The following is a 54,649-nucleotide window of genomic DNA, read 5'->3' as shown; positions in this document are numbered from 1 at the left end:
CAAGAACTTCTCCACGCCGTCGACCGGGTTGTGCCACCACGGCGGCGTGAGCAGATAAAGCGTCAGCAGCCCGAGCGCCCCGCCGATAAGAAGCGTGAGCAGCCCTCGACGGTCGCGATACATCAACGTCCAGACGATGAATGGGATAGGCAGAAACCAGCCCGTCAATTTCGTATTTGCCGCGGCTCCCGCCAGAATTCCAAACGCGACCGCCCACCCCCATCGAGGCTTGCTCGAGCCCTCGACCGCCTCGACGGCCTTCGAGAACGCCAAGACCGATCCAACCCAGTAACAGACAAGCACGTCGTCGAAATGGGCGAAATGCCAGTGCGCGAACGGCCTCGGCTGCAGAACCCAAGCCCCCGCCGCCGCGGCCGCCGCCCACGGTCCCCAACGCCGACAGACGAAGCCGTAGATCGCACCAGCCACAATGCTGACCAGCAACATCGGCCCGAGCCGCGCGCGGGCGAGCACCTCCCACGAAGGCGCCAGGACATCGCCAATCAAGCCCGCGAGCGCGCAGCCGGGCGGATGGCCGTAAGGCATGGCACGAGCGAACGGCCAGAACCATTCGATCACCGGTTGACTGAAGAGTTTGGCCCGGGTGTCGAGATCGGCCGGAGCCGGAGGTGTTCGACCTTCCGAATCCGGCTCGAGCAACTCATCCTGCAGTGGGATCGGCCGCCAGCTTGGGGCGAAGCCAGAGGGATCGCGCACTGCGTGAAGCCACTCGCGAACGCGCTCCTGCCTTCCCAGGACGAACGCCTCATCCCAGGTGATCGTCAACAGCGGCCCCGTGGCCACCAAGAGAGCGAGCGTCGCCGCAGCGACCCCGATTCCTCCGAGCCACGGCGTCCGACTCGCCGGCCTGCCGCGTTCATCCCCCGCGTCGGCATCCTTCGCAGTCAATGGAGCATTCCTCGCGCGAGCGGCAGGCACCGGCCGAACCACAACCGAGCAACCCCCCGGATCACCACTATCCGCGACTGGGTCGTCGTTGGCAACGAGTCGAAGACCGGTCGTTCCGACTTCGCCGCGAACCTTCCGATAGCCCGGGGAGGAAAACTACCCCTCGGTTTTCATCCCCGGTGAGGCTCGACGAGCCCACTCCGAATACGATCAATCGAGCCTCTCGTACATCGCTCACAAACAGGACAACCGACCGATATCGCGGGGAGGAACGACCGATAGCCCAGGGAGGAATCACCGATATCGCGGGGAGGAACGACCGATAGCCCAGGGAGGAACAGCCGATAGCCCGGGGAGGAATCACCGATAACCCGGGGAGGATTTTTTCCCTAAGTCCTTATGCCTGTTGATTCTATTATTCCCCTAACAGTATAACCTTGTTACCTTGCCAACTAACAACAACAGCCGAGCGAGTGTTGTTGCTCCTTTGAAGGGGTCGCTGATGGGACTTCCTGGAAACGCGGAGGAGCTTCGGGAAGCCTCGCCGACGATTGAGTCGATCCCCGACGAACGGCTGCTCGGCAAGGACGAGATGAATCTCGCCGAGTTCCCGATCACGCTCCTCGCCGACCGCAAGGACGTCTCGATCATCATCCGCGAGGTTCCCACGCGGGACGAGCAGACTGGGTCGATGATTTTGCGGAAGGTGACGGTTACGGGCTCGGAGTTGTACGGACTCCCTTCCGCGCAGGATAACCTGATCCTGCTCGGCCTGATTTATCTGACGAAGCGGGCGAACAACTTCCGCGAACGCCGTGTGGGTTTCAGCCGAAGTGAAGTCATCAAGGTTCTGGGCTGGGCTGACTCAGGTCAGTCGTACGCTCGGATTGAGCTGTCGCTCAAGCGCTGGGCGAACGTGTTCGTCCTTTATGAGAACGCCTGGTGGGAGAAGCCCCGACAGACCTATTCGTCGAAGGGCTTTGGGATCATCGACGACTTCGAGGTTCACGATGGGTCGGCCTCGCGAGCGGGGGAGGCGACGAGGTCGAACATTGCCTGGAACGAGGTATTCTTCCAAAGCCTTGAGGCGGGCTTCGTCCGAACGATCGACCTGAAGTTGCTCCTCCGTCTGCGGCACCCGAGTTCGCAGCAGATGTATCGCTTCCTTGGCAAGCACTTCTACCATACGCCCTCCCTGACGCTGGACCTCCGGACGTTCGCCTGCGAGCACGTCGGCCTGGATCGCGGCTACAAGGACAACGGCAAGCTGAAGGAGAAGCTCCAGCCGGCGATTGAGGAGTTGGAGGAGATCGGCTTTTTGGAGCCGATGGCGCGCGACGATCGTTACACCAAGGTCGGTCCGGGGAAGTGGACGATTACGTTGCGGCGTCGGTCAGACCTGGAACTCGTCGACGATCCCCTCGACGTCGGCTCGCCGCTGGCTGGACCAGAGCCCACGGAGCAGGAGAAAGCCCTGATCGATCGGGGAGTGACCGCAGCGGCCGCGGCCGAGTTGGCTCTTAGCCATTCGGCTGACCGCGTCCAGGCCAAGATCGAGATCTTCGATTGGCTCGTCGCTCGTAAGGACAAGCGAGTTTCCAAGAACCCCGCCGGCTACCTCGCCGAATCGATTCGCAAGGACTACGCGCCGCCCCGAGGCTTTGAATCCGAGGCTCAACGTCGGGAGCGCGCCGCTGCGCTCGATGAACAGCGAAGGAAGGTCGAGGACGCCAAGCGTAAGGCCGTCGAAGCCCAGCGTGAGAAGGAAGCCGCCGATCAGGGACGAATCCGTAACTACTGGGAATCTCTCTCCAAGGCCGAGCAGGAACGTGTTCGCGAGGACGCTCTCGGTTCAACGACCCTGGCGTTCCTCGTGAAGCGGTATCGAGCCCAGAAGGATCCGGAACAAGCCGCGAGGACGCTCAAGACGATCCTCGACGGCCACATCCTCCACATCCTCGACTCGCGCGTATGACAGGTCTTCCCGCTGGGGACTTCCTCGGTGTCAGATCATCTGATAAACTCCCCGTCGAACGATTGTTAAACGATGGGGAAGCTGATGCTGAACACCTTGTCGCGCCCCAAACTGCGGGAAGTCGTCGCAGGGCGGCTGAAGACATACATCGTCGATGAGAACCTGAAGCCAGGCGATCGTCTGCCGACTGAGGCCGACCTGGCGAAGCGGTTCGGGGTCAGTCGACTGAGCCTGCGCGAGGCGACCAAATCGCTGGAGTTCCTGGGAATCCTGGAAGCGCGTCCGGGTCGCGGGCTGGTCGTCGGCCAGGTCGATATGGACCGGGTGACGGAGTATCTGGGGTTCCATCCCGCCTTGCAGGAACTCTCTCCGCGGGTGCTGATCGACACGCGGGTCGTTCTGGAAGCCGGCGTCCTGCCTCACGTCGCGAGGCGAATGGCCGGCGACCCGTCGCTCTTCGAGACGCTTGAGGGGATCAATGAACAACTTCGACGAGCCAAGGATCTGCAGGAGGGCGTCGAGCTCGACCGCCGGTTTCACCAGCAGTTGATCGCGGCCAGCGGCCTGACTCCGTTCCTCGCTTTCGGCGATCTTCTCGCCGTCTTCTTCCGTCGATACGGCAAGTATCTTGATATCGCGGCGGCTGTTCGCGGACACAAGGTAATCATCGACTCGCTCAGGTCCGGTGACGTCGCCGAAGCCGATCGCGAGGTCCGGCGACACGTCGAGTTCTATCTCACTCTGCTGGAGGCGTCGTCATGAAGGCCGTCGTGACAGGCGCCATGATTTTGGCTGTGTTGTCCTCCACCGCGAATGCAGTCGGAGCCGATTCGTTCGACGGGCTGGCGAAGGAGTATTCCAGCCAGATCCGGCCGTTGTTGACGCGATACTGTCTCGACTGTCATTCGACGGAGGACAAGGAAGGGGACCTCGATCTGGAGGTTTTCGCCGGCCTGAACGAAATCCGCCGCAGCCCGGGAACCTGGCGCAAAGTTGCGGAGATGTTGGATTCGGCCGAGATGCCGCCGAAGGACTCACCCAAGCCCGCGGCGGACGAACGGGGATTGGTTCGAGGCTGGGTCGGCCGCTATCTCCACGCCGAGGCCCTGGCGAACGCGGGCGACCCCGGACCCGTGGTGCTTCGTCGGCTGAATAACGCCCAGTACACGTACACGCTTCAAGATCTCACGGGCTTCGACTTCAAGCCGGCTCGCGAGTTCCCCGCCGACAGCGCGGCTGGAGAGGGTTTCACGAACACGGGCGACGCGCTGGTGATGTCCCCCGCCCTGCTGGGCAAGTATCTGGAGGCCGGAAAGAAGATCGCCGCGCATGCCGTGCTGCTGCCGGACGGATTCCGGTTCGCCGCCGGCGAGACTCGTCGCGACTGGACGGATGACATTCTCGGCTCGATCCGCGCCCTCTACTCCCGATACGCTGACGCCGAAGGCCGCATCCCGCTGGAGAAGTACCTGAAGGCCGCGATGGAGCATCGACCGGCCGACGCCGTCGGGCTCAACGCCCGTTACCTGGAGACGGTGGAACGGAATCTTAGCCAGGGTGACTCCTCCCCCGTTCTGGATCCCATCCGCGCCCACTGGAAGACGGCCAAGGCGGCCGACGCACCGGCGCTAGCCGCCGAGATCGACGCCTGGCAGAAGGCGCTCACACGGTTTCAGTCTGTCGGACACATGAAACCCCGAGTGGCCGACGTTGATCCTGTGGTCACTCGACAGAACCTGAGTTTCAAACTGCCTGAAGCCCCCGACGGCAAGGCTCTGACCGTTCATCTCGCCGCTGGCGGCGTCCAACGCCCGAATGTGGTCGTCTGGGAAAACCTCCGTATTACCAGGCCGGGACGGCCAGACGTTGCGCTTCGCGATGTGAGAGGAATCGCCGAAGGGATGGCCGCGTATCGGGCGAAGGTGGTCGAATCGGCCGCTCGCTGCCTGTCGGCCGCTGATGAAGCGTTGGCTGCCGCATCGCCCGCGACGGTCGATCGCAGCGTGCTGGCCAAAAAGTACAACGTCGATCCGGAGATCCTCGGCGCGTGGCTTGATTGTCTGGGAGCCGGTGCGGCTCCGACGTTGAAGATCGACCTCTTCTCCGAGCGTATGACCCAGGTCGGCGGATACGACGCAGCGGCAGGTTGGGGAAAGAGCGAGACTCCCCTCGTCGTCGCGAACTCATCGGACGAGACCTTGCACATCCCAGGCGAGTTGAAAGGGCGCGGCGTTGTCGTGCACCCTTCGCCGACGCTTCGCGCGGCCAGCGCCTGGGCCTGTCCCGCCGCAGCCGATTACCGCATCGAAGGCTTCGTGAAACATGCCCACCCCGCGTGCGGCAACGGCACAGTCTGGCGACTGGAGCTTCGCCGCGGTGCCGTGCGACTCGCATTCGGCGAGGGGAACGTTTCCGGCGGCGCTCCGGGTAAGATCGGGCCATTCGGGCCTGTCGCCCTCAATCCTGGCGACCTGGTCGTTCTGACGATCGGACCACGCGACGGCAACCACGCCTGCGATCTGACGGCCGTCGACCTCACCCTTTCCGCCACAGCCGAAGGGGGAAAGACATGGAACATGGCGGCGGACGTCTCCGTCGACGCGCTGGCCGCCAATCCGCACGCCGACCGGTTTGGGAATGCCGACGTCTGGCGGTTCTTCCGGGAACCTGAAGGAAACGCCGGCGGACTCGCGCTGCCGGCCGGTTCGATCCTGGCTCGTTGGTTGGAGACCCGGGATCCTTCGACTCGGGAGAAGCTCTCCGCCGATCTTCAGAAGCTCCTGGTCGACGGACCGGCCGGCGCTCCGGCCGCAGACTCCTCGCTCTATCGGGCATTAACAGCGCCTGGCGGCCCCATCATCCCCGCGCGGCCGTCCGTCGGGCCGATCCCCGACGATTCGATCTGGGGACGACGCCCCGACGAATTCGGACCGAGCCCGCTGGCGGCCGGGATTGCGCCTGTGGATCTCGCCGTGAAGAGTCCTTCCGTGGTCCCGGTTCGGATACCGGCTGAACTCGCGGCGGGGGCCGAACTGGTCGGCACGGCCGTCGTGCGGCCTGTCGAGGGAGGCGACGACTTCGTCCAGCTTCGAATCGGGGTCGAGCCGCCGACGACCGCGCCGGGGCTCAAGCCAGACGCTCCCGTCCTGGTCGCGAACGCCTCGGCTGAGGACCGGATGAAGCGGGCCTTCTCCGAGTTCCGCTCGTGGTTCCCACCCGTCTTTTGCTACGCGAAGATCGTCCCGGTGGACGAGGCGGTCACACTCACGCTTTTCCATCGTGAGGATGAACCGCTCCGGCGGCTTATGCTCGACGAAGCAGAGGCCGCGCGACTGGATCGGCTCTGGGAGGAGTTGCACTTCGTCAGTCAGGATGCGCTGACGCAGGTTCAAGCGCTGGAGCACATCATCCAGTACGCGACCCAGGACGGTGATCCCAAACTCTTCATCCCGTTTCGGAAGCCCTTTGCCGAGGATGCCGAGGCGTTCCGCAAGAAAGTGGCAGCGGCCGAGCCGCGTCAGATCGATCGGCTCATCGCGTTCGCCTCGCAGGCTTATCGCCGGCCGACGACCGAACAAGAAGAGCGCGACCTCCGCGGCCTCTACACCAAGCTTCGCAGTGAGGAGATTCCCCACGACGAGGCGTTCCGGTTGACGCTTGCCCGTATTCTGACCGCACCAAGCTTCCTCTACCGCCTTGAAAGGACTCCCGACGGCGTGACCTCCGCACCGGTCTCGGACTGGGAGACGGCCAGCCGGTTGAGTTACTTCCTCACCTCTTCGGCTCCGGACGACGAGCTGCGCAAGGCTGCCGCGGCCGGCCGACTCCGCGATCCAAACGAGATCGCGGCCCAGGCGAAGCGTCTGCTGAGATCGCCCAACGTCCGACGGCTGGCGGAGGAGTTCGCCTGCCAGTGGCTTCACATCTACGGCTTCGACGCCCAGGACGAGAAGAGCGCCAGGCACTTCCCGACTTTCGCCGCCGTGAAGGGGGCGATGTACGAGGAGGCCATCCGTTTCTTCGCCGACCTCTTCCAGTCCGACGCCTCCGTCCTCTCGATCTATGACGCCGACCACGCATTCCTCAACCAGACGCTCGCCGAGCACTACGGCATTCCCGGTGTGACCGGTCCCGAGTGGCGACGAGTCGATGGAGTACGGAAGTACGGTCGGGGCGGAATCCTCGGCCTATCGGCGACGCTCGCCAAGGAATCGGGGGCGTCGCGGACCAGTCCCATCCTTCGGGGCAACTGGGTGACGGAGGTCCTCCTCGGCGAGCGCACGCCGAAGCCTCCCAAGGATGTGCCGATTCTTCCAGACGACGAGGCCTCGGGGGGCGGTCTGAGCGTCCGTCAACTCGTCGAGAAGCACACACGAGACATCCGCTGTTCGGGCTGTCATGCGAAGATGGATCCTTATGGGTTCTCGCTGGAGGCTTATGACGCCATCGGTCGCTTCCGAGAGAGGGACACGACCGGCCAGTCCATCGACGCGCGGGCGAAATTGATCAACGGGACCGAGTTCAACGGCGTCGACGGTCTGAGAAACCACCTGTTGACGAAACGCCGCGACGCCGTCGAACGACAGTTCTGCAAAAAGCTCCTCGGCTATGCACTGGGGAGAGGGCTGACACTCTCCGATGAGCCGCTCCTGGATGAGATGTTGACTCGTCTAAACGCCGAGGACCACCGCGTCTCCTCGGTGATTGACGCCATCGTTCGCAGCCGCCAGTTTCGAGAGATCCGAGGGACTTCGCCGACGGTCGCCGAGGTCCACTGAACCACCCTCCTGCTCCGCCAAGAACGCCGAGGTGCTCCCATGACCCCCGAGCTTTCCCGTCGCACGTTCCTCCGTGGCGTGGGCGTCACGATGGCCCTCCCGTGGTTGGAGTCCCGCAACGTCTGGGGCGTCGAGTCGCCGACGGCTCGGCCTTCGAGCGAGCCGCCGGTTCGCGTGGGCGTCCTGTTCGCCGGCAACGGCTTCCACGGCAAGGAATGGTGGGCGAAGGGTAAAGGCAAGGACATGGAGTTGGGCGGCGTCCTCGCCCCGCTCCAGGACTTCCGCGAGAAACTCCTCTTCATCCGCGGCCTCTACAACGAGGAAGCGCTGAAGGGGAACATCCACAGCTCGCAGACCGGCAATCTGCTGTCGGGCGCGCCGCTGGCCTCGGGAGGCGAGATCCGTTCGGGGACGAGCTTCGACCAGTTGCTGGCGCAGAGCCACTCGCGGTCGACGAAGGTTCCCAGCCTCGTCCTCGGCTGTGAGCAGCCGAACCCGGCGGTCCACAAGAACTACTCGATGCTCTACAGCTCGCACATCTCCTGGACGTCGCCGACCAGCCCGACGCCGCTGGAGCTGTTCCCCGCCCTGGCGTTCGACCGGCTCTTCAAGGACGAGTCAGCCCGGGGCGACGAGAGCGTTCTCGACGCCGTGATGGCTGACGCCCAGGATTTCCGCCGCGACGTCTCGCAGGCCGACCGCCGCAAGCTCGACGAGTATCTGGAGTCGGTCCGCGAGGTCGAGCGTCGGATCGAACGGGCCGGTGATCGCGGCGAGCTTCAGGGATGGAAGCCGACCCTGGAAAAGCCTAACGTCCCCCGCCCCGCCGACGGCATTCCCCAGGACATCGCCGAGCACATGAAGCTGATGTGCGACATCCTCGTCCTGGGCTTCCAGACTGACGCCACTCGTGTCACCACGCTCAAGCTGAACAACGACCACAGCTCGCTGCGGTTCCCGCAGCTCGGCGTGGACTACATGATCCACCACCTTCTCTCTCACACCGACACGGCCGACTGGCTGAAGGTCAACCAGCTCTTCACGGGCCAACTCGCCTACATTGCTCGCAAGCTCGACGCGATCCAGGAAGGCGAACGCACGGCCCTGGACAACTCGATGCTCCTGTTCTGCTCCAGCATGCTCTCCGGCGGCACCCACGATGCAACGCAGCTTCCGGTCGTTCTCGTCGGCGGCGGCGGAGGCAAGCTCCAGGGTGGGCGCGTCCTCGACTACCTCAAGGCCCCCAACCGCAAGATGTGCAGCCTGTACATGTCGATGCTCGACAAGGCCGGCCTGCATGTGGACGCCTTCGGCGATTCGAAGGAGCCACTCGCCGAGATCTGATCGTTCGGCGCGGCTGAACCCATGATTCGGAGAGATGACGACCCTCCTGCCCGCGCGGGAGGGTCGTCATTCATGCTGCGCGTTCTCTCGCGGAACGGCCGCGCCATACTTTTGTCGGGTTGGCGCGACCGTAGGGGTTGCACTTGTCCGCACGGAGAGCTTGCCCAGGATTCCGAATCGGAAAGCAGGCCGGAATCGGTCCGAGTGATACAATCCCCTTGATGTCGCCGTCCCGAAGAGTCGCACCGAGGCCGCAATGAGCCACGAAAGTCCTCCCAACGCCAGGGCCGACCGCGCCGAGGGGCCGGTCTTGCAGTTCGTCGGTTTCCGGCTCGGCGACGAGGACTACGCGATCGCGATCACCAAAATCCAGGAGATCATTCTGATGAAGCCGATCACCCGGCTTCCTCAGACGCCCGACTATATCGAGGGCCTGATCAACCTGCGCGGCTCGGTGATTCCGGTGGTCAGCCTTCGGAAGAGATTCGGGATGTCGTCCCGCGACCTGGACGAGGAAACGCGAACGATCGTCGTCAATGTGCAGGACAAGACGGTCGGCTGCATCGTGGACGCCGTCACCCGAGTGATGCGGATCAACCGCGACCAGATCCAGCCATCCCCTCTCGGCTCGGCCGGGGCCTCGTGTCGGTACGTCTCGGGTCTAGCTCGGGTCGACGATCGACTGCTGATCATGCTCGACGTCGAGAAGCTGTTTCAGTTTGACGAGTCCGCGCTGGCCGCGGCCGTTGGTCAGTCCTGACGCGTTCGATTCCGCTACTCATCCATTGTGTCCACATCGCATCGAGGTCTTGCGTACGGCGAGGTTCCAGACACCGATGAATCCCGATTCGACTCCCCATGAAGCCGACGCCTCCTCGACTCCGCCGAAACCCGCTCGACGGAAGGCGCCGTCCGGCGCGGCCTCGAAAACGCGTCGTGCGATGTCGGCTGCCGCTCCTGGGGCCGGCTCGATTGCGGAAGACCTGCGGGCCGACGCCCGCGCGTTGATCGCCGCCGTCGAGTCCCTGTCCGACTCCGCTACGCTTGAAGACGTGGTCCGGACGGTTCTCGAAGTCGCTCGCAATGAATTCGGGTGGTCTTATGGATCGTACTGGAAGCCGGACGAGACCGGTCGCGCGTTAGCTTTCTCCCTCGATGCCGGAAGGGCGGCAGACGAGTTTGAGCGGGCCACCCGCGGCGCGCGATTCCGCGAGGGCGACGGTGCTGTCGGTCGAGCCTGGAAAACACGGGACGTCGCCGTCCTGGACGATCTCACGGCGGCTCGCGACGACGCTCGCGCCCCCCTGGCGGCGCGCGCCGGCTATCGCGCCGGCCTTGGTGCGCCGATCTTCGTCGACGGCCAGGTGATAGGCGTGCTCGAATTTCCGATCCCCGGCGAGGAGACGGTCTCTCCGGAACGACGCGACACCGTCCGGGCGATCGCGCGGCTGGCCTCGGAGCGGATCGGGGACCTGGCGAAGGATCTGGAATTGACGCGGATCCGCGAGATGGTCGAAAACGCTCCGGTCAACATGATGTATGCGGACTCCGACCTGAAGATCCGTTACATGAACCCCTGCGCCCGCAAGACGCTGGAGAAGCTGGAAGCCCACCTCCCCGTCCGAGTCGACGAGATGATCGGAACCTCGATCGACGTCTTTCACAAGGACCCATCGCACCAGCGCCGGATTCTGGCCGACTCGGGTAATCTGCCGCGAACGAGGACGATCCAGGTGGGCCCGGACCTTTTCGAGCTGCTGGTGACGCCGATCAAGGACAAGAGCGGCCGCTATCTTTTCCCGATGGTGACCTGGGAGGTCGTGACCGAGAAGGTCCGGGCTCGCGAACGCGAAGAGGAAATGCAGGCCGACTCCGCGGCGATGGTCCGTCTTTTGACCGGCATGGGGGGGGCGACTTCCGCCGAGGAGGCCGCCGAGATCGCGCTTGGCACCGTCCGCGAGGCGTTCGGCTGGTGGTACGGCTCGTTCTGGCAGGTCGACCCAGCAGACAACCGTCTGCGATGGGTCGCTGACTCAGGCTCGGTCGACGAGGAGTTCCGTCGGGTCAGCTCCACGTCTCGGTTCCGAGAGGGTGAGGGGCTTAACGGGCAGGCGTGGCAGTCGCGCGACCTGGTGTTCGTTCCCGACCTGGGTGAGATGCGAGGCTGCTCGCGAGCCCCGACTGCCAAGCGGAACGGCCTGAAGTCCGGAGTCTGCTTCCCGGTCATCGTCGACGGCCGGGTGATCGGGACGATGGACTTCTTCACCAAGGAAGAGCTCAGGCCATCCCCGAGCCGGCTGGAGACGCTGCGGAATGTCGGGAGGCAGGTTTCCACGGTTCTGGAACGTCTCGACCGTCAGGCGTACATCGACCGCAGTAAGCGCGACCTGGAGACCAAGGTCGGTCGACTGATGGCGGCGGCCCGCTCCGCGGCGCAAGGCGACCTCACCGTGTCGATCGACGTTCGGGGCGAGGACGACCTGGGCCGGCTTGGCGAGTCTCTGGCCGGGATGATCGGCGATCTCAAGGAGGTTATCAGTCAGGTGGTGGAGTCGGCCGGCCAGTTCGCCGAAGGCTCGCGGGTCGTGGCCGAGAGCGCCAACTACCTGAGCGAATCGGCGCAGAACCAGGCGGCGACCGTGGAGGAGATGTCGGCCTCGGTCCAGCAGCTTTCGCATGCGATCGAGGACATCGACAAGAACGCCGTCTCGGCCGCAGGTCTCGCCGACAAGACTTCGCACCTGGCCAAGCAGGGCGGCGAGTCAGTTGAGCAGGCCATCGAGGCAATGGTCCTCATCAAGAAGTCGAGCGAGCAGGTCAGCGACATCATCCAGGTCATCAGCGAGATCGCCAGCCAGACGAACCTGCTGGCCCTGAACGCGGCCATCGAGGCCGCCCGGGCCGGTGAGCACGGCCTGGGCTTCGCCGTTGTGGCCGACGAGGTGCGTAAGCTCGCCGAACGTTCCAGCGGCGCGGCCAAGGAGATCACCGCGCTGATCAAGGAATCCACCCGCCGCGTCGCCGACGGCGCCAGCCTCTCCGAGAAAGCCGGGCAGTCGCTGGCGAGGATCGTTCAGGGCGTTGAGGAAACGGCCGCCAGCATCGCCAAGATCGCCGCGGCCACTCGCGAGCAGTCCGACGCGTCCGCCGAGGTCGGCAAGGCGATCCATAACGTCTCCAGCCTGACCGAGACGAACGCCTCGAGTTCCGAGCAACTCTCCGCCAGCGCTGAGGAGCTTGGAGCCCAGGCAGCGTCGCTGAAACAGGTCATCTCAGGGTTCAAGGTCTGACGCGACTCCCCACGCCCCGGAGGGCCGCCGCCATGAACCTCGTCGAGCTGACCGACGACGAATTCACCCGATTCCGCGACCTGATCTATCGGACCTCCGGGATCCGGCTCGCGGAGAACAAGCGGGTGCTGGTCTCCAACCGGATTCGCAGGAGGCTGCGGGCTACCGGGATCGACTCTTACGCCCGGTACTTCGAGTTCCTCCGGTCCCCTGCCGGGCGGGAGGAGATGCAGCCCTTCCTCGACGTCGTCACGACCAATGAGACCTACTTCTTCAGGGACGACGCTCACTATCGCTGGCTTGCCGACGTTTACATCCCCGGCGCGATCGCTGACGCCGCCGCGCGGAAGCGTCCGCGATCGCTCCGATTCTGGTCCGCGGCCTGCAGCACGGGGGAAGAGCCGTACTCCATCGCCCTGAAGCTCGCGGCTCATCGGAAGGAAATGACCGGCTGGCGTCTGGAGGTCGTGGGGACCGACCTGAGCGCCTCGGCGCTGACCGCCGCCAGGGCCGCTGTGTACGACGAACGCGCCCTGCATCGCGTCGGCGCTGAGGACCGCCGTGCTTACTTCGACGCGACTCCGCCCGGGAAATGGACGCTCAAGCCTGAGGTCCGTTCGTTGGTCACTCTTCGGAACCACAACCTCCTCTCTCCGCTGCTCGGTGAGCCGTTCGATTGTATCTTCCTCAAGAACGTGCTCATCTACTTCGACGCGGCGAGCAAGAAGAAGGTGGTGGACGTCGTCCTCGCGGCGATGGCCCGCGGCGGTCATCTGGTGACCGGTCCGACGGAGGGCATCTACGGCATGCTCGGGGCGCTGGAGAAGCTCAAACCCTGGCTTTATCGCAAGGGGGGCTGAGGGCCGACGATGGCGGACTTCGACCTGGCCGGACTACTGCCGTTCTACCTCGACGAGACCGACGAGAACATCGCCGCGCTCAACGACGCCCTGCTGCGCCTGGAACAAGATCCGACCGACGCCAAGTCATTGGCCGAAGCCTTCCGGATGTTCCATAGCATCAAGGGCGCCTCAATCGTCATGGGCTTCGAGGCGGTCAACAAGCTGACCCACGTCCTTGAAAGCCTGTTCGACCAGCTTCGGAACAAGAAACGCGAGCTGGACCGCCCTGTCCTCGATATTACGTTCCGATGTCTCGACGAGTTGCGAGACTATCACCGTGAGCTACGATCGGAAGGACGGAGCAACCGCGATCTCGCCGGTCTGACGCGTGAGGTCGACGTTGCCCTCAAGGCACCCTCGACGGCAACGCCTCCTCCGGCTCCCGCGCCTGCGTCGTCGTCGGCGGCGGCACCGCCGACGACGACGGATTCTCCTCTTCCGGCCGCTCCAGCCCCGACTCTCCCGAGTCCTCCGGACGATGTGGAAGAGTTGATCCGCGTGGTCGTGGAGTTCGAGGCCGGCTTGCAGCTGGCCGATATGAAGTCGCGTCTGATCGCCGAACGGCTCGCGGGGAGGGGACGGATCACGGCCACCGAGCCGCCGTTGGAGCGTCTGGACGAGTTCGACAAACTGGACAGCTTCACCGTCTGGATCGTGGCGGCCGGGGACCTGGACGAACTTCGCGCCCTTGCTGACGTCGACGGTGCTCGAGCCATTCTGGTGGATCGCCCAAACGAAGAGTCTGAACCGGCGACGGTTGTCGAGGAACCAGCGCCGGCGCCCGTCGAATCGGTCGTTCGTGAGGCGGAAGCGGAAATCGTTGAGAGTCCGCCCCAATCGACATCGGCGTCGGCTCCCTCAGGGACTGGTAAGAAGGCCAAAGTGGTCGAGACGATTCGCGTCGACAGCGACCGACTCGACAACCTGATGAACCTGGCGGGCGAGCTGGTCATCAACAAGGCCCGATTCATCGATGTCGCCCGAGGCCTCGACGACGTCTTTCGCGGGGCTGACGCCCGCGGCCTGGCCGTCGAAACCGAGGAACGGCTCGACGTCATCATGCGCGGGCTCGACCAGGTCGTCGGCCCTGCATCCGCCAGAGCGGCCGATGGTCTTGTCGACCGGTGGGCGGGCCACGTCCGTCGTCTTCGCGAGGACTTCCGCACGATCCGAGGCGAACTGGACCGCCTTCGTCAGGGTCGCGAGCGTCTCAAGACGTTGGCCGACGCCATCCACAGTCTGGGGCGTGTCGCCGACGGCTTGCAAAAGGGCGTTCTGGAAACTCGGATGGTCCCGATCGGCCCGCTGTTCGAGCGGTTCCGCCGGGTGATTCGCGACCTGAGCCACGCCTCGGGGAAGGAAGTTCTGCTGCGGATCGACGGCGAGAAGACCGAGCTGGACAAGCGGATGATCGACGAGCTAAGCGACCCGCTGATCCACATGGTCCGCAACTCGGTCGACCACGGATTGGAGCCGCCCGAGGACCGCGAAGCCGCCGGCAAACCGCGCGCGGGGACGGTGTCGCTCCAGGCCTCGCACCGGGGGAACAGCGTCGTCATCACCGTGAGCGACGACGGCCGAGGGATCGACTGCGAGCGAATCCGCCGCAAGATCGTGGCGAAGGGGCTCGTCGGCCGCGAGCAGGCCGCGGAGATGACCGACCGCGAGTTGGTCCCATACATCTGGCATCCCGGACTGAGCACGGCCGAGACTGTGACGGAGATCTCGGGCCGCGGCGTGGGGATGGACATCGTCAAGGATCGGATCGACAACCTCAGCGGCAGCGTCGACATCCGCACGACGCCCGGACAGGGGACCGTCTTTACGATTCGCCTGCCGCTCACGCTGGCCATCATGTCCAGCCTCCTCGTCCGGATCTACGACGAGGTGTACGCCTTGCCGCTCGACCACATCGACGAGATCGTGGAGATCCACGGCGACCGGATCGCCCGGGTGCAGGGCCGGCCGACCATCGAGATCCGGGGCAAGTTCATCGCGTTGGCCTCTCTCGGCGACGTCTTCGATTGGGGCGGCGAGCGCCATCCCTCGGCCCCTGAGGGCGACCGATTCCGCGACCCGTCGTCGTCGTTCCACGTTGTGATTGTCCAGGACGGAGAGACGACGATCGGCCTGGTCGTGGACGAGTTGATCGGCATGCAAGAGGTCGTCCTCAAGTCGCTGGAGCGGAACTATCGCCCAGTCCCGGGACTCTCGGGAGCGAGCATCCTGGGTGACGGCCGCGTCTCGCTGATTCTCGACGTCGACGCCGTGATCGACGCCGCAGCCTCCCGCCGAGGAGCCTTCGCATGACGCACCTGTCGGACGTGCAGAAACGGATGCTGCGGACGATCCTGGAGCGGGGAGCCGATTCGGCGTCTCAAGCGCTTTCACGCTGGCTCGGTCAGGAAGTCCACCTCAAGCTCGGCGACGTGGATCAGGTTGAGCTTGAGCAGGCGGCTGAAGCGCTCGGGCCGCCGGAGACCCTCGTGGCGGCTTGTCGAATGGGGCTGACAGGCCCGCTCGGCGGTTCGATCCTCCTCTGCTTCAAGGACCGCGCCGGCCTCGCGCTCGTGGATCTGCTCCTTCGCCAGCCGCTCGGGACCACGGTCGAATGGGGTGAAGTCGAGCGGTCCGCGGCGATGGAGACGACCAACATCGTCGGCTGCGCTTACCTGAACGCCCTCGCCGCGCATCTGCCCAGCGGTCTTGGAGCGTCGGGCGAGCTGGCCCCGACGCCGCCGGTCTTCCTCCATGAGTTCGCGGGCAGCCTGCTTCAGTTCGCCCTGATGGATCAGGCCCTGGAGTTGGAGAAGGTCCTCCTCGTCAGAACGGCCTTCGAGACTGCGACGCCGGGCGACGAGTTGGAATGGACGCTCCTCCTCGTACCAGACGCCCCATCGCTGGCGGCTCTGGCTTCGGCACTCCCCGGCTCGGACGCGTCTTGAAAGTCGGAGGAGTCGAGACATGCCCGGAACCAGGGAATCCGACTTCCAGGGAACGACGTCCGTGGCGATCGGCCGTTGGGCCGTGGCTGCCGCTCCGGCGCGGCTCAGCACGCTGCTCGGCTCGTGCGTGGGAGTGGTGCTCCACGATCGGGCGACGAAACTCGGGGGCCTGGCGCATATCGTCCTCCCCTCCGCGCGGGGCTCTGTCGAGAGCCCGGGCAAGTACGCCGATACAGCCATCCCGGCGCTGATCTCCGACATGGAACGAGCCTTGCAGGGGAAGACGACCGGCCGCCTCGTCGCCAAACTGGCCGGCGGGGCGAGCATGTTCCAGGCTGGTCCTGAAGCGGCCGCCAGGAACATCGGCCGACTCAACCAGGAAGCCGTCGAGGCCATTCTGGCAGGCTTGCGGATCCCGATTCTGGCCCGGGATCTCGGCGGCGACGCGGGGCGTCGAATGGTCTTTGAGCCGGCCACAGGCCGCGTTTGGATTCGGACTCCGGGGGGGGACGAGCGTGAGATCTAGGTTCTCGGTGATAGACTGGAGAGTCGGGCCCTTCCTGGTTTCTGGAGGTCGTGCATGAAGCGGCTCCTGGTGGTCGACGACGCCATGTTCATGCGGCGGCTGATCGGCGGCGTCGCGCGCGACGCCGGGTGGGAAGTTGTCGAGGCGGCCGACGGCTCGCAGGGCGTCGAGCTCTACGCCGAGCTCAAGCCTGATCTAGTGACAATGGACCTGGTCATGCCCGTGATGGGCGGACTGGAAGCCCTGAAGAAGATCCGTGAGCTTGACCCAGAGGCGAAGGTGGTTGTGATAACCGCCGTCGACCAGAAGCAATCGGTGATGGACGCCATCCGACTCGGGGCGCTCGACTTCGTCGTCAAGCCCTTTGACCGCGACCGCGTGGCGTCGCTGCTCAACAAGGTCGGCGCCGCTACCTGAGTGGGCCTACGTCCTGATAACATCCTCGCGAGGAACGCGACCGTCATGGCTGAGTCCCGACTTTCCGATGCTCCGCGGCGCGTCCGCGTGCTGGTCGTCGATGACTCGGCCTTGATGCGCCGGCTCCTCACCGACGTCTTCAACTCGTCGGGGCGGCTCGAAGTCGTGGGGGTGGCTCGCGACGGTCGCGAGGCCGTCGTCCAGGCGGCGAAGCTCAAGCCGGATGTGGTGACGCTGGACGTTGAGATGCCCGAGGTTTCCGGTCTCGACGCCCTGCCGGCGATCCTCGCCGTTCACGAGGTCCCGGTCGTCATGGTCAGTGCGCTGACCCAGGAAGGGGCCGACGTCACTCTGAAGGCCCTGGAATTCGGCGCCGTCGACTTTCACGCCAAGCCGGTGCGGAACCAGCTCGCCGAGATGCGGGCTGAGGGCGAGCTGTTGGTCGCCAAGGTTCTCGGCGCGGCGCAGGGGCGGGTGATTCGACACCTCCCTTCCGCGTCGGCTTCCTCTTCGGCTGCCGCTCGGCCGCCGCGGGTGTTCGCATCTTCCACGGGCGAGGGTGTGACCTGCGTGGCGATCGGCATTTCCACGGGAGGGCCTCAGGCGCTGGCGCGGGTGATCCCCTTGCTTCGACCGCCCGTGCCGCCCATCGTCATCGTTCAGCACATGCCGGCGCAGTTCACAGCGGTCTTCGCTGAACGGCTGAACCGGACCTCGTCCGTCGAGGTCAAGGAAGCGGCCGAAGGGGATTTCGCGACGCCGAACCGCGTGCTTGTGGCGCCTGGGGGACGGCATCTCACGCTGACTGGATCCGTCGCGCGATCCCGTGCGGCGCTCTCCAGTCAGGAGGATCCGACGGTGAGCGGCCACCGGCCGTCGGTCGACGTCCTGTTCAAGTCGGTCGCCCGCCTCCACAAGAAGGGGGCCGTGGGGATCATCATGACGGGGATGGGCCGCGACGGCGTCGAGGGCTGTCAGGCCATTCTCGACGCCGGCGGGCTGACGTTCGGTCAGGACGAGGCCACGTCCGTCGTGTACGGCATGAACAAGGCCGCGTTCCTCGAAGGGGCCGTCAAGGAACAGTTCGCCCTCGACGACCTCCCCGAGCTGATCCAGAACCTCGCGGCGACGCGAGTTGGAAAGTAGCCCCGCGTTCAGGCGGCCTGGTCGGCGAGGGCTTCAATCTGGTCGAGAGCGTCGCGGAGGGCCGCGATCATCAGGGCGTCGTCGACGCCCTTGCGATTCTCGACGGTGATCTTGCAACCGGCGGCTCGGAGAGTCCGCGAGATCGGGAGCTTGGTCTTGCCGGCTCCCCTCCCCTTGCCGACCGTCGACGGCGCGCGACGGGCTGCGACGCGGACGGCCTCGACGGTCTCCGCGCGGCTCAGGCCCTCGGAGACGACGCGGTCGGCCAGCTCATGCTGGACCTCGGGATCTCGGATCTTGCCGATCTCGTAGGCCGTCCCCGGCGCGAGCGTCCCGGCCTCGACGCGCTCCTGCACCGGCTCGGACAGATCGAGAAGAGCGAGCGCCCGGACGACGGTCGGCTGCGCGACGCCCAGGGCCTTCGCGGTCTGGTTACCCGACCAGCCGTTGCGATCCATGAGGGCGCGGAACGCCTTGGCCTGCTCGATAGGCTTCAGGTCTTCGCGCAGACAGTTCTCGATGAGTTGCAGAGCCCGCAACTCGCCCTCATCGATCGGCCCCTCCGAGACGACGCATTGCAGGGTAGCCAGGCCGGCGATGGAGGCCGCGCGCCAGCGGCGTTCGCCGCAGACGACGACGTATCGATCCTGGGCCTCGTCCCAGCGGACGCGAATCGGCTGGAGCTGGCCGCGAGTCTTCAGCGATTCGGCCAGGCGTTCGAGCGCCTCCGGCTCGAATTCCTCGCGGGGTTGATCGGGGTCGGGGACGATCTTGTCGATAGGCACCTCGACGGCGTTCTTGCTCTTGGCCACCCCCTGCCATCGGCTGGGGACGGTGGAGGTCGGGGCGACTCCGGCGGCCGGACGGTTCAGGCCGGCGCCCATGCTCTCGGCGATGTTCGCGCCGCCGGCCTTCAGCAGGTTGTCGAGCTTTCCCATTTCAGGCGGCCTCCCCCGCGGCGTGCGGCGCGTCGGCGGCGGCCAGTCGCGCGAAGATCTCGTCCCCCAGCGCCTTCATGACCTTGGTCGCCGCCCCCTTGGGCTTGTACTGTGCAACCGGCTGGCGCTGGACGATCGCCTCCTTGTAGTCGGTCGAGATCGGGATCGTCGTCGTGAAGACGGCGTCGCCGTAGTGGGTGCGCAGCAGTTGCTCGAACCCCTTGTGGACCGAAAGCCGGGGGTTGGACATCGTCACGAGGAACCCCAGCAGCTTGAGCGCCGGGTTGGGTCCGGAGACGACGCGGTCGATCGACTCCTGGACGTCGGCGATGCCCTGCGCGCCGAAGTCCTCCGGCTGGAGCGGGACCAGGAGGGCGTCGCTGGCGACGAGCGACGTCCACGAGGCCAGGTGCAGGTTGGGGGGGCAGTCGATCATGACCAGGTCATAGGCGTCGGCGACCTCGGCCAGGAAGTCCCGGAGCGCCATCTGGAGGGGCCATTCCGCCAGGTGCGGGTCGGGGATATTGAAGCTCCCCGCCGACCGGCCGCCGGCCAAAAGCTCGATCCCGGGGACGTGGGTCCCTCGGATCACCTGCTCCGCCATGGCCTCCTGATGATAGACGGCCGCGATCGTCTCTGACGGATCAAGCGCCCGGGTCGCCTGGGGCCCGAGGAACCCCTGCGTAAGGCTGGCCTGGGGGTCGTTGTCGACCAGCAGCACCCGCTTGCCGGTCAGTGCCAGGGCTCCCGCCAGGTGATAGCAGGTGGAGGTTTTGCCGACCCCCCCTTTTTGATTCAAGGCCGTAATGACCGGCATGCGTCCCCCTCCCTGAAGTCCGTTTCCACAGGGGGAGATATCGGCCCGGGTATACCCTGCGTATAAGCCTTTCTGAACCGCCCCTCGGCGTGGGTTCGATCGCGCGCCGCAGGCGTTCGATTCTGCCGCCGTCCTCGTGACCTGTAGGCGACGGGACATTGGGTTCGTTCGGCGACTTCTTCAGCGTGTTTCCGTGGCGAGGTTCTTCCTAAATGCCTTCAGGAAGCTGCCGGGCGAATCGTGGCGGGGCCAGAGTTTGGGTTTGTTCGTCGCTGAACCGGCTGACCGCCGTTTGCATTACGGCGTCCCCTCCTCGTGCGGGCGTTTGGGTTCGTTTGGTCAGATTTCTGGTGCGCGGCGGCGGTACGGCTCGCGTTGGCCGGCTTCGGGGAGCCGCAGGGCGGATCGTGGCGGCGGGCCACGTTGGGTTCGTTCGGCATGGGCGGCACGTTACCAGAGGGCGATCGACTTACGGCTGGGTCGAACTCACAGGGCGTGTTGGACTTCCTTCCTCCATCTAGGAATATGAACCTGAATGCGGAATGCGTCCGAGGTCCGTTGGATTTTCACCAGGAATCCAGTGCTGCCTGTCATCTGGGCGATGTGTGGATGGCCTCGGGTGGAGATCAGGCTGGTTTGCTATGCCGCTCAGTGGTATACCATCAGTTGTGGCGGTGGTGGGTCTGGGAGTGACGAGGAGAGCCGGTGGGCGAGATCGATCCCGAGCGATGGCTGCGGTTCGTCCGCTTTCCGGCCTTCACGCGCGACTGGGAGCGTCTCGACCTGGACGGCGAGGATCTTCGGCGTCTGGAGTTGGAGATTCTCAAGGACCCGACGGCCGCGCCCGTCGTGCGTGATACCGGCGGACTGCGCAAGGTCCGATTCGCGGGTCGGCGGTCGGCGAAGGGCAAGAGCGGGGCCCATCGAGTTTGCTACGTCCACTACCCGGAGTTCGGAACGGTGGCGCTGGTCGTCGTGTTCGGGAAGAACGAGAAGGCCGATCTGAGCTCAGCAGACCGTCAGGCGATTGCCGCCGCCATTGAAAGTTTCCGCAGGGAGTTGGAAGTCGCATTCCGTCGGACGCGGCGGAGGGGGAACGGGCATGAAGCGAACAACTGACCGTAGGGCGGAGCGAGCGGACCGTTCGCTCTCGACGGCGGGTTCTCGAATCGTCGCAGCCTTCGACGAGGCGATCGAGGCCGTTCGATCCGAGGCTCGGTCCCCCGCAACGAAACTCACCGTGAGGACGTACGCCGCCGATTTCGCGCTTCCTCAATACGGGCCCGCCGACGTCCGCCGCGTTCGGGATCTGCTGGAGATGAGCCAGGTCGTCTTCTCCCGATTTCTCGGGGTAGGCGCCAATACCGTCCGGGCCTGGGAACAGGGGACGCGTCCACCAAGTCCCATCGCACGGCGATTCATGGGAGAGATCGAGGCTGACCCCGATTACTGGCGTCGTCGATTGGCTCCGCCGATTCGAGGCGGGGTGTAACGACCCTCGAGCCATCCTATACGCGGAGTATAAGCAGATCGTTCAGGATTGAAGCCAAGCGGGAGCAGTAGTCCAGGCGACCCGCCCGGGCTACCCGTTCAACAACCCTACGGCGTCTGTCATCTCGACGCAAATCACTCTGACATCCCCACCGGTCCAGGCTCCCGACTCCCCTGCTCTTCGACTCCGGAGGCCGCCTATACGCGGCGTATAGCTCGACCCCCGGATCGACCGTCGGAATGGCATCGAGCGCTCACAGAGTCTTGAGGTACTCCACCAGCCGCCAACGCTCGTCGTCTGTGAACTCCGCGCCGATGACTCCCTTGATCGCACGCGGTCCAGGCTCGTCGAGCCGCTCGTGGGTCTTCTTTGTGATCAACGCCTTCAGCGCGTCTTGTTTCACCAGGGCATGATATTCCGTCTCCTCGATTCCGAGGACGTCGCACCATCGTTGCGCCAGCGTGGACTTCTCGTTCGGGGGCGTGCCTTTGAGGTACTCGAAATCCTCCAGGGTGAAGTTACGGAATTCGTGGCCGACGTTCGTATTGCCGGGGAGTGACGTATCCATCTCGAATCCGCCGTGGAACTGGCTCGACTCATAGCCGACGCGGACGGGATCGAAACGGGTGGAGCCGAGATAGAACTTCGGGCTCCGCTCCTTCGCCGGCACGAGCATCTCGTAGAGATTTGGCACCGAGCCGTTGTGAAGGAACGGCGGCGTGGCCCAGATCCCGTCATGAGGGCGAGCCCGGTATCCGAGGTTCGCCATGATCACCCAGTCCTTGCCCGCGGCTTCGAGGATCGCACGCTCGTCGCCGAGGTCGAGCGGCGCGGGGATTGCCCGGTATCGGTCCCATCGCTTCCGTTGCTCAGTTCGCGACTTCTCGTCGAAGAACCTGGCCTGGTCGGGGAAAAAGACAGCGGCGATCTCGCCGAGGTATTTCGCGACGGGAAGGCTGCCGGGCTGCTGAGCTTTGAGGCTCTGTTTGAGGGCCGCGAGGCGAGCGGGAGGCGTCTTCACGTCACGCTCGCTTCGATCAATGACGGGCACGCCGTCGACGTCGAAGACGCGGCAGTACAGGGCGTCTCCTACGAACGCAACGACGACCAGGCCGGCGCCAGCGCGCTGAATGTCGCCTTCGTGGTGTTCAAGGAGCTTTTGGAGTTCAAGTTTGGGCGGCAGGAGTTGGTACTGCTGGCTCTGGTACTGGAGCCGTCGGATCATCGACGTGACGCGAAAGAGCCCGTCCTCGGCCGAGATCATCGCGAAGCTGGAGGAATTCGGCGTCGCCTGCCGGACGAGCCTGGACCAGTAGGCGTAGTTTTCGTTCACGGCCTGTTGCTTCGCGTAATCCACCCTCTGCTGAGCGGCGTCGTCGTCGGTGTTGGAATAAGCGCGCGTCGGCGGCTCGGGCGCGGTGGCGACCCGGCGGTAGAAGTTGAGCGCCTGATTGGGGTCGGTGCCGATCACGTTCAGACCCACGACGTTCAGCCGAAGGAAGTGCTTGCCGCTGCCCGGATCCGGCTTCGAGAAATACTCGGAGTGGGATCGATCCGGCACGGCCGTCAGGGTCTTATGGGGAGGAAGATGGCAGCGGACGCAGTTCGCCTTGTAGAGCTTCTCCCCAGCCTCGGCCATCTCCCGATTGATGGCATAAGGCGAGCCCGCGGGGGGATCGTTGCCGAAGACCTTGCGGGCCATGTCCGCCCAGCTCGGCGGTTGCAGCCCCTGGAATGGTTCGTCGCCGCCGAGCGCATCTTCCATCCAGGACAGGTTGGCAAGGTGGACTGAGGATTCGTAGAGCGGGGGATCGGTCGGCTTCAGTGGGTCCTTCAAATTGATGACCGCGCCCACGCCGAGCGCCTCGCCGATGTTCCGCGCCATCGGCGTGCGGATCGACCCGTTGTACTGGACCCAGTCGAACCAGGGCGTATCCCACAAGTGCGGGAAGTTGACCGGCGCGTCTGTAACCACCTGGTTTTCCTGGTTCAGGACGCCGAAGACGCGATTGCCAATGAGGCCGAGCGCGTCGGTCCGCGAGTAGCCCGAGAGCGTTGAGTTGAGCTTGTGCTCCTTGGCGTAGTCCTCGCTCGCCAGGCCGAGTTCGATGAACCGATCCAGGTCCTTCTTCAGCGCCAGGATCCTGGGGTTGTCGTCCGGCAGCGACTCGCCCAGGGCGGCTCGCGCGAATCGACGGAACCGTTCCTTGAAGAACTGGGTGAAGAACAGCGCCCGGCCGACCGCCTGCTGGAAGTTGGTGATGTGGATCATCGCTGATCCCCCCTCGATCATCACCGACTTCAGGGTGCCGTCCTCCAGCTTGACGTCGAGTCGCCCCGTATGGCAGCCGGCGCAGGTGAGCCCGACCACGGGAGTCTCGGTCGAGACCGGCGGGTCCGCATAGGGGGCTTTGAAGTTGCGATGGATGGCGAAGCCGAGAGGCAGGTCGAAATCGTCCTGGGCAAGCTTGGCCTCCGCATAAGGGTCTTTCGCGGGCGCCCCCTTGGGCGTCGGTTCGAGAACGCCCGACTTCACGGCGGCCGGCCTCTCAGTTTCGTACATGAAGCCGAACCGGCCCATGTAGTCGCGCTCCGCGAGCAGGCCGACCGGAAGAGGAGTGAAGACGGGTTGCTCGAGGGCCATGAACCAACTGAGCGGAAGGATTCGCGAGCCCTGCGTCGAGTGGTGGAAGCGAAGCGAGTCGTAACCGTTCCAACCCTGATCCAGACGTACCGTAAGCGGCCCCTGCGCGGCGGGCGTCGTGACGCCGCCGATCCCCAGCAGCGGGGCGAGGACGATGTACAGGAGCAACAGGGCGATGAGGATGCCCAGAACCAGGAGGAGGCCGCGTGCCCCCTTGGCGAATCGCGACCGCACGGCCATCAGCGTCTCCCTCAAGGGTCGTCGGTGAAACCTGCAACCGCCTGTCGAGCCCCGGTTCAAGCCGGCCGTTGCAACGTCGTGGATCCCGGTCTTGCGAGACTCGCCTTGCTCGAGATGGGGCGGAAGTCGTACCGGGAGAAGAATCGAAGGAAACTCAGATAGCTCTGATCCTCGCCTGGATCGTCATCGGGGTAGCGGGTCAGGAGGAGCCTGCCGCTGAGCTTCGGGTCCAGTTCCGCCATGACTTCGGAGAGGCAGATCGATCCCAGCCCGATTTGACGATACGGCGGCCTGACCCAGACGGCGATCTCGACCGGAGCGTCGGCCGCATCGCCGATCGCGACGGCCAGGATCACGCCGCCGTAGAGCGGGGCGGGGGACTGCCGAGCCTCAGAGTATTCCGAGGAAGCCTGGGCCATCAGCCAGACCGCCGGCTTTCCGTCGACGGTCAGGCTCTTTCGTGCCTGGTCGAGGACGCCCCGCTCGGCCCGGTGCTCGTCGGGCCAGTCGCGGGCGAACTCCTCGTCCATCAGATCGAGGGCTTTCTTGCGCCCGTCCGCGTCGTCGAGCTGGTCGAAGCCGACTTCCAGCCGGATTGCCGATGGCCTGGCGGTCTGAAGGTGTAGCTCGTCCTCGCAGAACCGAACGAACTGGTCGCTGTATTCGGATCGCAGGATCGGCCAGGCCCGGCGGAAAGCGTCGGAGCCGGCCCACCTTCGGAAGGCGTTCATCCAGCCGCGATTCAGCGGGAGAGCCGAGGTCCGCTGCATCGAAAGCCCAAGCCAGGCGTTCTCCATCGCGGCGAGCATCCGGGCGACGGTGTGCAGCTCCTCGCGACGCAGGGAGACCCCCGCCTCGCCGTCGGGGACCTCGACGTCTGGGTAAAGACTGCGGCTTAGGGCGCCCAGGCCCGACCGGTTCGCGAGATCCCCCTGGATCTCCGGCCAATCGCGGCTCATCGAGGCGTAAAGGGCGTCCAAACCGTCGGGGACTTCGAGCCAGCGATCCTGAACCGCGGCGAACAGCCGCGATGCGTATTCCTCATGCGGAACGGAGTCAGCCGGTCCGCGACCCTGGTCGCGCAAGTCGTTACGGATCTGGTCCACCGGATCGGCGAAGACTTCCCAGGCGATGTGGTCGCCCAGGGAGCGATAGCTCTCGAACTGCTCCTCGTCGAACGACTGCCGCAAATCCGTCGGCTGGTGGGGGAAACGGGAGTCTTTCCGGGCATACTTCTGGACGTCTGGGGGTTCGTCTCCCGTCAGGGAGCTTTTGACGTAGACGAGGACGCCGGGCATTTCCCCCCGGTCGACGTCCTCATAGTGGATGCTCCCGACCGCGACGTGGCTGCGAGTGAGTTTGTCCGGGCCTTGCATGGTCAGGCCGCGTGTGTCGACCCTGATGCGCACGCCGAAGTCGATGCGACAGAGCCGGATCAGGTTGGCCAGGTTGTCGCTCGAAGGGTCGCCGTCATCGCCGACGTCCAGGGCGACGATGTATCGGCATCGGCGTCGGATCAACTCATAGACGCCCATGTTCTCGAAGTGGCCGCCGTCGGAGATGTGGACGAAGTCGCCGCGGTCATTCGTCCGGCCGAAGAACTCGTTCAGGATGAGGTCGCCGAAGACGGGGCTCCGGGCCGCCCATCCGGAAGTTCCGGGCTTCTCGATCCAGTAACCCAACCGCGCGTTGAAGAGGGTCAGCAGAGCGGTGAGCGTTCCCGACTGATAGAAGCTCATGTTCGGGTCGACGGCCGCGCCGGAGATTGAGACGGCCCGGCCGAGGGTCAGGTCGTCGTCGGCGTCGGACTCCGGCACAGGCTCAAGCTTCGAATAACCGACACGCGGAGAGCCGCAATAGAGGGGCGATAGGACGAAGGAGTCCCCCTTGCGGTCGCGGAGCTGCAGCGAGTTCTCGCCGACCAGGTTGAGGGAGGTGTTGATCAGCAGGTGGGGCCCGAGGTAAGGGTGGGCGGCGTCGCCGGTCCCGATCTTCAGGCTGCGGAGCGTCAGATCGTCTCGATGAGGGTCGAAGCCGGTGACAGGGTTCTCCATGCGAGGCGGCCCGTCTTCGTGACTCAGCGACGGCGCCCCGACTTCGGCCCGAGCGTCTCGCGGGAGTTTCCAGCGATCTTCCCACGTCGGCTTGGACCGCGAGGCGCCCAGATAGCATCGGGTCAGTCGGTTGGCGTACATCGCGTTCAGCGAGAACAGGTTGACGTCGATCAAGCGCCGAGCCAGCACGAACATGACCAGGGAGGCGACCCCGATCAGGACGAGCCGGAGCGCCTCGAAAAGCAGGTCGTACTGCGAGGCGTCCCCCCCGTTGACACCTCGTAGGTAATATGCGAAGCGGCTGATGTCGTCGGCCGAGGGGGCCAGCGGCGACGGGATGTTCGCCAGCAGCGAGGCGAGAAGCGCCACCGCGCCGACGAGGCCGACGAGGAAAACGCCCGAGAGCAGGGCGAGGATCGAGGTAAGTCGGTTGCCGCCGATCGGGCCCAGCCTTGGCAGGATGTAATGTCCCGAGAACACGGCGACCGCCGCGCTCCCGGCCCAGCCGGAGGCGATCGCCGTCCGCAGCCAGGGGCCCGCCGAGAGGAACAGCCCAGGGACGTAGAGAATCGTCGCGAACAGCCCCACCCAGATCGCGGCCCGCAGCGATACCGAAGCGCTCAGGCGAGCCCACCACTCTCGTTCCGCCTCGTCAATGCGTCGGCCGAGCAGGGCCACCAACACGATCAGGACCGCGACCACGACGAGGAGCCCCAGCGGGGTGGCGAACATCGCCATCAGGTCAGGTCGAACGCCTCGCGCGAAAGCCCGGATCAGGCCCGCAACCAGGACGAAGAGTACGCCGCCGGTCGCTCCAGCGATGAACGAGGCCCAGATGAAATGCGGGCGGGAGTGGGGTGGCGTCGGAGGGACGTTCTTCCGCCCTCCCCAGGCGGTCAACAGGCCGACGAAAAGACCGATCCCCAGGAACATCGGCAGCCCCAGGAGATCCAGGTTCGATTGCAGGAAATCGAAGGCGAACTGAAATCCCTGCGCCGCCAGCTTCGCCAGGCCGTTTTCCGGTAGGTCTGTACGCGTCAGGCGCAGACGCTGGTTCGCTAGATAGTCGCCGATCGCCCAGAACAGGGGACGGATCGAAAGCGTCAGCAGGAAGAAGGCGAGGAAGGCCGGCAGCAGGACGCCCCGGTTGACTCGCGAGCGCACCTCCGTGGGCGGTCCCAGACTGCTTAGGGAAGGATCGGCGGGAGGTCTGGAACGGATCAGTCTCAAGGCCTCGGCGTTACTACGATAGGCCGATATCCCAGCCAGCAGCCCGAGCGCGGCGAACAACAAGGAGAACGCAAGATACTTGCCGGGGGACTCGATCTCCAATGGATTGAACGCCCCATAGAGCAGGACCGCCAGTCGCACGGCGACGACCACAAGCATGATCGCCGGCAGCAGCATCAGGAAGTTGATTACGACGTTCCGTAGCCAGATCAGGACGACCGTCCATGGATCGGCCGAGAGGATGCCTCCCTGGGGGAACAGATAGCTGCTGTATGCGCGCAGATGGCGGATCGGGTCGGACTCTGTATCGACGACCTGCCCATCCACGTATTCCCGATGAGCATCCGCCTGGTCGACGCGGCTCGGCGAGAGCATTTTCTCGACGTTGCGCGGGTCGCCCCCTTCGCGTTTGAGCCAGGCCGTCAGCCAGGCTCCGGCGTAACCGCCGCCAGAGACCGTCGAGAGATAGTCGAACCGCCTGATGAGCCCGAGGGCCGCCAGCCCCTGCAAGAAACCCACGGCGAACGTCCCGCTCCGAATTCCGCCGCCCGAAATCGCCAGGCCCGTGACATGTCCTCGAAGGGCTCGAAGCCGATGGGCCTTCGTCCGGGCGTCCTCGTCTCCCGGGGTGTAAGGAGGCGTGGGCCCTGGTCTGCTCTCTTCGGGCTCGATCAGCTTTCCATCAGAATCGACGAGGCGTTTGCGACGCTGCCAGATCAGATCCAGCTCATCCGAGAGGACGGCGCCGAAAGCCGACGGGTCGTCTCCCCAGCGTGCCGGCCCCGGAACGGTGAGCGGATCGGGGTCGCTGGCCTGCGGCTCATGCTCCTGCATCCCGTTCGCGGCGTGGCGCGCCGCCGAGACCCGCTTGTAGACGAGTTTCCTGATCTCGTTGATCTCACCGAGCGGCTCATGGGCCTTCAGGGCGTGCCAGGGGGTGAACGAGAGGTTCTCCGCGAACGCGTCGCGACGCGGGTCGGCGAAATCCTGAGCTTGGATCCAGAGCCAAGCAACCGTCTCCGGTTGGGTTTTCCCCTTCTCCGGCCACTCGACGGTCGGGTCCTCGATCGGGGTCGAGCGATTGTTTTGCCCGAGTTGGACCTGAAACGAGAAGACGGCGTCCTTGCCGTCCCGGAGCGAGGCGATCATCGCCTCTCGGAGATAGTTGGGCGCGGTTTGGATCTCGGCCTTGGGTTGGGTCTCGATGACCACAGCCTTGCCGAGATACTTGGTAAGTCGCGTGTATTCAGACTCGGGAGATTCGTCTTTCTGTGCAGGATCGAGAACGACGCTCACAGGAAGGCTCGCCGGCCTCGCGGTGAACTTCATCGCCGCGCCGGAGCCGAAACGGTAAGGCGTCGTGCTCCAGTACCGAGTCGTCAGCGGGTTGGCGATGAGCTTCGACGCGAAGGTGCGGACGAGGCGCAAGGTTCCCAGGCGAGTCGGGAAGAAGTAGAGAAGGAACAGCGTCCCCGCCGAGGCCGCCTCGTTCGGGAGTATCGAGCGGAGGAGCGTCCGGACGGTCGTGCGGATCTTCCCCTGGGCCGCGAGGACGGCGTCGCTGAAGTCGGCGTAGTCCTCGGCGCCCCGTAGAAAGAAAACGGGGTGGTCGACCATCACGAAATCCTGCGTTCGACCGTCCGGTTCCTCATCGAGGGCCTTGGGGCCATTGACTCCCATCACTTTCACGGCCATCCCGTGAGCGTCCGCCTTGGCGTCGTCGTGTTGGCGGCCGTTCGAAAAACGGACCCACGCGTCGTAGACAGCCTGCTCACTGAACAGACCCTGTCTGTACTTGGCGTCGAGCCCTGGCTTGATGACGAACTTCGCGCGAACGCAGCCGTGATGCTTCGGGTGCTGATCCCGGGGCACCGGACGCTGGTTCAGGTCGATGAGCTTCAGGCTCGCTTCCTCGATGCGCTTGAAGGCGGCCTGCTTCTGGTCGTCCGAAGTCGCCATCAATGAGGCTCCCCGCTTCGATCCCAGCGTCTCGTGCCTGTGAGCTTCGAGTCCCGTCTTGAGCCTAGTCGCGGTGAGGCTGCGGCGAATCGCGGCGGGCCTTGCGGACGGTCCAGTAGATTAGCGCCCGAGCATGACCCATCGAAGCGTAGTCGTCGGCCGTTTTCGCCAACGGCAGGTTGATGCTGGAGTGAGTCCGGTTGGCGTCGAATTCCAGGGCGTCCATCTCTTCATGGGTCAGCGTTCGGGACAGATGGATCTGGGCCACGTCGAGCCAGGGGTGGTAACGCTCGTCCCAGTACTCCGACGGGTTCAGGGCGTCGGCGTCGCCCGAAGGATGGAGTTGAGCCTGGAGGATGTAGTCGACGCCCAGGTGATTGACTCGCGTCGCGAAGTCGGTTCGGCGGAAGTTCTCGGCGCGATCGTCGTCCGTCCATCGAGGCGCGAACGTATCACCCCCCGCTCGGATTTCAGGTGGGAAGAGGCCTCGCTCCGGGCCGCGGTCGCCGGGGATGCTGCGGAACTTGATGTAACGGACGACGCCGTTGGAGTCGGTCAGCTCGAACGCGATCTGGCTGTGGTAGTAGAATTCGGTGAACGATCCGGTTCGATAGGCCTCCGTCAGCTTCTCATCGTCGATGACCCAATCGTCCTTCCCCTTAACGCGGAGCAGGGGGGCGCGTTTTCCGAACGGCGTATGAATCATCGTGTTGAAGGCGCGAGCGGATCGGACGAAGAGGACGCGTCCCGTATTCATCATCACATCGTGAAAGCCCAGACCGCTGGCATCGTTGGGCTGCAGGAACTTGATGGACATGGCGCCGCCGTCGAGAGTCCGGTCGTCGACGTCCACGAGCGGGGGCTTGGTCGGGTCGGGGTCGGGGGCCAGCGCAGTTCTGGGAGTGGCGTGCCGGACGACGACGGGATAGACGTTGCCGAATTTCAGGAAGTCGCAAGGGGGAAAGTCGGGCGGGGTGATGATCCTCGCAAAGCCCCGCGCCGCGATTCCCGTGGTGTGTGTAGCGCGACCGTGGACGATCTTCGAGACCCGCGTGAAGAGATCAATCATTTGCTGGATGACGTTCCGGAAATCCTCGTCGATCGGCGCCTTCAGCTCTTCTTCGGTGCGTGCCATCGTTGGTCGCTCCGGGGCGTGGGGAGGTGGAGTCGGAGGCCTTGCTTTAGAGGTTCTTCAGGTATTCCAGGAGGTCTTCGAGGTCAGTACGGCGTTCAGGCCCGCTCCAATCAAGGCGCTTCGGCGGAGCCGTGGCTGACGGGCGGCCTTCGTCGTCGACGCGCACCTCGCGATCGTGCCCGCGGTTGGAAGCGCCGTCCCATCGCGTATCGAACAGGGACGCCGTGGGAGCGTGGTCGACGCGACCGTTCACGACTTGTGCGTCCCATGAGAACCCCACGTTCACCCGGTCGTATTCGGGCAGACCTCGCAGAAAAGCCGTCGGTCGGCGGCTGTCAGGATTCCCCGGCGCGAGGAGTTGGCGGAGCGTCGGGACAGACCCATTGTGCAGGTAAGGGGCGCGAGCCCAAATCCCATCGAGCGGCCCGGCTGCGTAGCCCTGAGACCAGGGTCGCGACCGATCGTTGACGACCTCGGCCTCGGGCTGCTTGCCTGGGAAATAGCGCATTCCGTCGGGACCCGTGGCCTCATAGTCCTTTGGAATCGCCGCCAGGAAGCTGCGGACGAGAAGCTCGCGCCCCGACGGATCGGAGACGACGCGGGCTCGATTCATGTCCGTGTCAACGACCTCTCTCCCATAGATCGACCCGTTCCCGGGACGATGGCACGCGGCGCAGTTGGCCTTGAACAAGGCTTCGCCTCGTTGGGCTCGCGTCAGGTCGACAGGGAAAGGGTAGGGGGGGGCAGGGAGTTCGTGGAGGAAGCGAGTCGTGAAGTCCGCATTGACGTAGTTCACCCCAATCGGCCGTCCGACGACCGCGGTCATCGCCGCAACCTGGCGAACGAATGGGGATCTCACGCTGCCGTCAAGTTGACCAAACGGACGGTCGGCTTGCCGCCAGACGCTCATGGCGTCCGTAGCCGTGGCGAGTTGAAAGGGCATCTCGACGTAGGTTGCGGCGAGAAACCGCTCGACCGGACTTTTGGCAGCATCGACGGTGTAACCGTAGACCTGCGGCGCCGCCTCGCGGAAAAGCAATAGCTTGGGAATCAGGTCTCCACTGCCGTCGGACTGGCCAGGCGTGCCGCCGTCAAGCGGCGGAGCCCAGGGGAGCGAGTAACTCGTCTTCAATTGCTTGTCGACGGCGAGCCGACCAAGCTGCACCTTGGTCGCGAAGTCCTTCAGCAGCGCCTTGCAACGGACTGGATCCAGATACACGGCCAGTTCGTCGGCCTCCGCTCTGGCGTCGATCCCGTACCAGCCGCCGAAGAAGGCGTTGGGAGACCGTCCACCGTCGGACCATTTCTTGACGAGCTCCTGAACGCTCGCCACCGTCCGATCCAGATCCGCGTCGGTCGACATGAGGCCGACCACCGTCGCCTCAAACGCATGCCGATACTTGCGGACGTCGATTTCGTTGTTCGGCGCGCCGATGAGGTAGGAAGACTCGCCGGGCTTGGTCTGAACCCGTCCGACGTGGCAGGCGGCGCAGGTCAGACTCGCGTAATGGATCGACGGCGCTCCACCGGCCTCGGAAGGCTTCCAGCCGGTCACCGGATCGACGACCCAACCCAGGCCGAAGGGCAGGGGACGCTTTGAGGCATCCCCCGCACGGTAATAGTCAGCGGGCGGGTCGAAGAGGCCGAACCCCGCGAAGCGGTCCCCTGGCCCCCAGATGTCCGGGGCGAGTTGGGGGAGCAATCGGAGAAGGACGAACGGCGCGCCGGCCTCCTGACCGTGTGACGCTTCCGCGAACCATCGCCACTCCGCGGTCTTGGTTTCGACGTGACGATTCACGTCGTTCCGTCGGTCCTCGGACGTTGCCTGCCATCCTTTCACAGCCAACGGCGGTTCCGCGGCCGATGCTGAGCTCGCCAGCGAAAGGAACCCGAGCAACAAGCTCAAGACAACACGTCGATGTGCGACCACGTGATGTTGTCCCCAAACGAGTGAGAGGGACGATGTCGCTGCACGGCCATGAGAATCCCGTCGCCTCGGTCAGTATCAAGATCCGAAAGGGACGGACGACGATCGACCTCGCGTGCGTTCCTCCACAGCGAGCCGACGGCTAATATTGCAATCGAGCGTTCATGCGATGCCATGCATCGAGGGGCCGGCCCTCGGATGTGAAATCCTGGCCAGGCCATTCGGTCGCCTGTTTATCACTCCGACAGGCTATATAAGTCAAGCATATTGTTGTCCAAAGTAGATGCTTTTTGAAGTCGGCGATGCGACGTCCAGGCGGTGGGGCTCCAGAGCGTTGAATTCCCCGCCGAACCCCGCCCGTCACTGGGCGACTCGCCGGCGCATCCGCTAATCTTTCTAATATCGAGCGTCGATATCGGAGCTACGAAAGCGTGAGCGACCTGCTGACCAGGATGTTCTTCGGAGGGTTCGTGCGGATGCACGTCCTCTACCACGCTTCAAAGGAGCCGATCTTCGGCGTGGAGATGATGGAGGAACTCGCCCGCCACGGCTATGACGTTGGGGCCGGCACTCTCTACCCGATGCTTCAGAAGCTTGAGGAGGCCGGGTACCTCGCCTCGTACAGCGAGGTCGTCGCGGGCAAGACGCGCAAGTACTATCGTGCGACTCCGGAGGGGGTCGCGGCCCTCGAGACGGCCAAGGCCAAGCTCAGAGAACTCGTCAAAGAGGTCGTCGAAGACAAACCGCCGACGCCGTCCATCAAGACCGAGCGCCGCAAACCGCCCGGATGACGTTCAGAGGCCCGTCCCCGCCCGGAGAGTTTGCGAGTTATGAACCCCATCATCTTCGCGATGCGGCGGCCGTTGACTGTGATGGTGGTCGTCGTCGCGGCGGCCCTGGGCAGCGGGCTTGCCCTTTACCGAATGCCCATCGACGTCTTCCCAAATCTGAATCTCCCCGTCGTCTACGTCTGCCAACCCTATGGCGGGATGGACCCCGCCCAGATGGAAGGGCTGCTAACCAACTACTACGAGTATCACTTCCTTTACATCGGCGGCATCCATCACGTCGAGTCGAAAAACATTCAGGGCATGGCCCTGATGAAGCTCTACTTCCACCCGGGCACGAACATGGCCCAGGCGATGGCGGAGACCATCGGCTACGTCACCCGCTCGCGGGCCTTCATGCCGCCGGGCACGGTCTCGCCGTTCATCACCCGATTCGACGCTGGAAGCGTCCCCGTCGGCTACCTCGTGCTCTCCAGCGAGACGAAGAGCATCGGCGAGATCCAGGACCAGGCCCTCTTCAAGGTCCGGCCGATGTTCGCGAGCCTTCCGGGCGTTTCCGCTCCTCCTCCGTTTGGAGGGAGTCAGCGGACAGTCGTCGTTCGCATCGACCCCGACCGACTCCGGTCCTACCGGATGTCGCCCGATGAAGTGACAAAAGCTCTCGTCTCGGGGAACGCGATCAGCCCCTCGGGGAACGTCCGCATCGGCGACGAGATGCCGATCGTCCCGGTCAATTCGCTCGTGAAGCAGGTCGACGATCTGAAGTCGATCCCCATCCGGCCCGGATCGAACCCGACTGTCTACCTACGCGACGTCGCCACCGTTCAGGACGCTTCCGACACGACGACCGGCTACGCGCTCGTGAACGGGCGGCGGGCCGTTTACATCCTCGTCACCAAGCGGGCGGACGCCTCCACCCTGTCCGTCGTCGGCAACGTGAAGGCGGCGCTCCCCTCGATGCAGGCCGTACTCCCAGACGACATCAAGGTCAGCTTTGAATTCGACCAGTCCCCAACTGTAACCAACGCGATGAAAAGCCTTGTGGTCGAGGGGACGCTCGGGGCGATTCTGACCGGGCTCATGGTGTTGCTTTTCCTTCGAGACTGGCGGAGCGTCCTCGTCGTCGTTTTGAACATTCCTTTCGCCCTCTGCGGCGCGGTCGTCGCATTGTGGCTCACAGGTCAAACCATCAATCTGATGACGCTCGGCGGTCTTGCTCTCTCGATCGGGATCCTCGTCGACGAGGCGACCGTGGAGGTCGAGAACATCCATTCCCGGTTAGGCGACGCTGAGAACGTTGCCAGGGCGGTTCGGCAGGGAAATCTCGATACGGCCGTGCCTCGACTTCTCGCAATGCTCTGTATCCTGGCGGTTTTCATTCCGTCTTTCTTCATGCAGGGGGCGGCGCAGGCCCTCTTCGTCCCGCTTTCGCTGGCCGTCGGCTTCGCGATGGTTTCTTCCTACTTGCTGTCGAGCACGTTCGTCCCTGTCCTTTCGGTCTGGCTGCTCAAATCCAACCATCAGACAGCCGCCCACTCGTCGCGACGTTCGTTCTTCGGTCGCCTGTGCGATGCCTACGAACGGACCGTGGCGGGAGTGGTCATGCTCCGGTGGCTTATCGTGCCGGCCTATCTGGCCCTCGCGGGCCTCGTCGTATTCGGGGTTGGCCGAAGGCTGGGCATGGAGATTTTCCCTCAGGTCGACGCAGGTCGATTCCAGCTTCGCATCAAGGCGCCGGCCGGCACCCGGATCGAGAAGACGGAGACGATCGCGAAGGCCGCTCTCGCCGCCGTGGACGACGAGGTGGGAAGCGGCGGCGTCGAGATTTCCGTCGGCTACGTCGGCGTTATCCCATCGAGCTACCCGATCAACGCCATCTATCAATGGACCGCCGGTCCAGAGGAAGCCCTCCTGCGGGTCGCCCTCCACGATTCGTCCGGAGTCGACGTTGAGGCCCTCAAACGAAAATTGCGCGATCGGCTTTCCGCCTCGATGCCCGGCGTGCACTTCTCCTTCGAGCCGGCGGATATCGTGAGCGACGTCATGAGCTTTGGTTCGCCGACGCCGGTCGAGGTCACCGTAAGCGGACCGAGTTATGCCGACGTCCGAGCCCACGCCGAGAAAGTCCGGGAGGAGCTCGCGAAAGTCGCCTCGCTCCGAGACCTTCAATTCGCCCAGGCCCTCGACTATCCCACAGTCGTCGTCGACATCGACCGCGAGCGCGCCGGGTTGAGCGGGGTCACGGCTGAGGAAATCTCTCGATCCCTCGTCACAGCCACTTCCTCAAGCCGATTCGTGGTGCCCAACTACTGGCCCGACCCGAAAACCGGCATCGGTTATCAGGTGCAGGTCGAGATCCCGATAGCCATCATGGACTCGGTCAAGCAGGTCGAAACCATCCCCGTGCAGAGGCCGGGTGGGCCCTCGCTTCTCCTCCGCGACGTCGCGGCCGTGCGGCGAGGGACGATGCCCGGCGAGTTCGACCGCTACAACATGAAGCGGTCCATCAGTCTCACCGCGAACGTCGCCGGCGAGGACCTGGGGACGGCCGCCCGCCAGGTCGCGGCGGCGTTGACGCGGGCTGGCGAGCCCCCCAAGGGGGTTATGGTCGACGTCCGGGGTCAGATCGCTCCGATGCGTGAGATTCTCTCCGGCCTTTCATTCGGCCTCGCAGCATCCATCGTCGTCGTCCTGCTCCTGCTCACGGCGAATTTCCAATCGGTCCGGCTCGCATTCGTCACGGTCTCGACCGCCCCAGCCGTCGTCTGCGGCGTGGTCGCGGCGCTCTGGGCGACGGGGACCACCATCAACCTCCAGTCGTTCATGGGGGCGATCATGTCCATCGGCGTCGCCGTTGCGAACGCCATCCTACTCGTCACCTTCGCCGAGCGCCGCCGCCGCGAGGGGGCCGCCGATGCGCGGGATGCAGCGATTCATGGGGCCGTTGGACGGCTTAGGCCCATTCTGATGACGAGCTGCGCGATGACCGCCGGCATGGCCCCGATCGCCTTCGGCTGGGGCGAAGGGGGAGAGCAGACCGCGCCCCTCGGTCGGGCCGTCATCGGGGGACTCCTCGCGGCGACAGCGGCGACGCTGTTCGTTCTTCCGGCCGTCTTCGCGCTCGTCCAGAGCCGGGCAGGACGCCAGTCCGCTTCGGTCGACCCTGACGACCCGGAGAGCCCGTACTTCACACGCCTTCACGAGGACTCCGAGCCGTATCTGAACGGGGATGTCCGTGAGGTCGCACACGTCGCGCCTGCGGCAGCATCAGAACGCGATGGGGGATTCCATCCATGAAGAAGCGACCTTCAGATTGGCGAACGTGGGCGATGCGATCGACTACCCGTATTTGGATGTGGTTCGCCTGCTCGTTCCTTCCGGGTTTCACTGCGGGCTGCGATCGGATCCACGGTGAGTCGGCGGCGTTGTCCGAGACCCCAAAGCCGTCCCCCGTTGCAAAGGTCGCGACCGTCGTCCCCGAGCGGGCGACGGTCCGGCGAATCGCCGAGCAGCCGGGGCAGATCGAGTCGGTCGAACTGACCCCGATCCACGCGAAGCTCGCCGGCTACGTCCAGACCGTTCTCGTCGACATTGGAGACCGTGTGAAGGCGGGGCAGGTACTAGCTGAACTCCGAATTCCTGAGATCGAGGCCGAACTCAGGCAGAAGCGAGCGATGATCGGACAGGCCGAAGCGGAGCGGAAGCAGGACGCGGCCGCGGTTGAAGTTGCCCAGGCCGAGGTGGAAAGCGCCGAGGCGAAAGTCGTCGAGATCCGGGCTGGCATTCGACGGACTGAGGCTGAGATCGAGCGCTGGAGCGCCGAGTTCGCCCGTGTGCAACAGCTTGCTCAAGAGCGGGCCCTCGTCGGCAGCCTCGTCGACGAGACCAGGAGCAAACTCGGCGCCGCTCAGGCGGCTCGCGACGAAGTCAACGCCCAGGTCAGATCCGGCGAGGCGGCCGTTGTTCGGGCGAAAGCGATGCTGGACAAGGCACGCGCCGACGTTCTGGCCGCGGACTCGCACGTCGAGGTCGCCCGATTCGACGCCGAGCAGGCCGAGGCAATGGCTTCCTACACGAAGATCCAGGCCCCGTTCGACGGGGTCGTGGTCCGCCGAAAGGTCGATCGCGGCCAGTTGACGACTCCCGGGACGTCGGGGGAACCCCTATTCCTGGTTGCTCGGCACGACGTCGCGACAATCTCGGTCGGAGTTCCCGAGGCGGATGCTCCGTTCGTCAACCCCGGCGACCCTGCGAGAGTCAGGCTTCTGGCACTCGGAGACAAAACCTTTGAAGGGACCGTGACCCGGACGGCATGGGCCCTCGATTCGGCGACCCGAACCCTTCTCGTTGAAATCGATTTGCCCAACCCGGAAGAGGTCCTCAGACCCGGCCTATACGCGTACGCGACGATCATCGCCGACGAGCATGCAGGCGTCTTGACTCTGCCTGCCTCGGCCGTCTTCAAGGACGGAGGTAAGTCGTTCTGCGTTGTCGTGAAGGACGGCCGAGCGACGCGTCGAGAAATCCAGGTCGGCCTCACCGAAGGAAAGCGTACCGAAATCGCCTCGGGGATTGGTCCTGATTCACAGGTCGTCGAGGCGAATTCAGCGTCGCTGACGGACGGTCAGCCCGTCGAGACCGCCAAGCGCTAGACGAATTGTCGACCTGGCCGGCGTCATGTGAACTCCAGGGGCCTTCTCGAACGCAATCGGATGATGCCGACGCGTCAAAACGACGACGATTGAAGTGATACGCGGTTGCGCGGCCAGGGAGGGCCCGATGTCATTCGAAAAGCCTGTGACTGGAGTCCGGCTGATCGGACTCCTTGTCGCCACCCTTTCGCTTGGAGCCGATCGGCCGTCTACGCGGCCCGACGAGCCGGCAGCCCCGGTTCGCAGCAACTCGCGCCTTGAGCCGCTTCCGAACTCAATTCCCCCTGCCGCAGATCCGACGGCCCTTGCCGCCGACGATGCGGAGACTCTCGGGCGTCCCCTCGTCGAAGGCCAGGTCATCAGACCCATCGACCTTGCAGACGCCCTTCGTCTCGCCGGGGCGAACGACCTGGACGTAGCCATCGCCCGAGAACGCGTCTGCGAAGCCGTGGCGGATCTCCAGCAAGCCCGCGTCGAGTGGCTCCCCAGCATCTACCTCGGGCCGAACTGGATCCGGCACGACGGTCAGGCTCAGGTCGTCGAGGGACAGGTCCGGACGATCAGCAAGAGCTCATTGTTCCTCGGAGGGACGGCGGCGGCGGGCTCAAGCGTTTCGGGACCCGTCCCGGCCGGCGGACCGGCCCAGGTTTCCGGTCTGACCTCTATCCTTCGATTCTCGGACGCCATCTTCGACTCTCTAGCGGCGAAGCAGGTCGTGGAGGTCCGACGCGCCGGCATCCAAACGGCCACGAACGACGCCCTTCTCGGGGTGGCCGAGGCGTATCTCGATCTGCAGCAGGCGGCGGGTTCTCTCGCCATCGCTCGCGAAGCCGCCGCTAACGCGGGTGAGTTGACGAGCCTCACCGAGGCCTACGCTCGGACCGGAGCCGGACTGGAAGCCGACCATCGCCGAGCGGCCGCCGAACGAGAACGACAGCGAAAAAATGTAGAGGCGGCCGTGGGCGAACTGGAGGTCGCCTCCGCCGAGCTCGTCCGGCGCACGAGGCTTGACCCCCTGATCGTCGTGGCGCCTGTCGAGCCTCCGGAAACCGTGATCCGGCTGGTCCCCGAGTCATCTCCCATCGACGAACTCATCACCACTGGGTTGAGGCACCGCCCTGAGCTCGCCGAATCTCAGGCGTTCGTCCAGGTGACGCTCACCCGGCTCAAACAGGCGAAGATGCGTCCGTTGATCCCGAGCCTCGCCTTCCGTTACTCCGGCGGCGGGTTCGGCGGCGGCGTAAACGGCTTCTTCGGCGACTTCGCCAGCCGAAGCGACGCCGACGTGAACCTTTACTGGGAGCTTCAAAACCTGGGATTCGCCGACAAGGCGATCACCCGGCAGCGCGCCTCGCAGCAACGCGCGGCGCAGCTCGAGCTTCTGAAGGTGCAGGATAAGGTCGCCGCCGAGGTCGTCCAGTCCGTCAAGGCGCGGATCGCAGCCTCGCGACGGATGGAGCAGGCGGCTCGAGCGCTGCCCGAAGCTCAGGCGTCTCTCTCCCTCAACCTGACGAACATTCGCCGCGGCGCAGGACTTCCCGGCGCCACCCGTCCCATTGAGGTGCTCCAGCCCATCCAGGCCCTCGCCCAGGCCCGAGCCGACCATCTGGCGGCCGTATTGGCTTACAACCGTTCCGAGTTCCGGCTCCACCGAGCACTCGGAGCCCCGACGACGCACTCATCAGAACTCGAACAGCCCTCTTACAGAGAATTGCGATAGGCCGTCGCGCCGAGCACCACCGTGAAGCCACCACTGGGCGGAGGCGGTTTCCTGGGCAGTGAGCCCGATGATAGGCTTGATGTTTTGCCATCCCAACGGCCTCAAGGCGGACCAGAGCCGGGCGCTGCAGAGAGGGCCGGTTTTATCCCCAGCAGCTCGACCTCGAAGTAGAGCGTCGAGTTCGGGGGTATGCGACCCGCCTTCAACGCCCCGTAGCCCTCCTCGGGCGGTATGATCAGCTTTCGAATCCCTCCCGACTTCATCCCGATCAGCCCGACGTCCCAACCCCGGATGAGGTGGCCCGTCCCGATGCTGAATTCGACCGGAACGTTCCGAACTCTCGACGAGTCGAACTTCGTGCCGTCGGCCAGGGTGCCCACGTAGTGGACGGTCGCCGAGTCCCCCTGCTTGACCGGCGGGCCGGTCCCGACCTTGACCTCCACGATCCGCGTGCCGGCGGGCCTGAGGTAGGTCATCATCACGGCGGCCAGGGCCACCAGGGCGAGCATGCCGCCGATGGTCAGACGGGGCTTGGGAATTCTCATAGGTAATCCGGCGACGAGGGGCGGCTTTGCGTGGGTCCGATAATGGCGCTTATGTTTTCGAACTTAAGGACGTGCCGATTTTGACGACCATGGGACGTCTTTAGCTGTCCGATCCAACCGCGACCGGACGACGAGCCTCTGCTTCATTCGTAGATTCGCCGCCATCTCCTCTTCACCTTCCAGACGTTTCCCGACTCCTCCAGGTGGTATACGTCGACGATCCCATGCGGCGACGGCCCATGCTCCGTGACCACGACCGAGGTCTTACCATCGGCCGAGTAGCCCGGTAGGTAGAAACGGAGGTAGCCGAAGTTGTTCGGGTATTTCTTCTCGAGAGGGAACTCCCCGGATGTGGGCAACGCGCGGCCTCCGAGCAAGACGCCAAGGTCGTCCAGCCGGACTCGCTTGTCGGCTATGCCGAGGTCTTTCAGCGGAAATCGGCCTACCTTGTTGCGTCGCTTCAGGTCCGCCGAATGCCCATTCGGGATCTCTCCATCGGCCTCCAACGATTCGAGATAGATGAGGTCATCCACCCGTTCCTCCAGGGACCGAGTCTTGACGTCGACGACGACCACCTCGCCGAACTTCCGTCCCGTCCTTTTGAGGTAGATGAGGTAGTTCTCGTTCAATGGATTCTTCGGGTCCATCGCGTCCGCGATGACGGTCTCAAGGACCTTGCGATCCCGGCCCCGCTCGTCGACCCCTCCTGTGACGGCCAAGGTCGCAGCCACCAGAAGGAGCGTAGGAACAAGGAAGAACTGCATGCGTGATCTCCCCAGTCGATGGCGGTGGCAAGCCGCGACTCTCTAGGAGCATGACATTCGCTCGTTCGACGTAGGGTCGGACGATGCCCGGTGGAAACGACGGACTCATAACCCGAGCTTCACGCTTCTTCGACAGCAAGACAGCCGCCGCCGACGCGAGAGCCGATCTGTTCAGGCCTGTAATGACCGGGTCGCCGCGTCGGCATGCTCGATAATCCTGCGAGCGGGACCGAAACGGGAAGTGATTTCACTCAGAGTTCGAGGAGTCGGGTTAGGGTCTTGGTGCCGCGGCGGCACATCACGGCGCGCCGCGGCTTGGTCTCGCGACGTCAGCGGCCGGAAGCCCCAGCCTCGATCATCTTCTGGACTTTCTCCAGGTTGAAGGACCCCGGCGTCTGGCTCGGGGGGTACTCCTTCATCGTGGTCAGGAAGCGTGCGGCGATCTGTTGCATCGGCACGACGACGAAGGGATGGTCCAGGAACCAATCGTTATAGGTGTTCGCGTTGTGCTGGGCCTTCTCGAAGGGGTCGCGGCGAAGATGGAACAGCAGCGGAACGCGGAGTTCCGTGAAGGGCTCGCGCCAGACGCCGAAGGCCTCGCCTCGATTCTCGAGGAACACCGCCTTCCAGTCGCCCACGCGCATCGCCACGATCTGGCCGTCGTCATTCACATAGACGAATTCGCGCCGGGGTGAAGCCTCCGACTTACCGCTGAGATAGTCGAGCTGGTTGTAGCCGTCGATGAAGTTGTGGTAACGGCGACCGTTGAGCTCGACGCCTGCCTTGATCTTGGCCGAGATATCAGGATCTCCACCGACGGCGGCGAAAGTCGGCAGCCAGTCCTCGTGGGCGACGACTCCGTTCAGCGTCGTCCCGGCGGGGAAGTGTCCGGGCCATCGCACGAAGGCGGGAACGCGGTAGGCGCCTTCCCAGTTTGAGTTCTTCTCACTGCGGAAGGGCGTCGTGCCGGCGTCCGGCCAGGTGTTGTAGTGAGGGCCGTTGTCGGTCGAGTAGAAAACGATCGTGTCGTTCGCCAGGCCGAGGTCGTCGAGATGCTTCAAGAGCTGCCCGACGTGCCCATCGTGCTCCACCATGCCGTCGCTGTACTCGTCTTGTCCCGATTTGCCGCGATCGGCTTCCTTGACGTGGGTGCGGAAGTGCATACGAGTGGCGTTCCACCAGCAGAAGAACGGCTGGTTGGCGCTATGCTGGCGGCTGATGAACTCCTTGGCGGCGGCGCTGGTCTCGTCGTCGATCGTCTCCATCCGCTTCTTCGTCAGCGGACCGGTGTTCTCGATCGTCTGCCCCCCCTTGCCGTCGGCCTTGCACTTCAGAACGCCGCGTGGGCCGTAGGTCTCAAGGAATGTCTTGCCGTTGGCAAGCTTCATGTCGCGGGGATAGTCGCGGTTTTCAGGCTCTTCCTCGGCGTTGAGGTGATAGAGGTTGCCGAAGAACTCGTCGAACCCGTGCATCGTGGGGAGATGCTCGTCGCGATCGCCTTGGTGGTTCTTGCCGAACTGTCCCGTGGCGTAGCCAAGGCTCTTCATGACCGTGGCCATGGTGACGTCGGTCTTCTGCCAGCCCTCCTTCGCCCCAGGGAGGCCGACCTTCGTCATCCCCGTTCGAACCGGCACGTTGCCGCCGATGAACGCCGCGCGGCCGGCGGTGCAACTCTGCTGGCCGTAATAGTCCGTGAACGAGACGCCTTCACGCGCGATGCGGTCGATGTTGGGCGTTTTGTATCCCATCATTCCGCGGCTGTTGTGGCTGATGTTCCACGTCCCGATGTCGTCGCCCCAGATGACCAGGATGTTCGGCTTCTTGGTGGACTGGGCGAGAGCGACTTGACTGCTTCCCGCCGCTGCGCAGGCGAGTCCAAACAGCACGAGGCGATGCAACGTCGTTCTTGTCATGGCGTCGAATCCTCCCGGAGGTGGGTTCACCGATTTGGGAGGAAGACGCGGCTACGAGGCTGAACCCACGATCACCGTGTGGTTTGCGATTCGATCATCGAAAGGTGATGACCTAGCGTCCTCCTCTGCTTCGATAGGAGTCGAATAGCGTAACCGAGCGGACACTGCATCGATAGCTTCCAGACGACGAATCAGGGACGATTCTAAACAAGGGCCATGCGCGCCGAGCCCTTTGACGGCGCCGAACCGCTGGGGTGGTACAACTCGCCGCCAAGGTCGTGGGTCGCCCCTCCCAACCAGAACGAAGGCGATCGTCGGAAGGATCGGCGTCCAGTGGCGATCGAGGCCAAGCGGTCGACTCAGCGTGACCACGGAACGTGCGCGTGGAAGTCGATCTTCGGTGGCGTTTCAGAGCAGCGTCCGTGATCCTGCATCGGTCGACCGATCGCGAAAGCCTCAGCGGGGAGAAGCATCGGCCGGCTGCGAGGTCTCGCCTGCAGCCGCTGCGGTGCCGGTGGCGAAGGTCTCAGGCGGATACGGAACCATGCCGCTGAAGCCTCCGTAGCTCTCGTTCTCGTTTCCGCCGATGATCGTGACGACGGGCTTGTCCTGGACGAGCGGGCCGACCCCGCCGAAGTACTGCGGGCACGTCGGCGTCGGTCCACCAGGGCCGCCGTAATATGGGAACGGATTGATCCCCCCGATCCGCCGAAGCGTCGGCCAGGGATGCGGATAACCAGGCCCTCCATACAACGGATAGCCCCCCTCCGCCCCCGGTCCGAGCGCCGCTCCACCGTAGCCGTAACCCTTGTGATAACCCAGGCCGAAACCCTGGAAACCCGGATGAGGTCCTGGAGGTCCGTACCCGAGGGTTCCAACGCCCGGTGCCGAGCGATGGCTGTGCTGTAGGCTGCAACCGCGAGAGCAGGGCCGAATCTGGTCCTGATAGACGTGATCGTCGGACCATACGGAAATCGTCGCGGTTCCGATGAGCCCAACGCCCAGCATCAGCCCCGCCGCGGCCCGCCCCGCCCGACTTGTGATCGATTTGATTCGCATAATCGCTCTCCTATCCAAATACGGCTTGGGCTCAGCGCGTCGCCGGGGGAGGACCATGACCGACCGCGGGCAGATACGCCGGTCGATCCACGTTCACCGGGACGGGATCTCCGGGTTGCTTCAGCAGGGTCAGCTCGTTTGCTGGATATCCCAGTGCGTGAAAAAGATCGAACTGCGACCGGTTGTACTCGGCGACCGTCGAGAAGTACTCTTTGAACGCCTTGCTGAGCAAGTTCAATGAGAACACCGCCTCTTGCGGCCGGAAGGTCAGAACGAGCACATCGCCAAAACGTCGCGTCTGACCCAACCCTTCAAGGTGGCCGTTGAACGCGATGATCCCCGTGCGAAGGGCTCGGTCGGCTTGATGGACACGCGCCGCCGCGGATTGAACGCGAGCCATAGCGCGCATGACGTCCGCCGCAACCTCGTCCTGACGGCGACGAAGTTCAACGATCGCCGCTGATTCGTTGCCCCGCTGCTGCTTGACTCGGGCCATGTTACCCAGGCCAAGGCCCTCGAACTGCCAGATCATCTGGAGCGAAACGTCCGCTCTTCCTTTCCACTGGTTCATGCTGCTGTTCGGACCCAGACCGAAGACGCCCGCCTGAAGCGTGAAGCCTGGATGCTGGAACCCGTTCAAGGTCACAAGCGGGAGCGCCGGTCTCATCTTCTCGCGTCGAATCCGGATCTCCGCCGCCAGGACGTCCGCGCGCCGAGAGGAGAGTTCAGGCCGATTAGCCAGAGCGATCGACATCAACTCGTCGAGCGATCGGCCCGGGTCGATCAGAGTGATCTGGGCGTGATCGTGCTCCTGGAGGTCGAGGACGGCTCGAGGGTCGAGTCGAAGGACTTGCGTCAGATCAGCCCCGGCCACGCGCCACTCCTGACGCGCAAGCACCGCCCGTTGCTCCAGGTCGGCGACCAGGTTTCGGGCTCGGTCGACTTCGTCTTTCGGAACCAGCTCGGCGCTCAGGTTATCGATCAATCGGATCAACTGGTGACCGCGATCGACGGTGTATAGCGCCCCGGCGAACATCCCACGATACTGGTGGGCCCGGAAGTAGGCGTCGGACGTTTGCAGCAGCGCATCGTTCTTGGCGGCCTGGACGTTCCAGTGAGCCGCATTCAGGGCCTGCCGCGCGGCCAATGGCTCGAAGATCGCGTCGGTCAGATTGACGTACAAACCGCCCGCGGCGCCCGCCATGAAGTAGTTGACACTCGGGGCGGTCATGATCCCCTTGTTGAAGTCGGGGCCGCCGCCGTCGTGCCGCGTGTAATCAAATCCTGCGAGAGCGCTCGGCACCCAAAGCACCTTCGCCCGGGTGAGTTGGGCCTCGGCGACCCAGACGCCGGCCTGGGCGGCGGCCACGATCAGCGGCCGCGCGTCCGACAGCCGCAACGCCGCCGCCAGGTTGATCGGGAACCGAACGTCGTTCGCATCGAACGGCGCCGCCTTTAGCTCCATCCCCGTCGCCAACGGGTTGGACGGGTCTGGATAGACCGACGCCGGAACTGGCGGCGCGTCTGGAAGCGCAGGGGCGGGCAAAGGCTCCTGCGTCAAAGACGGGGGCTGCTCAACGGCCGATACAGGCGTCGGGGAGACTGCGGGACGAGGTGCAGAATCAGGGATCGCCCGGTCTCCGTTCTCGCGGAGAAAGCGAGCGATCGCCGGGGAGACTGTCGAGGGCATGGCGTCCAGTTGCGCGGACGTCGGGGCGGCCGCCTCTGGCGTCTGCGCCGCGCAGAGCGTCGCGGCCGGCCCTGTGAGAAAGGCCGTCGCGGCGAACAGCGATCGTCCGACCCGATTGAACATGGCGATCCTCGCCCCCTCCCCCCGATTCCTTGCTGCGAGACGGTCCGATCGACTTCACGAGCCGTCAGAAGTAGCCGCCGAAGTCCATCCGGTTCGTCTTGGCGGAGACGATCTCATTCACGTTCGTCACCGGCAGCCCATATTTGTAGCCCGCGCCTCCCTGCGAGCCCGGCCCGTAGGCCGTGATCCAGTCGAGCATCTTGGCGAATTTGTCGGGATCGTAGGTGATCCTCTGGAAGATGCCCGAGGGTCCAGGAACCGCAACCGAGCGCGCCCCTTCGAGGTTGAACAGGAAGCCCGACTTCACCTGCGAGGGAACCGGGTAATACTTCTTTGTCAGCACATAGAAGACGATCCACTGTCCGGGCTTCCATTGCTGGTCGCCGGTTAACACAGGGGTGTCGTAGTTCTGCTGTGAAAGTTTGACCTGGAGGTTGTCAGCAGCAGTGAAGGTCTTGGCCGTCCCATTGCGGACCAGGATCGAAAGGATGTTGTACTGCTGGCCCGCAACTGGCTGGTCGCGCTGAACCATCACCTGCTGGAAGGGCGGCTTGACGACGGAGTTGTAGCGGTCTGGATTGGTGATGCGGTAGACGAGGTATCCGACCGTCGGCTTCGAGTCCACGGCGGGACTCGCATTCGACTGGGTCTCCGCCGCAGCCCGATGGCGATTACCGGCCGCATGCGTCGCGAGCCCGCTGGGCAGTTGCTTCCTCTCCAGCGGTTCGACGCTCGGGAGATACCTGGCGTTCGGTCGATCGGACACGGACGACCCTCCCTCTTCCACGGAAATCGAAGACCTTTTCAACGCTGGAGTCGACGGTTTCAGCGAGTCGCCGGCGGCGGCCCGACGCCGACCGGCGGCAGATAAGCAGGACGCGTGACATCCACCGGCAGCGGCTCGCCAGGCGTGTTGAGCTGAACGACCTCGCGGGCCGGATAGCCCAGGGCGTGGAACATCTCGAACTGGGCCCGGTTGTAGTCGCCGACCGTCGAGAAATACTCGTCGAAGGCCACCTGAAGAAGCTCAAGGGCGAAGACAGCCTCTTGCGGGCGATTGACGAGAACCAGAACGTCCCCGAGCCGGGTTGTTTGGCGGAGGCCCTCGTAGTTTCCGTTGAACGTAATAATCGCCGTCCGTAGGGCTCGATCCGCTTGATGCACTCGCGCCGCCGCCGATTGCACCCGCGCCTGGGCCCGCATGACGTCGGCCGCCACGGCGTCCTGATTCATCAGGAACTTGATGATCTGCTGCGACTGCATCCCCCGCGCTTCCTTGATCCGGGCCAGGTTCCCCAGACCCATCGCCTCAAGCTGCCAGAGGGGCTGGATGCTGACGTCCGCCCTGGCCTTCCACTGATTCATGCTGCTGTTCGGACCCAGGCCGAAGACGCCCGCCTGGATCAACTCGCTGGGGGTTTGAAAGCCGTTGAGCATGACGTTGGGGAGCGCCGGTCGCCACTTCTCGGCGCGGATCTGATTCATCGCCGCCTGGACGAGAGCCTGGTGAGCGGCGAGCTCGGGACGATTGGTCAATGCGATCGGCATCAGATCGTCCAGAGCGCGGCCCGGATCGATGAGTGTGATCTGCGCGTGGTCGTGCTCGACGGGTTCCAGAACGGCGCGGGGGTCGAGTCGCAGGATCTGGGTGAGATCCGCACCTGCCACTTTCCATTCCTGGCGGGCCATGACGGCCCTCTGCTCCAACTCCGCGAGCATGTTCCGCGCTCGGTCGACCTCGACCTTGGGGACGAACTCGCGACTGAGTTCATCGATTCTGTTGAGCAGTGCTCGGCCGCGTTCGACGCTGTAGAGCGTCCCCGTATAGATGCCGCGTTGTTGATGCACTCGAAAGTAGGCGTCGGCGGTCTGCAGCAGGGCGTCGTTCTTGGCGGTCTGGACGTTCCAGTGGGCCGCGTTGAGCGTCTGACGTGCGGCGAGCGGCTGGAAAACGGCGTCGGCCGTGTAGAGGGTTCCTGTCAGCCCGCCGCCGCCGTAGAAGAAGTTCACGCTGGGGGCGGTCATGATCCCCTTGTTGAAGTCGGGGCCGCCGCCGTCGTGCCGCGTGTAATCGAACCCGAGGTTGAGTGTGGGAACCCACAAGAGCTTGGCGCGGGTCAGTTCAGCCTCGGAGACCCAGACGCCGGCCTGGGCGGCGGCCACGATCAGCGGCCGCGCGTCCGACAGCCGCAACGCCGCCGCCAGGTTGATCGGGAACCGAACGTCGTTCGCATCGAACGGCGCCGCCTTCATCTCCAGACCCGTCGCCAACGGGTTCGCCGGGGTCGGGGCCAGCGAAGGCCTTTCAGGCAAAGCCGACGGAAGTTCGTCGCGCGTTCCGACGTCGGGCGCCAGTGGCGAGGCGGGCGTTTGGGCCTGAATCGGTGTCGACGAAAGCAGCAGCGCCAGGGCGGCCGCGGACGTCCATGTCCAGACGGTTCGATCCATCGCAACATCCTCGACGTCGTCGATCGTTCGGCGAAATCCTTCCGCCTACTCTCCGAGACCGATTCATCGATCACGAGAGATATATCGACCAGTCACGCCGAGTTGAGCCCGCCCGAACACGAACGACCTTAACGATCGGGACGATCAGACCGCCGCCGCTGCATTTATTCTTTATCCAGCCGGATTTCCCGACGCAGCTTTACTTGCCGTGGCCGGCTTCTTCTCGGCCTCGGGGGTGGAGATCTCGACCGGTTCACCCTCGGCCAGGATGGAGAGGTCGCCGAGAATCACCTGATCCGAGGGGTCAATCGGCCTCCAGCCGTCGTCTCCTTTCGCGGCGGCCTCCCTCTTGATATCCGTAATCTCGAACCAATCGCCGTCGGTGATTCCGGTGCGGACCTCGGTGCGGTAAGCCTTGCCGTCGCGGAAGAGCCAGCAGTACGTCTGGTCCCCGAGCCGAACCAGCGCCGAAGCCGGCAGGGCTTTCAGGTTCGGGCGCTCAATCAGGACCTTGGCATACGCGTACATCCCCGGCAACAGACGGCTTTCGGGGTTCGGAAGGTCGATCTCCGCCCGCAGCGTGCGACTCTTGATATTGAGAGCCCAGGAGGTCCTCGTCACCGATCCCGAGATCGGCTCGTCGCTGAACGCCCGGGCCAGTACGCTCGCCTTCGTCCCGATCTGCACGTAGTTGGCGTCCTGTTCAGGGACGTCGACGAAGATCCGGACGATGTCGGTCCGGTCGACGGTGTAGATCGGCGCCGCCAGGCCTGACGGAGAGAGGTTCGGCGAACGTTGCAACGCCGTAGGGTCGCCCGATGAGGGCTGCACGAAGTCTCCCGTGTTGGCGTTGCGCGTGACGATGATCCCGTCGAAAGGGGCGGTCAGCGTAATGTAGCCGACCCACGCCTCGATTCGCTTCTTCTCACTCTCGGCGACCGCCAGGTCAGCCTGAGCGACCTGGACGTCCACCTTGGCCTTGGCGAGGGCCGCTTCACGCGAGAGCACGTCGGCCTGGGCCTTGTCGATCGACGACTGAGCGGCGTCGCGGGCGGCGGTGCTGGATTTCAACTGGTTGGTCGATTCCAGCAAGATCTGAGGATCGACGACGTTTCGTTTCACCTCGCGGTCGAGTCGCTTGACCTCGATATCCCAGCGCTCCACCTCCGCCGTGTACTTGCCCAGGATCGAGCGCGACTCCGCCAGGGCCGCCTGCGAGGCCTTCAGGTCCGCGTCGGCGACCTGCACAAGCTTTTGCGCCAGTTCAACGCGATGCTCGTCCAGAACGACCGTGGCCTTCTTCGTCCCGAAATCCTCGACCAGCTCGGGCACGAAGAGCTTGGCGAGCACGTCGCCTTTCTTGACCTTGTCGCCGATGTCGACGTTCCACTTCTCGATGTAGCCGGTCAGCTTGGGATAGATCGAGGTTCGCTCATAGCTCTCGATGAAGCTCGGTTGTCCCACAGTTCGAACGATGGTTCGCGGCGTCGGCTTGACAATCTGGACAGGCTGCGGCTTTGAGACGCTCGTATAGCGGCTCTTCTCCTCATGACCGCACCCTGTCGCGCTCAGCGCCGCAAGGACGAGGAGGCCGCCCGAAACCCGGCAACGAATCGAACGATGCATCGGGGACCTCCGACGAGGGACGACTGACGTGGGGGTGGGAAAGCTCGGCGGCACGAGCGCCGCAGCGGTTTCGGGAATGCTTAGGCGAAATCCAAAGCTCGACATCATCGGCCTCCGTGCAGGTCGTCATGATCGGGGGAAGCCGGGCCGTCGTCGCCGTTAGTATGAGGAGATTCCGCCTCTGGGGGATCGCTTCGAGTGAAGCCGAGCGCGGCGCGGAGGTCGTCGACCGTGTAATGAGTCACCATGTCGTGACGCTTGGCTCGGGCCTCGTCAAGAATCCGCCGCAGGAAGGCGACGGCGTCTTCTTCGTGCCGAGTCTCCACCTCCCTCTTGCGGCCAGGCACCTGTCCGCGACTGCTTCCGTCGTCGTCTTCCTCAACCTCCTCCGCCGCGTGATGAGCCGGGCCGTGGCCGGGCGCGCCATGCGACTGATCGACGAAGACGTCGGGGTCGTAGTGACGGCTGTCCGGGTCGTCTGGATAGATCGAAGGCGACTCCGCCTTCCTTCGCCCCATAACCAACGCAAAGATCGACGGAACGACCAGGAGGGTTGCGAAGGTCGACATCACGAGTCCGCCGATCACGGCCCTTCCCAGCGGTGCCTGCATCTGGCTCCCGCGTTCCAGCGCCAGGGCCATCGGCACCATCCCGACGCTCATGGCGCAGGCCGTCATGAGGATGGGCCGAAGACGGTCGCCCGCCCCCTTGACGGCCGCCTCCGACGGTGGCGATCCCCCCTTCCAGTACTCGTCCATGTAGGTCACGAGCATGACGGAGTTCGACACCGAGACGCCCAGGCACATGATCGAGCCCATGAAGGACTCGATATTCAACGACGTATTCCAGAAGTACAGGATCGTCGCGATGCCCGCGAGCACGCCCGGCACCGCACCAATCGAGATCAAGGCGAGTCGCGGCGACTGAAAGTAGGCCGTCAGAAGCACGAAGATCACAAAGACGGCCACGCCCAGGCCGATACCCAGAGCCTTGAACATCTCGATCATCGGCGGAAGCTGGCCCATCAATTCGACGCGGACGCCTCGAGGGGCCTCCCCGGCGTCGTCAATGGCCTTCTGAACGGATTTGGACGCCCGACCCATGTCCACGCCCTCGACGTTCGCGACGAGCGTCAAGTAACGCTGGGACATGTCGCGGTCGATCTCGCCCGGACGGACGCCCCGTCCGACGCTTGCGACGTCGCGAATCATCAGGTTGATCAGCGGGTTGACCGATTCGAGCGGCAGCGTCTCGACGTCCTCGGGTTTGTCCAGCCGCTTGGGCGGTATCTGGAGCTGCACGAGGTAGTCGAAGCCGGTCTTCACGTCGACCCAGTAGTTCAGGTTGGCGAAACGAGTGGAAGCCGTCGCCATAACGAGAGCGTGGACGACGTCCTCGATCCTGGCGCCGCTAAGTCCCGCCTTCTCCCGGTCCACCGTGACCTCGACGGTGGGATAGTCGAGCTGCTGCTGGAATTGGACGTCGCGGAGTGTGTCGATCTTCCTCAGTTCCGCGGCGAGTTTCTCCGCATGCTGGCGGACCAAATTCAGGTCGGTGCCGACGATCCGAACGGCGATGGGCATCGGGGATCCGAAGCTCATGACGTTCGTCACGATGTCGCCGGGTTCGAACCCATAAAGAGCCGTCTTCGACTGACGCTCAGCCTCGGCCTGGGGAAGCCCTCCATCCTGCAACCGCTTCGCCAACCATCCTCCGACGCGCTTAGGCAACGCGTCACGAAGCTTCTCTCGCAATTCTTCCAGCTTGATCCCGCTGTCCTCCTTCAAAGCGACCCGGAGCTGGCCGTCGTCCGGCCCGCGCATGAAGAGCACCATGTTGTCGATGCCGAAGTTCGGCGCGACCTGGCCGACGAAGCCCATGGAGATCTGGATGTTCTCCGCCTTGGCCTCCTCCTCAATCACCGCGAGACACTTCACGGCCATCTCGCGAGTGAGGTCGAAGTTCGAGCCCGGTGGAGGCCGGAACCGAAGCACGAACTGTCCCGAGTCGATCTGAGGGAAGAGCTCGGTCCCGATCTGCAGCCCCAGGAGGGCCAGGACCGCGACGCATGCCCCCAGGTAGGCCGTGACCACGATCAACTTCCATCCGACGAACGCGTGAACGAGCTTGCGATAGCCTTTCAAGACGCGCCCGAAGACGCCCGCCTCCTCGTCCTCATGCTCCTTGTGCTTGAGGAGCGCGACGCACATGATCGGAACGAACGTGCTGGAAAGGATGTACGACGCGATCATCGCGAAGCCGACGCCCAGCGTCAGCGGCATAAACAGCGAGCGCAACGGGTCGCCCATGATGAAGGCCGGGATGAAGACCGACAAAATGCACAAAAGGGCCAGCAGCCGAGGAACCGCCGTGATCAGATTTCCATGCAGAACCGCCGTGGCGATGTTGGAAGACCTCTGCATCTGGACGTGCGTCGCCTCGATGGTCACCGTCGCCTCATCGACAAGAATGCCGATGGCCAGCGCCATGCCGCCCAGCGACATGATGTTGATCGTGTTTCCCGTCACCCACAGCCCGAACAAGGATCCCATGAGGGCCAGCGGGATGTTCGCCACGACGACGATCACGCTCCGGAGGTCGCCGAGGAAGAGAAGGATCATCAAGCCTGTCAGGCAGGCTCCGATGAGGCCTTCGGTCGCCACGCTCTCGACGGCGGCGAGCACCGTCGGCGATTCGTCGAACTCGAAGTTGACGGAAACGTCCTTGGGGACGGCGTCCCGGAAGACCGGCAGCGACTTATGGACGTCGGCGACGACGGTCAGCGTCGAGCCCGTATCCTTCTTGATGATCGGCAGATAGACCGACTTCTTGCCGTTGACGAGAGCGTATCCATACGTGATGTCGGTGTCGTCGGCGATCGAGGCGACGTCGCGAAGATAGACGTTCTCACCGATCCGTAGGGGGATGTCTCCCAGCCGCTGAATGTCGGTCACGGTGGCGTTGTTGGACACGAGGGGCATCGAGTCCTTGACGTAGATGTTCCCTGCCGGGGCGACGGTGTTCCCCTGGGCGAGAGCCTCCACAAGCTGCTGAGGTTTCAGGTTGTAGGCGAGGAGCTTCTGCGGGTCGACGTTGATGATGATCGACCGCATGTTGGGACCGAACGGCGAGATGGCCACCGTACCGGGAACGTACTTCTGCACCAGGGGGCGAACCACGTTCTGCGCGAGGTCTCCCATTGCCCCGAGCGACGTCTTCTCGCTCTCGAAGACGAGGTAGCCCACGGGGACGCTGCCGGCGTCCATTCGCATGATCATTGGCGGCAGCGTCCCCTTGGGCATCCATGACATGGCTCTGCTGGACATGGCGACCACCTGCGCCATCGCCTGCCCCATATCGGTGCCTGGATAGAAGGAGAGCTCGCACAGCGAGACCTGCTGAATGTTCCGGGTATTGATGTCCTGGACGCCGTCGACGTACTGGAAGAAAAGCTCCAGCTGGTTGACGATGAAGCCCTCCATCTGGTCCGGACTCATCCCGACGTAGTCGAGGAAGACATAGATCTTCGGCGTATTCAACGCGGGGAAGATATCCACGCGCATACGGCTGTACGCGAGAACGCCGCTGCTGATCAGGGCCACGACGAACATCATCGTCGTAACCGGGCGACGCATCGCGAATACGATGGGATTCATGAGTGTTCGAAACTCCCGGTCCGGGGCGGCTTCACTACGTCGCGCGGAGGAAATCGAGGCGTGTCCGCGGCAAGGGAGGGCTCGGGGGCCCCTCGCTCGGTGGGATGCTCGGCGTTGGGCCGATCTATTCTACCGGCTCGATCCAGAGGAGGTGGAAGAGAGGTCACGGCGGCGGCTTTCGCTGTAGGTCGGCGCGGGCGCGTTCGAGATCCTGATGGGGGAAAGCCCAGAGGAGCGGCACGCCCCATTTCGAGACGAGCACATGTTCCGCCCCCTCGCGTTCGATCAAGAGCCGGTCTTCAGGCGAGAACGCGCCGGGACGGTTCTGCAGAACGTACCATGTCCACACGCCCGGCTCGAAGTACTCCACAGGGACCTTAAGCCTTCCGGACTGGCGAAGATAACGCCAGGTCGTCGGGTAGGTCGGGAAAAGAACCTTGCCGCCGGGGGGTGTGTGCTCGTTCAGCCAGTCGATGGCGTCGTCCGTGAAGGAGTCCCAGTAGTAGGTGGGTTCCATTCCGAGACGGGTCGCACCAGGCAGCCCACCTACGAGCGGACTGTAGTAAGAGAGCGGGACCGGCATCATCACCGCGATCGAGACCGCGCCTTCAAGCAGCGCGGCGACCACGAGGCCACGTCCCCAACGCCCAAGCCGCTCCACAACCGACGCCGCCCCCACTCCGACCACCAAGGCCAGGCAGCCGAACGCCGCGAGAAACTGGCGTTCGCCGTCGTGCCCCGGCGTATGGGGAAGCGCCCGAAGGACCAACAGGAAAACCCAGTGCAAGACGAACAACACGGCCAACGGCTCCGCCCGCATGCGCCGCACGGCTCGACCTGCGCCGGTGATCGCGAGCCCGAGGAAAACCACTGGCGTCACGAAGAACGTCCAGACGAGCGTGTTGTACCAGGGGAGTGACTCGGCGGGCGTCAGAATGACGCGGCCAAGAAACATCGTTGGGATCTTGGTGGACCGCGACCGCGTCAAATTCGACCG

At 64.4% G+C, this 54,649-nt stretch carries 34 protein-coding genes and 1 pseudogene; 18 read left to right on the top strand and 17 right to left on the bottom strand.

Annotated elements, in window-relative coordinates; genetic code table 11:
- A partial coding sequence (locus G5C50_RS28160) for a glycosyltransferase family 39 protein (protein ID WP_165074423.1) occupies positions 1-786 on the bottom strand: 786 nt, incomplete at its 3' end.
- Positions 787-1,411: 625 nt separating this feature from the next.
- Here G5C50_RS28160 and G5C50_RS28155 point away from each other — a divergent pair.
- The 12 genes from G5C50_RS28155 (at position 1,412) to G5C50_RS28100 (ending at position 18,232) form a co-directional block, all read left to right on the top strand.
- Positions 1,412-2,884 carry a replication initiator protein A gene (locus tag G5C50_RS28155; RefSeq protein WP_165074421.1) on the top strand — a complete coding sequence of 491 codons (1,473 nt, stop codon included), beginning with the start codon at positions 1,412-1,414 and terminating at the stop codon, positions 2,882-2,884.
- 72 nt (positions 2,885-2,956) lie between these two features.
- The gene (locus G5C50_RS28150) at positions 2,957-3,646 is read left to right on the top strand and encodes a FadR/GntR family transcriptional regulator (RefSeq protein ID WP_165074419.1); all 690 of its coding nucleotides are present in this window, start codon (positions 2,957-2,959) and stop codon (positions 3,644-3,646) included.
- Positions 3,643-7,662: a DUF1592 domain-containing protein gene (locus G5C50_RS28145; protein ID WP_165074417.1), complete on the top strand. Its 4,020-nt coding sequence runs from the start codon at positions 3,643-3,645 to the stop codon at positions 7,660-7,662. The genes G5C50_RS28150 and G5C50_RS28145 overlap by 4 nt, the downstream gene beginning before the upstream one ends.
- Before the next feature lie 39 nt (positions 7,663-7,701).
- Entirely contained in the window at positions 7,702-9,006 is a 1,305-nt protein-coding gene (locus G5C50_RS28140) for a DUF1552 domain-containing protein (RefSeq protein WP_165074415.1), read from the top strand.
- A 256-nt stretch (positions 9,007-9,262) separates the two neighbouring features.
- Positions 9,263-9,766, top strand: coding sequence for a chemotaxis protein CheW (locus tag G5C50_RS28135; protein WP_165074413.1), 504 nt, complete (start codon positions 9,263-9,265; stop codon positions 9,764-9,766).
- Between the two features lie 181 nt (positions 9,767-9,947).
- Positions 9,948-12,296 carry a methyl-accepting chemotaxis protein gene (locus tag G5C50_RS28130; protein ID WP_240907404.1) on the top strand — a complete coding sequence of 783 codons (2,349 nt, stop codon included), beginning with the start codon at positions 9,948-9,950 and terminating at the stop codon, positions 12,294-12,296.
- Positions 12,297-12,328: 32 nt separating this feature from the next.
- Positions 12,329-13,156 carry a CheR family methyltransferase gene (locus tag G5C50_RS28125; RefSeq protein ID WP_165074411.1) on the top strand — a complete coding sequence of 276 codons (828 nt, stop codon included), beginning with the start codon at positions 12,329-12,331 and terminating at the stop codon, positions 13,154-13,156.
- Positions 13,157-13,165: 9 nt separating this feature from the next.
- Positions 13,166-15,508: a chemotaxis protein CheA gene (locus G5C50_RS28120; protein WP_165074409.1), complete on the top strand. Its 2,343-nt coding sequence runs from the start codon at positions 13,166-13,168 to the stop codon at positions 15,506-15,508.
- A complete protein-coding gene (locus tag G5C50_RS28115; protein WP_165074407.1) occupies positions 15,505-16,143 on the top strand; it encodes a chemotaxis protein CheC in 639 nt (212 codons plus the stop codon). Before G5C50_RS28120 ends, G5C50_RS28115 begins: the two co-directional genes overlap by 4 nt.
- Before the next feature lie 19 nt (positions 16,144-16,162).
- Entirely contained in the window at positions 16,163-16,669 is a 507-nt protein-coding gene (locus G5C50_RS28110) for a chemotaxis protein CheD (protein ID WP_240907403.1), read from the top strand.
- Positions 16,670-16,723: 54 nt separating this feature from the next.
- Positions 16,724-17,086, top strand: a complete 363-nt coding sequence (locus tag G5C50_RS28105; protein WP_165074405.1) for a response regulator — start codon at positions 16,724-16,726, stop codon at positions 17,084-17,086.
- 45 nt (positions 17,087-17,131) lie between these two features.
- The gene (locus tag G5C50_RS28100; protein ID WP_165074403.1) at positions 17,132-18,232 is read left to right on the top strand and encodes a protein-glutamate methylesterase/protein-glutamine glutaminase; all 1,101 of its coding nucleotides are present in this window, start codon (positions 17,132-17,134) and stop codon (positions 18,230-18,232) included.
- 8 nt (positions 18,233-18,240) lie between these two features.
- Here the strand turns inward: G5C50_RS28100 and G5C50_RS28095 are convergent, their stop codons facing one another.
- Complete coding sequence (locus G5C50_RS28095; protein ID WP_240907402.1) at positions 18,241-19,170, bottom strand: ParB/RepB/Spo0J family partition protein; 930 nt, start codon at positions 19,168-19,170, stop codon at positions 18,241-18,243.
- A 1-nt stretch (position 19,171) separates the two neighbouring features.
- Entirely contained in the window at positions 19,172-19,987 is an 816-nt protein-coding gene (locus G5C50_RS28090) for a ParA family protein (protein WP_165074401.1), read from the bottom strand.
- A 705-nt stretch (positions 19,988-20,692) separates the two neighbouring features.
- On the opposite strand from G5C50_RS28090, the gene G5C50_RS28085 reads away from it, so the two are divergent.
- Together G5C50_RS28085 and G5C50_RS28080 are read left to right on the top strand one after the other, a co-directional pair.
- The gene (locus tag G5C50_RS28085) at positions 20,693-21,106 is read left to right on the top strand and encodes a hypothetical protein (RefSeq protein ID WP_206107888.1); all 414 of its coding nucleotides are present in this window, start codon (positions 20,693-20,695) and stop codon (positions 21,104-21,106) included.
- The gene (locus G5C50_RS28080; RefSeq protein ID WP_165074400.1) at positions 21,090-21,479 is read left to right on the top strand and encodes a helix-turn-helix domain-containing protein; all 390 of its coding nucleotides are present in this window, start codon (positions 21,090-21,092) and stop codon (positions 21,477-21,479) included. Before G5C50_RS28085 ends, G5C50_RS28080 begins: the two co-directional genes overlap by 17 nt.
- A gap of 253 nt (positions 21,480-21,732) precedes the next feature.
- Here G5C50_RS28080 and G5C50_RS28075 read toward each other — a convergent pair whose 3' ends face one another.
- The 4 genes from G5C50_RS28075 to G5C50_RS28060 all read right to left on the bottom strand — a co-directional run bounded on the left by G5C50_RS28075 (position 21,733) and on the right by G5C50_RS28060 (position 32,539).
- Positions 21,733-24,363 (bottom strand): di-heme-cytochrome C peroxidase, encoded by a 2,631-nt coding sequence (locus G5C50_RS28075; RefSeq protein WP_165074398.1) that lies wholly within the window; start codon positions 24,361-24,363, stop codon positions 21,733-21,735.
- 56 nt (positions 24,364-24,419) lie between these two features.
- Complete coding sequence (locus tag G5C50_RS28070; RefSeq protein WP_165074396.1) at positions 24,420-29,606, bottom strand: patatin-like phospholipase family protein; 5,187 nt, start codon at positions 29,604-29,606, stop codon at positions 24,420-24,422.
- A gap of 64 nt (positions 29,607-29,670) precedes the next feature.
- Entirely contained in the window at positions 29,671-30,741 is a 1,071-nt protein-coding gene (locus tag G5C50_RS28065; RefSeq protein WP_165074394.1) for a catalase family protein, read from the bottom strand.
- Between the two features lie 46 nt (positions 30,742-30,787).
- The gene (locus tag G5C50_RS28060) at positions 30,788-32,539 is read right to left on the bottom strand and encodes a c-type cytochrome (RefSeq protein WP_165074392.1); all 1,752 of its coding nucleotides are present in this window, start codon (positions 32,537-32,539) and stop codon (positions 30,788-30,790) included.
- A 560-nt stretch (positions 32,540-33,099) separates the two neighbouring features.
- Between G5C50_RS28060 and G5C50_RS28055 the strand changes: the two genes are divergently transcribed.
- The 4 genes from G5C50_RS28055 to G5C50_RS28040 all read left to right on the top strand — a co-directional run bounded on the left by G5C50_RS28055 (position 33,100) and on the right by G5C50_RS28040 (position 39,828).
- Positions 33,100-33,459: a PadR family transcriptional regulator gene (locus G5C50_RS28055; RefSeq protein WP_206107887.1), complete on the top strand. Its 360-nt coding sequence runs from the start codon at positions 33,100-33,102 to the stop codon at positions 33,457-33,459.
- Between the two features lie 39 nt (positions 33,460-33,498).
- Complete coding sequence (locus tag G5C50_RS28050; RefSeq protein WP_165074390.1) at positions 33,499-36,753, top strand: efflux RND transporter permease subunit; 3,255 nt, start codon at positions 33,499-33,501, stop codon at positions 36,751-36,753.
- A 128-nt stretch (positions 36,754-36,881) separates the two neighbouring features.
- Entirely contained in the window at positions 36,882-38,108 is a 1,227-nt protein-coding gene (locus G5C50_RS28045) for an efflux RND transporter periplasmic adaptor subunit (protein WP_165074388.1), read from the top strand.
- A 127-nt stretch (positions 38,109-38,235) separates the two neighbouring features.
- The gene (locus G5C50_RS28040) at positions 38,236-39,828 is read left to right on the top strand and encodes a TolC family protein (protein ID WP_165074386.1); all 1,593 of its coding nucleotides are present in this window, start codon (positions 38,236-38,238) and stop codon (positions 39,826-39,828) included.
- Positions 39,829-39,929: 101 nt separating this feature from the next.
- On the opposite strand, the gene G5C50_RS28035 is transcribed toward G5C50_RS28040, so the two are convergent.
- From G5C50_RS28035 to G5C50_RS27990, 10 genes and pseudogenes are all read right to left on the bottom strand, one after another.
- Positions 39,930-40,373 carry an FKBP-type peptidyl-prolyl cis-trans isomerase gene (locus G5C50_RS28035; RefSeq protein WP_240907401.1) on the bottom strand — a complete coding sequence of 148 codons (444 nt, stop codon included), beginning with the start codon at positions 40,371-40,373 and terminating at the stop codon, positions 39,930-39,932.
- A 143-nt stretch (positions 40,374-40,516) separates the two neighbouring features.
- A complete protein-coding gene (locus G5C50_RS28030; protein WP_165074384.1) occupies positions 40,517-41,137 on the bottom strand; it encodes a hypothetical protein in 621 nt (206 codons plus the stop codon).
- A 329-nt stretch (positions 41,138-41,466) separates the two neighbouring features.
- Positions 41,467-43,050, bottom strand: a complete 1,584-nt coding sequence (locus tag G5C50_RS28025; RefSeq protein WP_165074382.1) for an arylsulfatase — start codon at positions 43,048-43,050, stop codon at positions 41,467-41,469.
- A gap of 456 nt (positions 43,051-43,506) precedes the next feature.
- Positions 43,507-44,109, bottom strand: coding sequence for a hypothetical protein (locus G5C50_RS28020; protein ID WP_165074380.1), 603 nt, complete (start codon positions 44,107-44,109; stop codon positions 43,507-43,509).
- A 31-nt stretch (positions 44,110-44,140) separates the two neighbouring features.
- The gene (locus tag G5C50_RS28015; RefSeq protein ID WP_165074378.1) at positions 44,141-45,922 is read right to left on the bottom strand and encodes a TolC family protein; all 1,782 of its coding nucleotides are present in this window, start codon (positions 45,920-45,922) and stop codon (positions 44,141-44,143) included.
- Between the two features lie 64 nt (positions 45,923-45,986).
- Entirely contained in the window at positions 45,987-46,688 is a 702-nt protein-coding gene (locus tag G5C50_RS28010; protein ID WP_165074376.1) for a hypothetical protein, read from the bottom strand.
- Between the two features lie 59 nt (positions 46,689-46,747).
- On the bottom strand, positions 46,748-48,370 hold the full coding sequence (locus G5C50_RS28005) for a TolC family protein (protein ID WP_165074374.1): 1,623 nt from the start codon (positions 48,368-48,370) through the stop codon (positions 46,748-46,750).
- A gap of 171 nt (positions 48,371-48,541) precedes the next feature.
- Positions 48,542-49,996: an efflux RND transporter periplasmic adaptor subunit gene (locus G5C50_RS28000; RefSeq protein WP_165074372.1), complete on the bottom strand. Its 1,455-nt coding sequence runs from the start codon at positions 49,994-49,996 to the stop codon at positions 48,542-48,544.
- Between the two features lie 104 nt (positions 49,997-50,100).
- On the bottom strand, positions 50,101-53,652 hold the full coding sequence (locus G5C50_RS27995; RefSeq protein WP_165074370.1) for an efflux RND transporter permease subunit: 3,552 nt from the start codon (positions 53,650-53,652) through the stop codon (positions 50,101-50,103).
- Between the two features lie 163 nt (positions 53,653-53,815).
- Positions 53,816-54,649: pseudogene (locus G5C50_RS27990) on the bottom strand (glycosyltransferase family 39 protein); the annotation flags it as partial.

Origin of the sequence: Paludisphaera rhizosphaerae (assembly GCF_011065895.1) — a bacterium.
GTDB lineage: Bacteria > Planctomycetota > Planctomycetia > Isosphaerales > Isosphaeraceae > Paludisphaera > Paludisphaera rhizosphaerae.
Note: the sequence above shows the minus strand (reverse complement) of the source record. Positions and strands in the feature narration are given on the sequence as shown.

Excerpts from the sequence above, each read along its gene's own strand:
- G5C50_RS28155 (WP_165074421.1), top strand. The coding sequence starts at position 1,412 with ATGGGACTTCCTGGAAACGCGGAGGAGCTTCGGGAAGCCTCGCCGACG.
- G5C50_RS28150 (WP_165074419.1), top strand. The coding sequence starts at position 2,957 with ATGGGGAAGCTGATGCTGAACACCTTGTCGCGCCCCAAACTGCGGGAA.
- G5C50_RS28145 (WP_165074417.1), top strand. The coding sequence starts at position 3,643 with ATGAAGGCCGTCGTGACAGGCGCCATGATTTTGGCTGTGTTGTCCTCC.
- G5C50_RS28140 (WP_165074415.1), top strand. The coding sequence starts at position 7,702 with ATGACCCCCGAGCTTTCCCGTCGCACGTTCCTCCGTGGCGTGGGCGTC.
- G5C50_RS28135 (WP_165074413.1), top strand. The coding sequence starts at position 9,263 with ATGAGCCACGAAAGTCCTCCCAACGCCAGGGCCGACCGCGCCGAGGGG.
- G5C50_RS28130 (WP_240907404.1), top strand. The coding sequence starts at position 9,948 with ATGTCGGCTGCCGCTCCTGGGGCCGGCTCGATTGCGGAAGACCTGCGG.
- G5C50_RS28125 (WP_165074411.1), top strand. The coding sequence starts at position 12,329 with ATGAACCTCGTCGAGCTGACCGACGACGAATTCACCCGATTCCGCGAC.
- G5C50_RS28120 (WP_165074409.1), top strand. The coding sequence starts at position 13,166 with ATGGCGGACTTCGACCTGGCCGGACTACTGCCGTTCTACCTCGACGAG.
- G5C50_RS28115 (WP_165074407.1), top strand. The coding sequence starts at position 15,505 with ATGACGCACCTGTCGGACGTGCAGAAACGGATGCTGCGGACGATCCTG.
- G5C50_RS28110 (WP_240907403.1), top strand. The coding sequence starts at position 16,163 with ATGCCCGGAACCAGGGAATCCGACTTCCAGGGAACGACGTCCGTGGCG.
- G5C50_RS28105 (WP_165074405.1), top strand. The coding sequence starts at position 16,724 with ATGAAGCGGCTCCTGGTGGTCGACGACGCCATGTTCATGCGGCGGCTG.
- G5C50_RS28100 (WP_165074403.1), top strand. The coding sequence starts at position 17,132 with ATGGCTGAGTCCCGACTTTCCGATGCTCCGCGGCGCGTCCGCGTGCTG.
- G5C50_RS28095 (WP_240907402.1), bottom strand. The coding sequence starts at position 19,170 with ATGGGAAAGCTCGACAACCTGCTGAAGGCCGGCGGCGCGAACATCGCC.
- G5C50_RS28090 (WP_165074401.1), bottom strand. The coding sequence starts at position 19,987 with ATGCCGGTCATTACGGCCTTGAATCAAAAAGGGGGGGTCGGCAAAACC.
- G5C50_RS28080 (WP_165074400.1), top strand. The coding sequence starts at position 21,090 with ATGAAGCGAACAACTGACCGTAGGGCGGAGCGAGCGGACCGTTCGCTC.
- G5C50_RS28075 (WP_165074398.1), bottom strand. The coding sequence starts at position 24,363 with ATGGCCGTGCGGTCGCGATTCGCCAAGGGGGCACGCGGCCTCCTCCTG.
- G5C50_RS28070 (WP_165074396.1), bottom strand. The coding sequence starts at position 29,606 with ATGGCGACTTCGGACGACCAGAAGCAGGCCGCCTTCAAGCGCATCGAG.
- G5C50_RS28065 (WP_165074394.1), bottom strand. The coding sequence starts at position 30,741 with ATGGCACGCACCGAAGAAGAGCTGAAGGCGCCGATCGACGAGGATTTC.
- G5C50_RS28050 (WP_165074390.1), top strand. The coding sequence starts at position 33,499 with ATGAACCCCATCATCTTCGCGATGCGGCGGCCGTTGACTGTGATGGTG.
- G5C50_RS28040 (WP_165074386.1), top strand. The coding sequence starts at position 38,236 with ATGTCATTCGAAAAGCCTGTGACTGGAGTCCGGCTGATCGGACTCCTT.
- G5C50_RS28035 (WP_240907401.1), bottom strand. The coding sequence starts at position 40,373 with ATGAGAATTCCCAAGCCCCGTCTGACCATCGGCGGCATGCTCGCCCTG.
- G5C50_RS28030 (WP_165074384.1), bottom strand. The coding sequence starts at position 41,137 with ATGCAGTTCTTCCTTGTTCCTACGCTCCTTCTGGTGGCTGCGACCTTG.
- G5C50_RS28025 (WP_165074382.1), bottom strand. The coding sequence starts at position 43,050 with ATGACAAGAACGACGTTGCATCGCCTCGTGCTGTTTGGACTCGCCTGC.
- G5C50_RS28020 (WP_165074380.1), bottom strand. The coding sequence starts at position 44,109 with ATGCGAATCAAATCGATCACAAGTCGGGCGGGGCGGGCCGCGGCGGGG.
- G5C50_RS28015 (WP_165074378.1), bottom strand. The coding sequence starts at position 45,922 with ATGTTCAATCGGGTCGGACGATCGCTGTTCGCCGCGACGGCCTTTCTC.
- G5C50_RS28005 (WP_165074374.1), bottom strand. The coding sequence starts at position 48,370 with ATGGATCGAACCGTCTGGACATGGACGTCCGCGGCCGCCCTGGCGCTG.
- G5C50_RS28000 (WP_165074372.1), bottom strand. The coding sequence starts at position 49,996 with ATGCATCGTTCGATTCGTTGCCGGGTTTCGGGCGGCCTCCTCGTCCTT.
- G5C50_RS27995 (WP_165074370.1), bottom strand. The coding sequence starts at position 53,652 with ATGAATCCCATCGTATTCGCGATGCGTCGCCCGGTTACGACGATGATG.